This is a genomic window from Nitratireductor indicus C115 (assembly GCF_000300515.1).
Lineage (GTDB): Bacteria > Pseudomonadota > Alphaproteobacteria > Rhizobiales > Rhizobiaceae > Nitratireductor > Nitratireductor indicus.
In genome coordinates this window covers 1-57,245 of the sequence record NZ_AMSI01000007.1, presented here as the reverse complement: position 1 = coordinate 57,245, position 57,245 = coordinate 1, and the positions used below count along the sequence as shown (strand labels likewise).

The following is a 57,245-nucleotide window of genomic DNA, read 5'->3' as shown; positions in this document are numbered from 1 at the left end:
TTGCGCTCTTCCCCTCGCTTTTTGCCACGCATTCGCCATTCAATATCGACGTCAACGCGGCCATGCAGCCGCCGTCGGCGGAGCATTGGTTCGGAACGGATGATGTGGGGCGCGATGTCTATTCGCGCATCGTCTATGGTGCCCGCATCACCCTGTCGATCTGTGCCGGATCTCTTTTTCTCTCCGCGCTGATCGGTGGTTCTCTGGGGCTTGTTTCTGGATATTTCGGCGGCCTCGCCGACCAGTTGCTCGGACGGCTTATCGATGTGCTTCTGAGCTTTCCGCCGATCATTCTTGGTGTGATCATCACCGGTATTCTGGGGCCGCAGACCGTCAATCTCATCCTGGCCTTGTCAATGGTCTATATGCCGGTCTTCTTCCGGATCGCCCGCGCCGGTGCAATGAGCGAGACCGGCAAGACTTATGTGGAAGCGGCCCGTTCCATGGGCATCACCGAAGCGACGATCCTGCGCAAGCATGTGACGCGCAACGTCATGCCTCTCATCTTCACCCAGTACATGATCCTGTTTCCGCTGATCCTGCAGATTCAGTCGGCACTCGGTTTTCTGGGGCTGGGTGTGCAGCCGCCGGCACCGGATTGGGGCGCGATCCTGGAGCAGGGCAAGGATTTCATCCTCTTCGCTCCCTGGATGTCGGTTTTTCCGGGTCTGGCGGTGCTTCTGGCTTCGCTGTCGCTCATTCTGGTCGGTCGGGCCCTGCAAAAGCGCGTCGATCAGCGATGACGGCACTGGCATTTGCGATAAAGGCGCTGACGAAAGGGTTCGCCGGCTCAATCGCCGCTGGCGTTGGAAAGGGTGCGCAGCAGATAAGCGCGGATTGCCTCGCGCGCAGCGGCCGTGTCACCGCGCTTGAGCGCCTCGACGATTTCCAGATTGTCGCGATAGGCGGTTTCGCGCACGGCCGAGACGGGAGCGGGGTGTCCGCCGGGACGTCCCCAGCCTGCGCGCCTGCGCGATGCCAGTATCTGCTCGAAGATGGATATGATGAATCGATTGCGCGAGCCGCGCGCGATAGCGATGTGGAGGCCGTATTTCGCTTCCTTGAAGTCGTTCCAGCTTTCGGCGGACCGCATTGCGATCAGGGCATCCTCCATCTGCGCGATGTGCTCTGGCCCCGCCCGCTCGATGACGAGGTCGGGAAGGTTGGGTTCAAACAGAAGACGTGCCTCGAGAAGCTCGGCAAGCGCGTATTCAGGCGTCGGGCCTTCCCCGCGACCGGCATTCTCTGCAACGAAGGTTCCGCGCCCCACATGCCGGATGATCAGGCCTTCATCGGCCAATTGGTTCAGCGTCTTGCGCACCGTGTTGCGGGCGGCATCGAACTGGGCGGAAAGCGAGCGTTCCGTCGGCAATCTGCTGCCGGCGGCAAAGGTGCCGTCCATGATCGCTGCCTTGAGGTCGCGATAGATCGTCTGCGCATCCTGTTCGGATTTCGCTCGAATGCCGGCGTTGGGCGAAACGGTTACGACGGATTCCTGAAGCATGAAAATCCACTTTTGGTCTGGATGAGGGCGGTATTGGCCGAACCCTCTCCTACACTATGTGCAAGTGTTCGACAAACATCAACACACCTTCTCGTGCTGCCATTCTCTCGAAATGGTCGGAAAAGGTCGGATTTGGTGAGTGTGCCGGCCAACTCGGCGACAAAACAAGCAACAAGGCTGCAGTCTATCTGCAGGGATATCGGAGGTTTCCATGACGGTTAAGTCAGCAAATGGTGGTACGCGGGGCGGAGATCTCCTCGTTTCATCTCTCAGGGCGCAAGGGGTGGAGCGGGTGTTCTGTGTGCCGGGCGAGAGCTATCTTCCGGTACTCGATGCATTGCATGACGCGCGTGGGGAAATCGATCTCGTGGTTTGCAGGCAGGAGGGAGGCGCCGCGAACATGGCGGATGCCTATGGCAAGCTGACCGGCCGGCCGGGTGTCTGTTTCGTCACTCGCGGGCCGGGCGCCACCAATGCATCCATCGGTGTGCATACGGCATTTCAGGATTCCACGCCGATGGTGCTTTTCGTCGGGCAGGTGGGGAGCGACATCAAGGATCGCGAAGGTTTTCAGGAAGTCGATTTCCGGGCGATGTTTTCACCGCTCGCCAAATGGGCTGCTGAAATATCTGACCCGGCGCGGATTCCTGAATATGTTCACCGTGCCTTCCAGACCGCTATGGCGGGGCGGCCGGGGCCGGTGGTTCTGGCGCTGCCGGAAGATGTCCTGAGCGGGGTCGTTGCGGGCGATGTTTCGCCAGGCCGGCCGGCTCAACTCGTACCCGCTGCACCTCTTGGCGACCGGATCGCCAGATTGCAGGAGATGGTGGAGGCCGCAGAGCGACCGCTCATGATTATCGGTGGCGGGGGCTGGTCGCAGGAAGCCGGGCGGGCAACGGAAACATTCGCCGAGCGTTTCGGCGTCGGCATCGTCGCATCGTTGCGCTGCCAGGATTACGTCTCCAACAGCCATCCCCATTATATCGGTCATCTTGCGATCGGAGCCGATCCGAAGCTCGTCAAACACCTCAAGGAAGCGGACCTTCTGATCGTGCTGGGGTCGCGCCTGGGGGAAATGACAACGGCCGGCTACACCCTTGTCCAACCACCGCAACCAAGTGTCAAAATGATCCATGTCTATCCGGATCCTGAAGAACTGGGGCGGGTCTATCAGGCTGATCTGCCGATCAATGCGGCGACGGGGGAAACGGCAAAGGTGCTCAGCCAGCTTACCCCTGGCAGGGAGAAGAAAAGCTCCTGGCTTGCCGAATGCCGTGCCGATTACGAAGCTTCACTCCAGCCGGTAGAGAGAGGGCTGAAGCTCGATCTGGCGGACGTCATCGTGAAGATGCGTTCGCGTCTGCCCGCCGATACGGTGGTGACCAATGGTGCCGGCAATTACACGGGTTGGGTACATGTTTATTGGCCTTTCGAGACCTATCGCAGTCAGCTTGCGCCGACATCGGGCGCGATGGGTTATGGGGTTCCGGCAGCCGTCGCTGCGAAACTGACCTTCCCCGAGCGCATGGTGGTCGCCTTTGCGGGCGATGGCTGCTTCCTGATGAACGGGCAGGAACTGGCAACCGCGGTGCAGTACAATGCCAAGGTTCTGTTTATCGTTGTCAACAACGGCATGTACGGAACGATCCGCATGCATCAGGAACGCGACTTCCCGCACCGGATTTCGGGAACCGATCTCGTCAATCCCGATTTCGCGGCTCTTGCCCGTGCCTATGGCCTGCATGGCGAGCAGGTGGAAACGATCGAGGATTTCGATGCGGCGCTTGAGCGGGCGCTGGCTGCCGATACCGCCGCGCTGATCGAGCTGAAGGTCGACCCCGAAGCGATTTCCGTTCGCTCAACCATCACGAAGTTGCGCGAGGCCAAGCGCTAGTTTTCGGGCTTGGAGGAATCGTGGCCCTGCCGGGTGCGGCGGGGCTACCGCGTTTTGTCGGGCGTTTTGGGATGAGTACGCCTGTCTGAGTGCGGATTGCACAAATCCTCGGTAAAACCAGGAGTGGTACGCAGTTGACATGGACAAGGGGTAGACGGGCTCGTTAAGTGGTTCTCCTCAAACGACGAAGGGGAGAAACGGATGTCGAATGCCGAAGCCGCAGTTTTGCCCGGGCAGCGCCCCTGGATTGCAGAGCGGCTGGGGATCACGGGCAGACGTGTAGATGCCGAACGGGGTCAGGCGATTGTCCGGCTGATCATCGTGCCGTTGTTCGGTGTCTACATCGTTTCCGTGCTGGCGTTCGACGGGCTCAACACATTGGGTGATTGGCTGGCCGTTTCCGCAGTTCTTGCATATATCCCCATTTCGTTCCTGTTGTTCTGGCACATCGTGCGCCGGCCCGGACATTTCGTCTGGCGCCGCATGTTCGCGATGTGCGGCGATTACGGTGCAATGACACTGGCCATGGCGGCGGGCGGCATGGGCATGCTGCCGATCTACGCCACCCTGCTGTGGGTGACGGTCGGCAATGGAATGCGTTTCGGGTCACGCTATCTGCTGGCGGCGACCGGTATGGCGCTTGCTGCGATTGCCATTTCCACAATGTTCAATGCGCAGTGGCGGGCCGAACCGTATGTGGTTATTACCCTGGTGCTGACCACACTGATCGTTCCGGGCTATATCGACAGCCTTCAGCGCGCCCTGCGTGGGGCATTGGACGAAGCGCGCGAGGCGAGCCTTGCCAAGTCCAATTTCCTCGCGCAGGCGAGCCACGACCTGCGCCAACCCATCCATGCGATCAGCCTGTTCACGGCCTGCCTGCGCGATGCGGGCCTCGGGCGGGAGGAACGCCAGATGGTCGAGAATATCGATCGTTCGCTGCAAAGCGTGGCTGGATTGTTCCGCTCGCTTCTCGACATCGCGACACTGGATAGCGGCAAAGTGGAGCCGAAGCTTGCGCCGGTGCGCGTTGGAAACGTGATCGGTGATGTGGTGCACCAATATTCCGAGATGGCGCAATGGGCTGATGTCGAACTGCGCGCGGTTCCGTGCAATCTCGTTGTACGCACGGACCCGGCGCTGCTTTCGACCATGCTGCAGAATATCGTCAGCAATGCGCTCAAATACGCGCCCGATGCGCCCATCCTGATCGGTTGTCGCAGGCGAAAGGGAACGGTTTCCATCGAGATACACGACCGGGGGCCGGGTATCGCGGAAGAGCATCTCGATCAGTTGTTCGATGAATTCTACCAGGTGCGCGAACGTGGTGACCGTGACATCGAAGGGGTCGGTCTCGGCCTGTCGATTGTCCGGCGGGTCGGCGGGTTGATGGGACTGGACGTTGAGCTTCGTTCGGTGCCGGGAAGCGGGACCTCAGTTGTCATCTCCGGTCTGGAACCATGCCGGGAAGCGGTTCGGCCTATCGTGCCTGCGGCAACCAGCGCGCCTTCGGCAATCGCTGGGCTTCATGTGCTTCTGGTGGAGGATGATGAGGACGTCCTGCTTGCAACAGCCCTGTTGCTGCGCAAGTGGGGGTGCCAGGTTCAGGTCGAAACAGGCATTCCCAAAATTGCCTCGGAGTGGGATGTGATGATCACCGACTACGATTTGGGCGGTCGAAAAACGGGGGCCGATTGCATCATGGCGGTTCGCGAACTGGTTGGACGTCAAATTCCGGCGATCATCGTGACCGGTCATGACGAAACGCGGGTGCAAAGGGATCTGGGAGACGATTCCGTACCGATATTGGCAAAGCCCGTCAGGCCGGCGGAGTTACGTTCCGTCCTTACCACAAAGGCGGTTGCGGCGCATCAATGACCCAGGCCGCAGGCTGTCGCCTTGGCGGCCGCGCCGGCACGGGTGGTAACGCCGAGGGCCTTGAGCACCGCCGAGACATGGACCCGCACGGTGAACGGGGAGATATCGAGTTCCAGCCCGATCTCCTTATTGCTCAGTCCGCGAGAGAGCAGACGCAGCACATCGACCTGACGAAGCGTGAGGCCGGCAAGCGATTCGTCCGCTTCGCTTACAGGCAGGCCGGACGCTTCCAGCTGGAGAACCGCATCGCCGTTGCGTACGGCAGCGACCGCCGCGACGATTTCGTGCGGCGGCAGGCTCTTGCAGATGAAGCCATCGGCTCCCGCGCCCATGATACGGCGCGCGACGTCCGGGTCGTCGATCATCGACACGACGATGATGGACGCGCGGCTGAAGCGCCGGCGCAATTCGGGAAGGTGTGCCTCAAGGCTCCCCGCCGAAAAGAGCAGATCGAGAATGAAGGTGCTCGGTGTCGATCCGTTCCCGGCAAGGGAAAGAGCTTCATCCACCGTCGCCGCCTGCTCAATGACTGCCTCGGGCTCATGACGCTGGATCAGACGCGCCAGACCGTCCCGAAATACCGGGTGATCGTCTGCTATGATGATGCGGTCCTGGCGCAATTCGAGGCACCTATTGTGAGTACTATCAGGATGATGGTCGTTCCATAGCATCGCAAGCTATAGGGAGCCATATAGTGCGAATGCACTAGTGAAGAGTGTATTTTTCGAGAAATCGGGCTCAACCTTAGTGCATTTGTCCGACTGGACCGCCGTATCGCTTCAACGATAAGCCTTTTCTACAACTACACGCCCGTAACCTTGCGCGATGTTTATCGCTCAGGGGAAAGCCCGATGAATGCCGGATAAGGAAAATCGCGATGATCTGGTGGGTAACCGGCGTCCTTTTTATCGGCATTCCCGTGGTGGCGGGCCTCATGATCGGCAGGCTCATGCCTGCGCGCAGAGCCATCAAATGCGTTGCGGTGCTGACAGGCATTCTGCTTCTCGGTGCTGTCTGGATGTATTTCGAAAATGTGGATGCGCGGGACGGCCCGATGTTCACCGTGGTCGTCTATCTGATGTACCTCGCCCTGCCTGTGTTCAGCCTGCTCGCGGTCGGCGCGCTTGGCGGGCACGGTCTGCGGCGCAGAACCCTGAGACGGCAGGCGTGAAGAGCCGGAATGGCCTGGTCTTCACCGACCGGGCGGAACTGCGAGACGTGACGAGGAAAGCAGCATGAATTGGAAACAGCTTATTCGCATTGCACTTGCGTGCAGCATGTTGGCGAGCGGCACGGCTTTTGCGGAAGATGTGGAGGGCTCTTCCGATCATCCGCTTTTCGGCCGTTTTCCATCGGCGACGATCAGAGCCTATCAGGTGAAGGATTTCGATGAGGCAATTCTGCCTGCCGGCCGGATCGACAATGGAGATGCGCCTGAAAACCTCCTCGAGCTCGAGGGCAAGGTGACGCGCATCGGCTATCGCATTCCGGGGGATCATTCGGTTCTGGAGGTGATGCGCAATTATGAGGCGGCCCTTACACAAGCCGGTTTCGAGACCGTTTTTGCCTGTGAAAGTCATGAGGAGTGCGGCATTGACATGATGGCGTTTATCGCCAATGCAGGCCGCGTGCGTCCGACCGCCTTTGGCGACGCTTTTTTCGGCGAGACCGCTGAGCGTGCGCTGCTGGCGCAACGCGAGGATCCCAATGGCTCGGTGCACATTTTCCTCCATGCGGTTGAAGACACGTCAACGAAACGGACTGTGCTCTATCAGCAGGTGGTGGAGACGGCGGCACTTGCCACGGATCAGGTGAAGGTGCTGAAGGCCGGCGAACTCAAGCAATCCCTCGATCGGCAGGGGCATGTGACGGTTTCAGGCGTCTATTTCGATACCGGAAAAGCTGAGCTTCGTCCGGAGTCCGACGACGCGCTCGGCCAGATGGCGCAACTGCTCCAGGCCGAACCGGCGTTGAAGGTTTATGTCGTCGGGCACACCGACAATGTCGGAGCGCTGGCTGCCAATATGGCTCTTTCGGAAGCAAGGGCTGCAGCCGTCGCGGAACGGCTCGCCACAGCCTACGGTATCGATCAGGCGCGTTTGTCGCCACGGGGCGTGGCGTCTCTTGCCCCGGTCTCAAGCAATGAGGACGAGGCTGGTCGTGGGCGCAATCGCCGGGTTGAACTCGTCGTTCAGTAAGTTCTCGGCGTTTCTCAGGGTGCGCCTGCCACGGCTTTTTGTCCCTTTTTCTTGAGGATAACGGGTGTCGCCTAGTGCATCTGTCGTATTGGAGCGGCGGGTCCCCGCAAATACTATCTGCAGCGCTTATGTTCGGAAGCAGCAGCCTCGGCCGTCCGCTGTTTCATGGAACGTTTTACTCGGCTGGCAGGGACGGTGTGTATGAATTCTGTGTGGATCAGATGGCCGATCAGCGTTGTCTTCGGCATCCTGTCCGGACGTCTGGGCTTTGGAATTGTCGGCCCCTTTGTACTGCCGCTTATGGGTGAGGATCCCCAGTGGACTGCGGACATGCCGGGTGGGTATCAGGGCATGTTGGTTCTGGCCGTCATCGTGCAGCTCCTGCTGGCCATCGTCATCGCCGTATTTCTAGCACGGATCGAAAACATCAAGCGCTTGATTGGGTGGGGATGCATCGTTCTCGGTACGATACTGCTGCTCAACGTGCTCTCCACAGCCCTCTTCTCAGGTCTTTCGCTGCAGGATCTTGTGGAGGCGGATACGCGCGCCAAAAATGATGCGGCGACGGCTTTCTGGTTCTGGGTGATCGCCATGGCAATGCCCTTTGTCGGGAGCGGCCTGATTCTCTATGTCGTCGGCATTCTCTTCCTGCGCAGCGGGCGCAAGGCCCAACCGTGAGCTCTGCCTGATGGTGGCCGCTTCGGGAACACCCAGATCTCGAATTCGATTAGGAAAACTTCGATGAAACGACAGTTGACCCTAGCGACCGCATTGGTCGTCCTCATGGTTGGTGCCGGCCCCGGCAGCGCCCAAAACACCGTAGACCTTCAGGCCTATGCGGGCAGATATCCCTGGGATCAGGTCGAAGGTGTGTCGTTTCTCGATAACCCGGCTGTCAAATCCGCTGTTGCCGGTGCTCTTATCGACCCCGATCTGAGGCAGAGGCTTCTGGCCGATACGGGTAGCGGCAATGCCATATCCATTCCGGTGATTGCGGTCGGAGATTACCTCTATATGCGCGCGTTCGAAGCGGCGAGCGGGGGCGACGTGAGCTGGGGGCTGCTCGTTTCAAGGGATGGAAGCGATGCGGTCGCATGTTTCTCGGGTTTCGGCGAGGGCGGCGCGAAAACGGGGGGCAATGCGCAATCGTCCGTCCGTTCCTTCTGGTATGCCGATGGGGACATTTTCCTCACCCGCAGGTCCACTTGCCCCGGAAACGAAGATATTCAGGATGAGGTGCAATACCGGGTTTTGCCTGCGCTGGCGACGCTGCGCGGAGAGCCGCAATATGAATGGTGCTTCGGGGTCCTGAACACGGGTTCTGGTATGGCCGGTTCAGCGATAACTGGAGATGGAGCCTGCTTTATTCCTGCAGACAGCGATGCTCAGAGGCTGGTTACGCACACCTGCGGGGAAGGGAAGATCTGCCTCGTGGAGGCGTTGGTCTCGGTCGATGGCGATGACGGACAAAAGCTGATCCGCGAGGTGCTTTCGGTCAACCAGGCGATAGAGCAGGCAGCGCCTGTCGGCTCTTATCTCGAACAGGCCGGCAGCTTTGCCGACGGTATCTATGCCAACGGGAAAATCGGCTGTGATGCAGCGAATGGCGCAGCGCATGAACAGGTATCCATTCACCTGTCGAGAAAGGCGCGTCCGGCCGTCCAGCTGGGCGAACGTTATTGCGCTGTCATCGATGCTGCGGGAGATGCACCCAACCCTGAGGGGTTTCAAACCACGTTGCAGATCCGGTGCGGCAGTTCGCCGGACGAAGATGCAGCGCTGCGCGGCGGGGCTGCCGGCAAGGCCGATATCGTCGTGCTGAATGTGTCCAGCGCCCGCGAGATTTCGCTGCAGGACAGTTCGCTGCTGCGCTGCCCGATCCGCCAATCTTCCGCGCCGGAATGGTGGCTGAGCGAACCGCCGGCCAATGTCCGGGCGATACAGTTCTAAGCTGCAACGCGACCTGAAAAGAACCTGGAGTTCCCATGAAGCCTGCCGATTACTGGCCTGCATTGCGGGCGCCGTTGCTTGCCCTCGTTTTGGGTGTGGCGCCATTCTGGATATTTTTCGGAACCGGTAACAGCTTGACCGTGGATGGTGAGCTTGTCCGCCAGTCCAATTTCAATATTGCCGGTCTTGTACTGGGAATTGCGGGCGCGGTGATCGCGTTTCGTGCTCTGCGAGAAGGTGGGCTCCTGGTCCGCTTGCTGTTGGCGGGCATCGCACTGGCCGTATCGGTTTTTCAGATCGCGTGGTCTGTTGAACTCGTGACGCGCGATCATGTGCGCCAGGTAGTCGGCTACCCGATGCCTGAGGAACCCGAATACAATGGTCCCGACCTCGTCTTGCAGCACAATATGCGGCTTTTCGCTCATCAGAACGATGAAGCGAAAGTCCGTGAAAGGTTGATCGAGGATTATGGTTTGCTGCTGGCGCGCTTTGCGAGCCACAAGGATTATGCCGATGCATGCCATGGCGGAACGCTGCGGATCGATGAAGACACGATGCAGCTTCCTGACTTTCTCGAAGCGGAAGTTCGGTCGGAAATCGATGCGCGGGCGCAGAAACTTCTTGAGAAGTGGGGCCCGATGCCCTGCGGCACAAAGAACAGCCTGTCTGCGATGAAGAAGGTGCCGGAAGCGATCCTGAAACAGCGGGACGTTCTGCCGGTGCTTGCTTCTGCCTATCGTCGACGTTTTGTCGAGCCTGGAACTTCAGAGAACGCCTCTCGACCGTTCGAAGGCGATCCGATTCTCAAGGAAGCTGAAGAGGGCAATCCTACAGCGCAGGCCTATCTCGGCGATTATTTTTATCGCGGCGAGATCGTGAAGCAGGATTTCGAACAGGCAGCGCTCTGGTACATGGCGCTGGTTGAAAATACGCCGAAGGATACAAATGATCCGGACTCACTGATGCTTCTCCGTGGGGCAGGGGCGGCTCTCGGCTCGATGTATCAGGAGGGGCGCGGGGTTGCCCGCGACGCGGAGCAGGCCGTCAAGTGGTACACGATGGCTGCTGAGGCGGGAAGCGTGCGAGCCGCCTATAATCTCGGTGCAGTTTATGAGCAGGGGTTGGGCGTTGCCTCGAACGATGCTTTGGCCGCCGAATGGTATGCCAAGGCAGCAGAGAGCTGGGACCCGTATGCGGCTTTCAAGCTTGCCATGATGTATCGAGAAGGCCGTGGTGTGAAACGCGATGAGAAGCGCGCCCGCGAATTGTTGATCATTGCCGGGAAGAATGGCGATGCGGGCATTGCCGCATTGCTTCTCGAGCCGGCAATGGCAGGCGACGCCGACGCCCAGTTCGCCCTCGGCACCATACTTTATGGCAAGACGGCCGGGGTTCAGGATCAGGTCAAGGCGATTGAGTGGTTCCACAAGGCTGCGGAGCAGGGGCAAGCCAACGCGCAATACAAGATCGGTGAGTTGTTCGCATATGGCAGTGCGGGGCAGAAAGATCCGGTCCGGGCCGCCAAATGGATACTTATGGCGGCGGAGCGAGGGCTGTCCGCGGCGCAGGTTCACATCGGAGTGATGTATCAGCATGGCGATGGGGTGCCGAAGGACGAGAAACAGGCGTTCGAGTGGCAGAGCAAGGCGGCTGCGCAGGACGATAAGCAGGGGGCGCTCAATCTCGGCATTCTTTATGCCAACGGTATCGGCGTCGAAGAGGATCTAGGCAAAGCGGAAGAATGGCTGCGCAAAGCGCATGCGCTTGGTCACACTTCGGCGGACAAGATGCTGCGCGAGCTCGCGGAGATGAAGCAAAAGAATGCCGACGCCCGTTGAACGGCTGTTTGCTTTCCTGGGGCGCCGTGCCGGTGATGCGGCGCTGCAGGACGGCTTCAATGTGCGGCTGACGCCGCAGACGCTGCAGCAGGTCTTCGACTATGCGATCCTTTTCAACACCGTCGGGCGGGGCGCTTCGAGATTGGGCGGGGCGCCTGGCCCGGCAGAAAGAATAACCTTTTCGCCGCGACCTCGACAGATCGACTTCAACAGGGCGCACGGTGCTTATCGGCGCGATGAAATCGTCGATGTGCCTGCTCATCTCCAGTGGTCGGCCCATCCGGTTTTCGCGTTTCTCGGACTTGTCGACGGGGCGTTGGAATATCGGTTCGGTACGCAAGGTGAAGCCGCATACCGGCTTTGTCCCGTTACGCGCCATCCGGAACAGATTGCACAGATCGAGCGCATGTTTCTGTTGTGGTATGAGCATCTCGGTCTTCCGGACTCCCTTGAGCCGATACCGCCTAAACCGGCGCTGGAGATCGACCGCTCCGACAAGATGGAGTTGATCCGCCATTATTTGCGTGAGGGGGATCAGGGATTTCTCTTCGATGTTCTGGGTGACCATCACGACGATGTTGTGATGTGGGTGGATTGGCGGGAATCCGATGATGACATCGTGCATATGTGCGAACGGCTCATCCGCACTGGCGACCTCAGCGCCGATTTCGTTCCGAACGAAGCCTCGGCCGATCTCTTCATTGTACATTGCGGTGTGCGGACGCGCGTTCCCTACAAGGGGGCGGATGCGGATCGCGACACGACGCTCGTAACGCTCAATGCCGTCCTGGCGCCCGGGTATGAAATCCGCATGTGCCGGGAAAGCGGGCATAGCGACACCGTCGCCTTTCTGCCGCTGAGCGCAGCGCAATGGCGCGATCTGGACATTTCCCTGCCGCGTGAAGTGGAAGAGAAATTCATGAGGCTTTCTGCGGGCACGGCGATCTTCTCGTGAACGGCATGATCCCTGCGCTTTCTCAATTCAAGGAGTGAGAACCGATATGTCAAACCCAATTGCGCGACTGCACCATGTGCAAGGGATCACTGTGATGAATGCCGTGTTTCTGGCAGCCATGTTGTGGCCGGTCCAGCCGGGTTTGACGGCGGAGCCGGAAGCTGCAGAAAAAGCCGTTCTGCCGCGCATTCTTTCGGCGGTCTCGATAGAACTGCTCGATGAATATAATGGTGCGGAACGCGCTGTGCTGATGACGGGGGCGAATCCGGATGAACCATCGGCGGATCTGGCGATCATGGCGGGTGTGCCCGACAAGCGAGCGGGCAAAATCCTGTTTACGGTACGCGGCATTGCCTTTTCCGGGCCGATGTCAGGGCAAACTCCCTATCTCGAACGGGCATCCAACGGCAGCTTGTTGATCCAGTCCATGCAGACGGCAATCGGCCGCTCTCCCTGGGAGGAAACGCTGACGGTGGCGGCGCGCAACGGGGCCATTCTTGTCGCGGGCTTTACCAGAAATAGCTGGGACCGGATATCGGGTGCTGGCAGTTCGTGCGACTGGAACCTTTTGTCCGGAAAATGGGAGCTGAGCTACGATGTGCCGGTTGAGGGAAGCGACGAATTGCGCAGCGTGCGTAAAGCAGGCCGCAAGGAGCAGCGTATCGAAGTCCAGGATTGGCCGGCGCTTTCCACGGATGTCACCGATTTCTGTTCTCCCGAAGAATAAGGCGTCGCGGGGAGGGGGCAATACGGGGCTCCCTGAAGGGCACCCGGAAAAGCACTATTCCTAGTGCTGGTGTACTAGTCGATCCGTCGCAATTGATCGGTGCCGACCGAACATGTTTGCCTCAAGCTGGAAGTCTGCTCCGCGTCCCGGCTGCGGCGATGCCGGGATTATACTCTGCCGCCGCCGAATTCAGGATACGCTGCCGGAGCAGATCATTCCGCAGCAGGATCGTTTTGAAAATCCCAGGGTGGTAGTGTTGTCAGGTTTTTTTAAGTTCGCGAAGAAACGGCTGTTTTCGTCGGGACTCCTGCTTCTCGCGCTGCTTGCGGCACCGCTTGACGGGCGGGCCAATACCAACGGCTTCGACAAGTACGGGCCATTCTTCTTCATTTACGAACAACCGCAGATGCTGATCTATAGCGGGCAGGTCGGCGCCAATGACCTGCTCAATCTCAAGAAAGCGCTTCGGGAACACCCAACCATTACGACCCTTATTCTCAAGGACAATCCCGGAGGTCTGGTCCATATCGGCCTGGTGATCGCCGAGGAAATCTATGAGCGAGGGCTCGACACCTATATTCCAAAGGACAGTTTCTGTGCGTCCGCTTGCTCCTTCGTGTTTTTTGCGGGCAAGAACCGCATCGCCGAAGGGCGTCTGGGCGTGCATCAGATTTCCGCGCCCGAGATGAACGGCTCGCAGGCGCAGTTCGGCGTTTCCGATATCGTTGCGACCCTTCCCAAATATGGGGTTGCTGCCGATGTTCTGGGCATCATGTTCCGAACCCCACCGGACGATATGTATTTCTTTTCTCCGCACGAGATTACCAAATACGGGATCAACCGGACAGGGCAGGCTTATGTTGCGCGTGCCGAACCGGTGCCGGCCCCCGCTCCCGCGCCTTCCCCGACCAATCCTCCGGAGCGTCAGGTACGGGCGGCTCCGCCCGCGCCGCAACAGCCGGCTGCCGCGCAGCCGCAGCGGGTGACGGATGAGCAGCGGGCCGTGAATGCTGCTGTGCTGATCATTCAGGCAGGTAGCGCCTCCGCAGACAAGGCTATGGAGTTCACCCGCGAATTCTACGCGGACCAGGTGGAGTATTTTAAGCGGAAGGTCTCGAAGGACGAGATTCTTGAGGACAAGAGAGCGTATTTTTCGCGGTGGAGCAGACGCGAATTCAATGTCCACGAGGAGTCCCTGCATGCAAAGTGTCAGAAGGCCATTTGCGCCGTGATCGGGACCTACGATTATTATGTCTCAAGCCCCGAGCGCGGGAAGGAGACAAGCGGGACGGCCGAGTTCTCCTATATTCTCGATTTCAGCGATCGCCTGCGCATCGTGCATGAGGACGGTGAAGTGGTGCGACGGTGAGAATGACGCCATTTAATTATTCATAGAGATAATATTTGCCTCTTGCGGGTTCTTCCGGCTGCTGCCAGAACCGGGACCAGGATTGCAGAAGAGGCCTCCCATGAGCATACCCACGAGCGAGACCCGCCGTAAGCCCGGCCGTCCCAAGGATGGCGAGGACATGCGCGATGCAATCCTCGATCAGGCGGAAATCGCCTTTGCGGAGGCCGGTTTCGCGGGGACGAAGCTGCGCGACATCGCCGGAGCGGCGGGAGTCAATCAGGCCCTCATCCGCTATTATTTCGGCACCAAGGAAGACCTCTTCGACGAGGTTTTTCGTCGGCGTGGTGGGTTGATCTCGGGCGCGCGGCATGTGCAGCTCGATCAGCTTCTTGCCCGTGGGAAACCTCTTCAAGCCACTGAAATCATTATGGCTTATCTGCGTCCGCAGTGGGATATGAAGCATAGCGGTCCGAACGGTGCGGCATTCGTGAAACTGCAGGCGAGGTTGCATGCGGAGCCGGAGGAGCATGCCCTGCGTTTGCGCAGAGAGGTCTATGACGCCTCGGTCAAGCGCTATATCCAGGCGCTGTCGGAGGCGTTGCCGGATGTTCCCCGTCCGATCCTCAGCCTGCGTATGGCATTTCTCGTGGGCACCTATCTTTTTATGCTCAACGATCTGGGCCGCCTCAACGATCTCACAGATGGGCAAATCGGCGAAATCGATCGGGAGTCCATGCTGCGCGCGCTTGTCGCCTTTCTCGCTGCGGGGCTTGCCGCTCCGGTCTCCTGAGAGGTGGTTCCGGCTTTTGTGCGGAAGAAGAAAATTATTCAGGCTTGTAATTATACAGAATTGTAATTTATCCTCGGGCCAGCTTTCCAACCCGAGGTCCAATTTCATGAGGCATTTCCGCGTAGGTCAGATCGTTCCAAGTTCGAACGTGACGATGGAAACCGAAATCCCAACGCTTTTACGGGCGCGCGAAAGCGTGGGCGACGAGCGCTTCACCTTTCATTCCTCCCGCATGCGAATGAAGCATGTGACCAAGGAGGAGCTGGCGGCGATGGATGCCGACAGCGACCGCTGCGCCCTGGAGCTGAGCGATGCGCGTGTGGATGTGATGGGCTATGCCTGCCTCGTCGCCATCATGTCGATGGGGCATGGATATCACTGTGTCTCGGGACCGCGTCTGCATCAGGTGTCGGTCGACAACGGCGCGCCTGCGCCTGTGGTGACATCTGCCGGTGCCCTTATCGAGGGGTTGCGGGCCATGGGCGCACAGCGCGTGGCGGTGGTCGCTCCCTATATGAAGCCGCTCACCGAAATGGTGGTGGAGTATATCCGCAACGAGGGCATCGAGGTCAGCGATTGGCGGGCCCTGGAGATTTCCGACAATCTCGCCGTTGCGGCGCATGATCCGATGAAGCTGCCGGAGATTGTTTCCGGAATGAAGACCGACGATGTGGATGCGGTTGTGCTGTCTGCCTGTGTGCAGATGCCTTCTCTTCCGGCCGTGCCGATGGTTGAAGCACGAACGGGAAAGCCCGTCGTCACCGCCGCCATCGCCACCACATGGCAGATGCTGCGTGCGCTGGGGGTGGAGACCAGGGTCCCGGGCGGCGGCACGCTGCTTTCCGGCGCTTATTGAGGGGGCTCAGATGACACGCGGTTACAACGTTCATGCCAATGGCATCCGCCAGCATCTGCTTCATTATCCGGGGAAGGGGCCAGCCATGCTGCTCATTCCCGGTATCACCTCGCCCGCAATCACCTGGGGGTTTGTGGCCGAGCGGCTTTCGGAGCGTTTCGACGTGCATGTGCTCGACGTGCGCGGGCGCGGCCTGAGCGAGGCTGGCGATCTCGATTATACGCTCGATGCGATGGCGGACGATGCGATTGCCCTGGCCGAAGGTATGGAGAACCCCATTCTTCTCGGTCATTCCATGGGGGCTCGGATTGCGATCCGTGCCGCCGCTCGCAATTCCGGCCCGATCGGTGGCCTCGTTCTCGTCGATCCGCCCATGTCGGGACCGAACAGGCGGCCTTACCCCGCCAACTGGGCCTGGTATGGAGATTCGATCCGGCTTGCCCAGAAGGGGTGCGGCATTGAGGAGATGCGGGCCTTTTGCCCGACCTGGACAGACGAGCAGGTGGCGCTGCGCGCCGAATGGCTGCACACCTGCCAATGGGGTGCCATCCGCATCGCCTTCGATGGTTTTGCAACGGATGACATTCACGCCGACATGCCCAAAATCACGTTGCCGACGCGGCTGGTGATTGCCGGCGGCGCCACGGTGGTGCTGCCCGAGGATGAGGCGGAGGTCCGTGAGCTGATGCCTCATCTCGAAACGCGCCGCGTGGACGGCGCAGGCCACATGATCCCCTGGGATGACCTGGAGGGTTTTCTTGCAGCCGTCATGGATTTCCGAGCCGACTGAACGACAGACCAAAATGGGAGCGATCCGATGGATCATGCGAGTTTCACCGAAATCTGCCTGCATCAGCTCAAGATGTCCGGTGTTCACGAGGGCGAGAAGCTCGTCGTGCTGACACAGGGCAGCGACCGCCTCGACTATGCCGACGCCTTCATGGCGGCGGGACAAAGGCTCGGTGCGAGAATGTATCACATGCGCCTGCCGGCCCCTCTGCCAACCGGAGGCTGGAATGTCGGGGTAACCGGCCTTGCAGCGCTGCCGGATGCCGTCGAGGCCTTGAAGAATTGCGACATGCTGATCGACTGCGTGTTCCTTCTGTTCTCGCCGGAACAGTTTGCGATCCAGGCCGCCGGAACGCGTATTCTGACGGCGGTGGAGCCGCCCGAGCTTCTTGCCCGGATGCTGCCTTATCCCGAGCTGCGCGAAAAGGTGGAGATCGCTGCCGCCATGCTGGAAAAGGCCAATGTGATGCGGATCACCTCGCCGCATGGCACGGATGTCACCTACAAGCTCAACACCTATCCCACCATGGCGGAATATGCCTGTAACGACACGCCCGGGCGCTGGGATCACTGGCCGTCCGGCTTTGTCTTTACCGGTGGGGACGATGATGGCGTCGACGGGCAGATCGTCGTTGCGCCGGGGGACATCCTGCTGCCGCAGAATATCTATGTGCGCGAGCCGATCATCTACACCATCGAAAAGGGCTGGATCACCGACATCCGGGGTGGGCTCGATGCGGAACTGGTGAAGTCGTATATGGCAGACTTCAAGGATGAGCGCGGCAAGGGCATGAGCCATGTCGGCTGGGGCATGAACCCGCAGGCCAAGTGGCATCGCATGGTTCCGGGAGAATTTCCCGGAGGAATGGGCATGGAACCGCGCAGCTTCTATGGGAATGTGATGTTCTCAACCGGTCCCAACAATGAGCTGGGAGGCCCGAACGATACGGCCTGCCACCTCGACATCCCAATGCGGGGCTGCTCGCTTTTTCTGGATGACGAACCGGTGGTGGTTGACGGCGATATCGTCGTCAAGGAAATCCAGATGAAGCGCAACTGACTTTTCAGGACGGCGGCTCTTTCGGGGCCGCCTTTTTTCAGGGGGAACAAGAATGACGCAAGACAAGGTCTATGCGGCGGCGGGCTTCGGCCAGGCCGTTCCGCGTGGACGAAGACCGGCTGTTCTGGTGGTGGACTTCACCTATGGCTTCACGGATACGGCCTATCCCACCGCAGTGGACATGACGGCAGAGATCGCCCAGACGCGGCGCATCACCGATGCAGCACGCGCTGCCGGGTTTCCGGTCGTCTACACCACGATTGCCTATCACTCCGGTGAGGTCGACAAACTGCCCTGGCTCCGGAAGGCTGCTGGAATGGCAGCACTCATCGAGGGATCGCGGCTGGTGGAGATCGATGCGGCGACCGGTTCCGATCCCTCGGATGCGGTGATCGTCAAGAAAGGGGCTTCCGCCTTTTTCGGAACCGGACTTGCAGCACTGCTGACGGGGGCAGGGGTGGACACACTCATCGTCACCGGCGCGACAACTTCGGGCTGTGTGCGGGCAAGTGTCGTCGATGCGGTGCAATCGGGCTTCAACGTGCTCGTTCCGCGTGATTGTTGTGCCGACCGCGCGGCAGCGCCGCACGAGGCAAATCTCTACGACATGGATCAAAAATATGCGGACGTAACCGATGCCGCGGATGTGTTGCAATGGTTAGGCGGGCTTGCCGGCAAGACCGAGGCCCAGGGGGGTAGATCATGAGTTATTTTCCACGCTGGCCGGTGGCCCGCAGCGAGACGGTCCTGCCCGAGCAGCGACTGCCATGGGCGGCGACCGTTCCGATGGGCATACAGCATCTTGTGGCCATGTCGGGTTCGACGATCCTCGGGCCGTTGCTGATGGGGTTCGATCCCAATCTGGCGATCCTGTTTTCGGGCATTGGCACGCTGATCTTCTTCATCTGCACGGCAGGACGGGTGCCGAGTTACCTTGGATCGTCCTTCTCCTTCATTGCCGTGGTGATTGCCGTGACAGGCTATGCAGGGACTGGTCCCAACCCGGATATCGGGCCGGCCCTTGGCGGTATCATCGCCGCCGGTGCGCTCTATGCCCTGATCGGCGTCGTGGTGATGGTTACCGGAACCGGCTGGATCGAGCGGCTGATGCCGCCGGCCGTCACGGGTGCCATCGGGGCGGCCATCGGGCTCAATCTTGCGCCCGTGGCCGTGCAGGGAACGCAGGGCACCGGACCTCATGTGATCGTGGCGTTGCTGACGCTGTTCTCTGTCGCGGTGATTTCCACCTTCGGTCCGCTGGCGCTGAGGCGTGTATCGATCCTGGTCGGCATCGCTATCGGCTATGTGGCGGTTCTCGTGATGGGTAACGGTATGGGGCTCCTGCCTCCGGTGGATTTTTCGGAGCTTTCTCAGGCGTCGTGGTTCGGCATGCCCGCATTCCGCAGCCCCGAATTCGTTCCCGAAGCGATGGTGCTGATCGCGCCGGTGGCGCTGATCCTGGTCGCGGAGAACCTCGGCCACATCAAGGCTATCGGCGCAATGACCGGCCAGAACATGGACCGCTTTATCGGCAGGGGCTTTCTTGGCGACGGCATCGCCACGATGGTTTCGGGGTCGGGCGGCGGAACGGGCGTGACCACCTATGTGGAAAACATGGGCGTGATGGCGGTGACGCGGGTCTTCTCCACCCTCGTCTTCGTTATCGCTGCGCTTGTGGCGATCGGGCTTGGATTTTCGCCGAAGTTCGGTGCGTTGCTGCGTACCATTCCAGCGCCGGTTCTGGGTGGTCTGGCCGTGGCCGTCTTCGGCCTTATCGCTGCGGCGATGATCAGGCTCTGGGTCGATAATCGTGTCGATTTCTCGGAGCCGCGCAATCTGTTCACCGTCGGTATCACGCTGGTCTTCGGTTCAGGGAATTTCACGCTCAATATTGGCAGTTTCGCACTCGGCGGTATCGGAACGGCCACTTTCGCCGCACTCATCGTCTATCAGGTGCTGAGTATCGGGCGCGGGAGAGAAGCGCAGGGCAAACCTGTCATCCATTGACGATCGGAACTTCAGAATGGCCCCTTCAAGGGGCCATTCCTCTATACGCCGCTGGTTTGCCTGCGGCGTGTCCCGGCAATCGCTAATCCCTATAGCGCCTGGGCGATGTGGAGACCGCACGAGAGGCAGCCGTGACGCCGCGCGTAAGCGCTTGCGAAAGGTCCTCACCCCGTGCAAGGGCTGCCAGAAAACCGGCGTTGAACGTATCTCCGGCCCCCACCGTGTCGATGACCCGAACGGAAGGGGCGGATGCATGAAATCGCTGGCCATTCGCATAGGCAGAGGCACCGGCTGCGCCCTGCTTGATGACAATCATATGCGATGAAGCCTTGCCCTGGGTAAGCGCGGCTGCGGCTGCGTCGGGGTCGCCCTCGCCGGTGATGGCGGCAGCCTCGACCTCGTTCAGGAGCGCGATGTCGGCTTGATCGAGCCATTCCTTGACGAGGCGCATGGTGGGCTGTTGCCAACCTTCGGGTGGCCAGCCCGGATCGATTGCGGTTTGCCAGCCTTTTGCGTGAAGGGCGTCGAGGAGTTTACTGGTACCCGCGCGCAAGCCCGGCATCAGGAACCCGCCGGACACAAGTGCAAAGGCGGGGCCGGAGGGGGCATCGGGCAGGCGTGCAACAAGGTCTTCGACGCGCGCCATGTCGAGATGGCCGGGCGTGGTGAAGAAAGCCCGGTCGCCGCCCTTGTGAACGATGCCGACGGTGAGCGTTGTAGGGCAGTCGTCGACGATCCAGAGGCTGTGATTTTTGCTGAAGGCATCACGCAGCCAGGCTCCATTCGGGTCGTTTCCGGTGGAGGCGATGAACAGATGGTCGACGTCCAGGCCTGTCAGCGCAAGGGCGCTGTTACCGGCAGAGCCGCCGGGGCGCATCTCGCTGCGTTCCACCATGATTTCCGTGCCGACCACCGGCCAGCCATCGATCTCGCCCAGGACGAGATCGACATTGGCGTTGCCCAGGACGAGGATTGCAGGCGATGGGTGCATGGAATGCCCATTCAAGGGACGGCCTGCACCTTCACGAAGGTCAGGCCCGTCCGGTATCGGGTCAGGCTGATTTGCGAGCGACCACAGGCACGTAGTCTTCCAGTTCGGGAGCGGGGAAGCGGACGGTCTCTCCCGTCTCCGCAGACCGGTAGAGGCCCATCAGGATCTCGACGACGGCAAGCCCGTCATGGAAGGTCTCGAGCGGCGTCTCGCCCTTGCGGAAGCACTCGACCATGTGGCGGTTCTCGTCCGTATAGCCATAGACCCCGGCCTCGTCTTCGAGAACCGGCATCAGGCCCTGTTCGGCATTCTGCTTCTCCACAAGGTCCTCGCCCTCGTCGCCCGTGACGGCGCGCGACATGAAAATCTTCAGGCCAGTGGCGAGCGAATTGAACTCCATCGCATATTCTGGGCCGAGTAGCTCAAGCTGTATGCGCAATCCCGCACCCACATAGGCCCAGGAGGTGGTGGCCTCGATCATCAGCTCGTTGCCGTCCTCATCTTCCAGTGCCACCACGCCGCGGGCGAAATCCTCGGACGGGCGATTGCGATAGTCGACTTCCTTGCCGAAGCGCTCGCGCAGTTGATCGGCATAAGCAGGCCGCGTCCATTTCAGATTGGCTACGGTGCCGTTGACTGATTTGACCTTGAGCGAGTTGCGCGCCGCGCCGGGCGCCGTCAGAAGGTGGCGGGCGACCTCGACCGAATGGCACATCATGTCGGAGAGAACGCCACCACCCTGCTTGTCGCCCTGCCAGAACCAGGGTTCATGCGGACCGGAATGCTCCTCGGCGGCACGGGCCAGATAGGGGCGGCCGGTGGTGGAGGCGGCCCGGCGCCACACGATTTCCTTGCCGCGCAAGACGGGCGTGGCGAAGACCTGGTTTTCAAGATAGCCGTGGTTAAGGCCGGCATCCTCTGCCAGATGCAGCATTTCGCGTGCTTCAGAAACTGTCCGGGCAAGGGGCTTTTCGCAGGCAATCGCAAACACCTTGGAGCGCCCGGCCTTCACCTCCGCATGGATGGTGCGCATGATGTCGAGGCGTGTGTGATTGGGCGACAGAACCCAGATCGCGTCGATATCGTCGGCCTGCAGCATGGCTTCCAGCGTTTCATAGCTGCGGCAGTCGCCCATGCCGAGTTCAGTGACGGCATCCACGAAGCGCTGGCGATTGTCGGCGCTGCGGCTGTAGACGCCGGTCACATCCACATTGCGCACGCCGACCATCGACTTCAGGTGAAAATGCGCGATGAAGCCGGTGCCGACAAACCCGATGCGCAGCCTCTGCCTCGTCTGTTTGGTCATATCTCATTTCCTCGTGGCGTTTCGATTTCTTGTTGGGGCGCCGTGCTTTCGCGCAGCATCAGCGTTGTTGGCATCATCACACGCATGTCGGCGGGCTTGCCGCCGGCGATGATGTCGAGAAGGACGGTCATGGCCTTGCGCCCGATATCCGCGCGCGGCTGGCTTACCGTGGTGAGCGGGGGGAACATCGCCTGGCTCAGATAAATATCGTCGAAGCCGACGACGGAGACATCGCGGGGCACATCGAGGCCGCTGCGGCGCAATTCGTGGATCGCACCGAAGGCCATTTCATCGTTGGCGCAGAAGATGGCGCTCGGCCTGTCCACAAGGGAGAGGAGCGCGCGGCAACCGTCGCGCCCGCCCTGGAGAAGATAATCGCCCTGCTGCTCATAGCCTGGGGGAATTTCCAGCCCGGCTTTGCGCATGGCCTGCTCATAGCCCTTGTGGCGCGCCTCGGCCATAGGCTCGCCCCTGGGGCCGGCAATGTGCGCGATGCGGCGATGGCCAAGCGACAGGAGGTGATGCACGGCTTCGCTGGCCGCCGCCGCATTGTCGATCTCGACATGGGGAAAGGCGGAGCCTTCTATGCGCTCCAGTGCGACCACGACAGGCAGCTTGTCGAGTTTGAAACGGCTCGAGGGCAGTTTGCCCGTCATGAGCACCATGCCGTCGGCATTGCCATCGCGCAGCATGTTGAAGTAGTCGGCCTCGCGTTCAGGGTCGTTTTCCGTGTTGCCCATGAGAACCGAGTAGCCAGCTTCACGGGCTGCCGCTTCTGCGCCCTTCAGAACTTCCAGATAGAAGGGGTTGCCGATGTCGCGCACCACCATCAGCACGGTCATGGAACATTGCCGGCGCAGATTGCGGGCGCTGACATTCGGCCTGTAATCCAGGGCGTCGGCTGCTTCCAATATGCGCGAGAGCGTCGGCTCGGCCACAAGGCCGGTGCCCGACAGAGCGCGCGAAACCGTGGCGGGCGAGACGCCCAGCCTTTGGGCGATGTCCTTCATCTTGGGCTGACGGGAGTTCATGTGCGCATGGCCCTTCCTCGGCCATAAAACAACATCAGCACGAGAAGGGTGGCGCCGAAGATCATCTGGCGTCCCGATTCCTCGATGTTGATGGTGGTCAGGATGCTTTGGAGCACCACCAGCATGACCGCCCCGGCCATGGTGCCGGTGTAGCCGCCCTTGCCGCCGGCAAGCGAGGTGCCGCCGAACACCACGGCGATGATGGAGGGCAGCATGTATTGCTCACCGACATTGGCGAAGGAGGAACCCGAATAGCCGAGCAGGCAGATGCCTGCGATGGCAGCAAAGACGCCGGAGAGGACAAACAGCAGGATGCGGATCCTCGCTGCCGGAACGCCGGCCATGATCGCGGCGTGTTCATTGGAGCCTATCGCGTAGATGCGCTGGCCGAACACCGTACGCCGCAAGAGGAACGCCATCAGAAGGCCTACGGCGATCCAGAGCCATATGATGCCAGGCAGGCCGAAGAGGACGGGTTGGGTGACGAATTGCGACAGGACAGGAGCAGCGCGCCCGGAGGGGATGCCGTTGCGGATCACCACGAGCAGTCCTTGCAGAACGCCGAGCATGCCGAGCGTCATGACCAGAGGCGGGATGCGTAGAAGCGTGACGCCCAGTCCGTTGAGCAGGCCGAAAAACGCTCCGGCCACGATGCAGCCGGCAATGGCGAGCGGAATGCCGGCATCAGCGCCGTTCATCAGGTTTCCGGCAATGATGGCCGACAGGGAAATGATGCCGCCGACCGACAGGTCGATACCCTCACGTCCACCCAGAATGACGAGGTTCTGGCCGGCGGCGACGATGCCGAGCAGGGCAGCCACGATGAGGAGCCGCAGAATCTGCTGCATCGAGGCGAAGCCCGGGCTCAGCTGTTCGCCGAGGACAAGAAGGACTGCGATCAAAAGAAGCGCGATGGCAAGCGGCTGCCGGAAAAGGGGCGGAATGCCGTTCATCGCCTTGTCCTCCGTCCCACGAGAATGCCGGCCATGAGGGCAATCAGGATCGCCAGACCCTGAACGAGGTTTTGCCACTCGGACGGGGTGCCCACGAAATAGACCAATGAATTGATGAGGCCGATAATGAGTGCGCCGAAGACAGAGCCGACCACTGTGCCGAAGCCGCCGGACAGCGCCGCACCGCCAAGAACCACGGCCGCGACCGAAAACAGGGTCATCTTGCCGCCCACCAGCGGATCGCCGCTTGCTGTGTCGCCGGTGATGCAGAAGGCGGCGAGCGCCGCGAACAAACCGCATAGCGCATAACCCTTGATGCGGATCGCGGTGACGGGAAGGCCGCTCTGGAAGGCCGATTGCGCGTCGTCACCGACGGCCAGAAGCTGGGTGGTGAGCCGTAGCCGCGCCATGAGGTAGAGAACAAGGGCAAGCAAGAGAACCGCATAGAAGACGAAGGGCACCTCGAAGAAGCGACCGCCATAGGTGCGCCAGAAGGCGGTTGGCGCGGGTAGGCCGGCCACCGGCAGGACCCAGAGAGCGACGCCGGTGAAGAAGATCGATGTGGCGAAAGTGGCGACGATCGCCTGAAGACGCAGAGCGGCGACGACGAGACCGTTGATGAGCCCGCAGGCAAGGCCGACCAAAAGCCCGGCGGCCATGGCCGCGAAAATGGACACTCCACCTCCGCCCCATCGCTCCATCAGCACGACGAGAACCACATTCACCAGCGAAACGATGGCGCCCACGGAAAGGTCGATGTCGCCCGCATAGACGACATAGGTCTGCGCGATGGCAAGCAGCATCAGCGCCAGATAGGTCTTGGTTAGACCGGTCAGGCCGATCAGGCTGACGCTGCGCGGCTGGTAGAGGCCGTTCAAAGCGAGCAGCACGAGCGCGATGACAAGTGCCGGCAGAAACGGATAACGGGCAAGAATGCGTGCCATCATGCGGCCCCAAAGGCAGCTTCGTAGGCGGCCTGGTAGAGATTGTAGCGGGTGCGGTCCTCGCCGGTGAGCTCGCGGACAGGCCTGCCGCCGTTGAAGACGAGAATGCGGTCGGCATTGGCCAGAAGCTCCGCATCCTCCGAGGAATAGAGGATGATCGCCATGCCGTGCGCGGCAAGCTCTCGGATCAGAGCAAAGAGATCGGCCTTGGCGGAGAGGTCTATACCCTTGGTGGGATCGTCGAGAAGCAGGATGTCCGGCCTGTCGATCAGCCAGCGGGCGATGACCACTTTCTGCTGGTTGCCGCCCGACAGGGAATCGATGGGATGGGAAAAGCCGGCGAAGCGGGTTTTCATGGCTGAAATGGCAGGTTCGGCCGCCTTGCGCAGCGCGCCCGGTCGCACCAGTGCAAGGCGTCGGCGCAGGAAATGGATCGGCGTGACGTTTTCCAGAATGGAGCGGCCCGTGATGACACCATCGCGTCTGCGGTCGCCCGACACATAGGCGAAGCCTTGACGGATTGCCTCGGCGGGGGTTGCAATTCGCACCGGATGCCCGGCCAGTGAGACAGTCCCGGAAACATATGGATTTGCACCGAAAAGCGCGCGCAGAGCCGCCGATTGACCCTGGCCGTGAAGGCCTCCGAAACCCAGGATTTCACCATGTTTCAGGTCGAAACCCACATTTGCGAAGCCAGGGCCTGACAGCCCGGACACCGCCAGTGCGGTTTTGCCGGCATCGGGTGCGGGAGCAGGGGCGCTGGCGGAAGCCAGTTCCTCCTTCTCGCCAACCATCAGGCGGATGAGGGCAGGTGGCTGGGTGTCGGCAATGGCCATGGATGAGATGGTTCTGCCGTCGCGAATGATTGTCACACGGTCGCCGATGGCGAATATCTCGTCCATGCGGTGGGAAATGAAGACGATGGTTCTGCTGTCGTTTTTCAGTCCGCGCAATATTTCGAAGAACCGGTCCACCTGTGCCCGATCGAGCGCGGAAGTGGGCTCGTCGAAGATCAGGATCGGGGCTTCGCTTGCAAGGGTTTTCATGATTTCGACAAGCTGGCGCTGATCGGCGCGCAGCGTATCGACCGGCGCATCGGCGGCAAAGCCTTCGCCCGTCACCCCATCGAACAGGGCAATGTAGCGCGCGGCGCGATCTGAAAGGGTCGCCCGGTCGATAAACAATCCGGCCTTCATCGGAAGGTCGGACAGGCAGATATTCTCCTCAACCGTGCGGCGGGCGGCGAGGCTGAGTTCCTGATAGAATATGCCGATGCCAAGCGTTCTGGCGGCCTGCGGGCCGGATATGGCGACGGGTTTGCCGTCAATTTCAACACGGCCGGAATCCGGGCGGACGCTGCCTGCCACAATCTTGCAGAGCGTGCTTTTGCCTGAACCGTTGGAGCCGATCAGCACATGCACCTCGCCCGCCTCGAGCGTGAGGTCGCCATGGCTGAGAGCCACCGTTGCGCCGTAAGTCTTGCTTACGTCGCGAAGAACCAGCTTCGACATGGAATGCTCCTTCCCGAGGAAACCGGCGGCGTCAGCGCGATGCTTTGCCGCCGCCGGGAAATTCTGCTTCGGGAAATCTTATTTGAAGAGTGCTTCTGCGTCTTCGATGGAAAGCTGGCTGGTGTAGGAATAATAGCCGGGCTTGCCTTCGACCTGCTTCACAGCCTCATCCAGATTGGAAGAATCGATGAAGGGGATCGGCAGGTACATGGCGTTCTTGTACTGGCCGGCCGTGGCGGGCTCCTTCAGTTCCTTGCCCTGAAGCATCAGTACGGCGACATTGAGCGCGGAGGCCATGACGCCGGGAGGGTTCACCGACGCGCCGGAATTCAGCTTGTCCTTCACCCAAAGGTCGATGAAGTCCTTGCGGATTTCGCCGGTTGCAGCGATATCGCCAGTCTTGCCCGCATCGATGATGGATTTCCACGCGCCAGCCGCCATGCCGTCCTGAACCCAGACGCCCTTGATGTCGGGATAGGTGGCGAGCAGGTTCTGCATGGCCTGCTGGCCTTGCGCCTGGTCCCAGTTGGCGTTGACTTCGTTGACGACCTTGATGTCGGGATAGTTTGCGAAGACCTCGCGATAGCCGGCGACGCGCATCTCGTTGGCCGGATGACCGGCAACACCGTTGATGGCGACCACATTGCCTTTGCCGTCGAGCGCCTTGGCGAGCCATTCGGCACCTGCGGCACCCCATGCCTTCTGGTCGATGCCCACATAGACGGCATCGGGCGAAGAAACCTCGGCATCGGTGGAGATCACCAGAATGCCGGCTTCCTTGGCTTGCGCGAAGACAGGGTCGAAGGCGGTCGGGCTGTTGGGATTGATGATGATGGCATCGACGCCTTCATTGATGAAATTGCGAACATGAGCGATCTGGCCCGGCACGTCGACATTGGCGCTCTGCACCACAACCTCGACATTTACGCCCTTGTCTTTCCAGGCCGCTGCGGCCGCCTGGGCCTCCTCGATCATCTGGGTGCGCCATTCGGAGCCGACCCAGCCGTTGGACAGGCCGATCTTGAAATCTTCCGCATTGGCGGAAAAGGCGGTCACGGCGATTGCCGCAACCGTGGACATGGCAAGTGCTGCAAGTTTCTTCACGAGGCTTCCTCCCAAGTTGGTTCTGAAATGGAACCATACAATGAAATCGATTTCAATACGGCGTTGTGAAGGAATTTCGAGGTAAGCCATGTCGACATGGGAAGCGAGCATGCGCCTGCCGGGAAGGCAGGTCAGCTTGTCTTCACCCATCTTTCACGCGATAGGCACGTCCTTTGAGCAGAGAATAACAGGGGAAGCAGAGTGCGGCGTGGGAAATCTGCGTGCCGGTTGTGAGCCGTGACCAAGGCCTAAGCGGAGAAAACGTTGAACTGGAAAGCCATGCTGAATATGCAGAAAAGCCGATTGCCGATAAGCGTGGAACCGTCAGGTGCGCGGGGATGGAGACGGCTGGATTGTCGCGGGCGCTTGCCGAAATTTTGTGTCCGCGAGCATTGTATAGTTATTTCAGCGCTGATAATTATAAATTGATGTTTTTGTGGCGGAATTTTCAAAGTTGAAATCGAGTAATATTATTCGTCTATCTTTATTTTATTTAAATCGATTATTTAAAATGAAGCATGTCTTCTCCAGTTTCGGCTGCTCGAATTATTGGGAAATTCTCCTCCGAAGAGACATATGGCAGTTGAAACCCATGCCTGGAGGAAGCCGGTGAGACGTATCGCGTTTCTCGTTTTTCCGAATTTTCAGGCGCTCGATCTGGCCGGTCCCCTTGATGTTTTTGCCGAAGCGAACGGGCTCGTTCCCGCCGACGATCGCTATGAGATTGTGGTTATCGGTCCGACCCCTGACATTCTTCAGGCGTCCAATGGCATGCAGCTTGTTCCCGATATTTGTGTCGGTGCGGCTGGGGACCAGTATGAAACGATACTCGTGGTCGGTGGGCCGGATGTTCCGACCTCGCAACCCGACAAGCGTCTTGTTTCGTATTTATGTGAGCAGGCTTTGCATGTGCGGCGTTACGGCTCGATTTGCACGGGCGCTTTCTATCTGGGTGCAGCCGGTCTTCTCAACGGAAAAAAGGCGACCACGCATTGGCAAGCCGCACCTCTTCTTGCAAAAAAATTCCCCAGTGTGTCGATCGATCCTGATCCCCTGTTCATTTATGACGAACCGCTCATCACCTCCGCCGGCGTGACGGCGGGCATCGATCTGGCGCTTGCCCTTGTCCAGCAGGATTTCGGTTCGGGCATTTCGCTCGCGGTGGCGCGCAAACTCATCGTCGTTGCGCATCGTCTGGGCGGTCAACTGCAATACAGTCCGAGCCTGGTGGTCTCCAAGAGCGGCAATGAGAAGATCGAGCGGTTCAAGACCCATGTGGAACGGAATATTCGCGACGAATTGTCGAACGCGGCCCTGGCACGTGCGCTGGGGATCAGCTTTCGGCATTTGAGCCGTCTCGTGCAGGATGAAATGGGCATCACGCCCATCGAATATATCCGCAGAGCGCGGCTCGATACCGCGAGGGAGGTTCTTGCCAATACGAAACTTCCCTTGAAGGTCGTTGCCCATGAAAGCGGGTTCGGTACGGTGGAGAAACTCTCCCGAGCCTTCAAGACCCGATTTGGTGTGACGCCGATCCAATACAGGAGCAGTTTCGGTTCCTGACGGGCTCTTCCTGAATTCCGGGCAAGACCCCTTTTCAGAGGCCTTGCCCGGGCTCGGGAGGCGGCGTGATATTCGCCGTCGGGAGAGCAATCAGATTGAGCCTTCCTTTTCGATGACGAGGATGCGGGCCTCTCCAACAGGTTCGGCGTATTGCTCGTTGCTTTGATGTTTCCCAAGAGCCCTTGAATGTTTGTCTTATCCCGCGGGGCCTGGTTCTGCTGCCGGAGCCGAAGCCGGGCGCGGAGGGAAATAGGTGTTGCTTGCAAGTGCCTGCAGGGTGGCGAGCAATACGAAACCGAGAAGAGCGGTTGCCAGGGCAAGGGTTCCCACTGCCAGGAACTGGATGGTGGGGTGTTTTTCCGTCTCAGCCAGGATCAGGAGACCTTGCGCCAGTGTCGAGATACCGAAGGTGTAGGCCCAGTATCCCGGTGCAAAAGGCTGTTCCCGCAACCAACGGAAGGACATGATCACCGTCACTGTGATGAACAGCGAGTATCCGAGAAGTATGTAGATGACGGGGATCGAAGCCTGGTTGCCCGAGAGGACCTGATACGCGACGAGCGCGACGACGGGGGGTGCCATGTAGATGCCCATGAAATTGCGCGTCTTGGCAGGCAGCATGCCCGTCACGAGCTGCTGTTTGATCACGGAGTCGAGAACCAGCCAGGAAATCGCCCCGATGCCGAAGAGCACCCATCCGTAGAGGATGTAGCCAAACACGCCCGCTGCAATGGCATTCACCAGGACGCTGGCCGCGTAGATCAGGAACAGGTTGGGCGTGGTCTGCTCAGGCGTGCGGTTTTCGACCCACATTCTGGACAGGCGATAGGCGCCGTAGAGCAGATTGGTCGCGGAGCCGAGCCAGAATGCCGCAAGGGCGACGGGGTGATTATAGGGGTGCAAGGCCAGTGAAATCAGGATAATCGATTCAGGGATGAGCGCGATGAACGAAGCCTGGATCGGATCGCGAAACTCTTCGCGAGCAGCAGCGGTCTGGGAAATCCATTTGTTGAGGAAAAGACCTCCCCAGACAAAAAACGATAAGACAGCCAGAACCTGGAAGATTTCTCCGACAATGCCCGGAGCATTCAACGCGGCGGTCGCGTTTCGCCAGGCATTTCCGGTCTCTGCAAATCCTAGTGTCATCGCGAAGAAGGAAGCAGGGATAATTGGAAGTTTCTTGAACACTATTCGCAGTCCTTGTTCGACAGCATCACCGACCGATTTGATCTCGGTTTCTCTTTCATTTGCTTTTGGAATTATTTGAATTTAACGGCAAAAGATGCAGGTGCCGCAACGTGGCCGCACCCGTAAAACAAGACAAACAACCGACATTTCTGGCCGGTGAGTGAGGCGTGCGAATGCGCCGGATGAGGTCATTTGCAGCATGCCGGAAGCGCAAACGGAAAAGCCCGCTCTTCTTTCGAAGAGCGGGCCTTGGATACACGGAAGGAGCGTCAGCCCCTGTGGTTCTGCAGGGCGAAGTCGATGCGCCTGGATATCATTGGGGCATCGGGTGTTCGGCGCAGACCGTCAGCTGGACGATATGCAAAGCTGTCTTTGCTGGCCAAGGCCTTCAATGCCGAGTTCCACCACATCGCCGGCCTTGAGATAGCGCTGGGGGGAGAGGCCCATGCCGACGCCCGGCGGCGTGCCGGTCGAGATGATATCGCCCGGATGCAGGGACATGAAATCGGAGAGGTAGCTGACAAGCTCCGCAACCCCGAACACCATCGTCCGGGTGGAGCCGGACTGCATCGTCTCGCCATTCACCTTCAGCCACATGGAAAGGTTCTGAGGGTCGGCAACCTCTTCGCGGGTCACGAGCCAGGGGCCGGTCGGGCCGAAGGTGTCGCAGGATTTCCCCTTGGTCCATTGTCCTTGGCGCTCATTCTGGAAAGCGCGTTCGGAAACATCGTGAAGGACGCAGTAGCCGGCCACATGCTCGAGTGCGTCTTCCTTGCTCACATGCTTTGCGGTCTTGCCTATGACGATGCCGAGTTCCACTTCCCAATCGGTCTTGGTGGAGCCCCGCGGGATGACGAGATCGTCATCGGGACCGCAGATCGCGCTGGTGGCCTTCATGAAAACGATCGGCTCCGTGGGTACGGGCAAGCCGGCTTCGCGCGCGTGATCGCTGTAATTCAGCCCGATGCAGATGAATTTTCCCGTGCCTGCGACACAGGGGCCGAGCCGCTGTTTTTCCGCGATGCGGGGCAGGGAGGATGCATTGAGTGCTGCCAGAGCCGCGAGCCCTTCGGGCGAGAGCGTTTCACCGGCAATGTCCGCGATATGGTTGGAGAGATCGCGCAGATCGCCATCGCCGTCGATAAGGCCGGGCTTTTCGGCACCGGCTGCGCCAAAGCGTACTAGTTTCATCGTGTTTTCCTATGGTTTCAGATCGTCCAGCCGCCGTCGATGACATAGGCCTGGCCGGTGGTGTAGGTGGCCCCGGCCAGATGCACGACGAGATCGGCGATTTCCTCGGCAGTCCCCAGCCGCCCCATCTGTTGGCGGCCCACGAAGGCCTTGCGGGCGGCTTCGTAGTCGCCGGTCGCTTCAAGCCGCTGGCGCAGCGACGGGCTGTCCACGGTGCCTGGGCAAATCGCATTGCAGCGAATTCCGCTGCCCACATAGTCTGCGGCGACGGATTTGGTGAGCCCGATCACCGCGGCCTTGGTGAGGCCGTAGACGCATCGATTGGGTGCACCCTTCACGCTCGATACGACTGAAGCCATGTTGATGATGCTGCCATTACCCCGGTCCAGCATGCCGGGGAGCACGGCCTTGATGGTGCGGATCATCGCCTTGACGTTGAGGTCCATGGCAAGGTCGATATCTTCGTCGCTCGCCTCGATCACGGTTCCGTTGTGAACGATGCCGGCGCAATTGAAGAGAATGTCGATCCTGCCGATCTCCGAAACCAGCGCGGCGATGGCATTCATGTCGCGGACATCGAGCAGGTGCGGTTCTATGGAGCCTGTCTGCCGGGCCAACGCCGAGAGGCTTTCTTCATTGATGTCCGTGGCGTGAACCGTTGCACCGGCTTCGGCCAGGGCGTGGGCGCTTGCAAAGCCTATTCCCTGTCCCGCTGCGGTGACGAGGGCGGTCATTCCAGTGAGTGAACCCATTTTCCATCCTTCATCGTCTTGAGGGGCGGCCGTCGAAATTGGCTATTGACTCGGCGCAGCCTTCGCATATGATTTAACGATAAACCTAGCGCAATTCAAGCATACAATCACCACGAAGGCGACCGCACCGATGGCCACCCTGGAAACCGAACCGCAACCGACCCTGATCGAACTCAGGGAGCGCTTCTTCACTGCTCTTCTCTCAGATGTCCTGGATGATCTCGGTTACATGAACCAGGCCATGCACCACACGATCCGGCCGCTCGACAGTTCCCTGGTGATGGTCGGAAGGGCGCGTACGGCGCTTTGCATGGATGTCTATGAACGTCCTGCGCCGGGTGAAAACCCCTATGAGCTCGAGATCAAGCTCGTGGACGATCTGAAGGCAGATGAGATTCCGGTTTTTGCATGCGGAACCTCGGGGCGCATGGCCCCATGGGGTGGGCTTTTGAGCACGGCGGCAAAGTTCCGTGGTTCGGCAGGGGCAGTCATGGACGGCCTGGTGCGTGATACGCGTGAAATCCTCGCCGCGGGCTTTCCCGTTTTCCACGGGGGCATTGCGCCGCTGGATTGCAAGGGGCGCGGCAAGGTCGCGGCGCTTGACGTCGGCATCGAATGTTCCGGCGTGAAGGTCAATAGCGGCGATCTCGTCTTCGGCGACGCTGACGGCGTCATCGTCGTTCCGCAGGAAATAGAGGCCAGAGTTCTCGAGGTCGCGCAGGAACGCCTGCGCGGCGAGCGCAACACGCTGGCTGATCTCGAGGCGGGGGAACGCCTCGCAACCGTGTTCGCGAAATATGGCATCCTGTAAGTCGTCCTGACTCGCACTTGCCATAAAGCGAAACCCTCGGGCGCGGCTCGAAATCGCGCCCTCGGGGAATGACGCCAAGAAAAATAGAGGGGTACAGTGAAATGACGCACAGAAACTCGAAAAACCGGTTGCGCGGCCTGCTGGTCGCCGGCGCAATGGCGGTCGCTGCGGGCCCGGCTTATGCTGAACTCTGCGGTCATGTGGGTGGCGATCTGGTGCTGGGTATGGAGGCCAAGCTCGGCACGCTTGACCAGCATGTGAATGCGGCGAACGCGACGCGCAATGTCGCCATGAATATCTTCGAGACGCTGATGACGCGCGACGAGAACATGGCGCCCATCCTCGATCTCGCGGCCTCTCTCGACGTCAGCGACGACAAGCTGACCTACACCTTCAAGCTTCGCCCCGGCGTGAAGTTCCACAATGGCAAGCCGCTGACCTCGGCGGATGTGGCTGCCTCCTTCGACCGCTACAGCCGTATCGGCGTGGATCGTTCCGCGCTTGGCAGTGTCGATCATTGGGAGACGCCGGACGAAGCCACTTTCACCATCATTCTCAAGGAGCCGCAGGCGAGCTTCCTGGAGAGCATTTCGGCGTCGACCGTTCCCATCGTCATCGTTCCTTCGGAACAGGCGAGCGCGGAGGCCACCCGGCTCGAACCCATTGGCACCGGACCGTTTCAGCTCGAAGAATTCGTGGCCGACAGTCATGTGAAGCTGAAGCGCTATGAAGGCTACAAGCCCAATGAGACGCTTGAAGGCATGTCGGGCTTTGCCGGCCGCAAGCAGGCCTGCGTCGATACCGTCACGTTCCGCACGCTTGCAGAACCCGGAGCTCGCCTCGCGGCGCTCGAAACGGGCGAGGTGGATATCGTCGAGGATGTGCCGACGCTCTCCAAGGAGCGCCTTGCCGGCAACAAGGACATCGTCCAGACGCAGCTCAAGCATGCCGCCCTGTGGCTCACCTATCCGAACCTTTCGGAGCCACCGACGGATAATCTGAAGGTGCGCCAGGCGATACAGGCGGCCATGAACCTCGATGAAATCATGGATGCCATGAGCGATGGCTCCTATAGCCTCAACCCGTCGTTCCAGTTTCCCGGCCAAACCTATTATTCGGAGGCCGGCAGCCAGTATTACAATCAGAACGACCCGGAAAAGGCCAAGGCCCTGCTCGAGGAGGCCGGTTACAATGGCGAGCCGGTCAAGCTTCTGACGACACGGGATATTCCCCGCCTCTACACGGCCGCCGTCGTCATGTCGGAACAGTTGAAAGCCGTGGGCATCAATGCCGAGCTGGTGGTTCTGGACTGGCCGACCGCGCTTGGCATGAGCGTGAACGAGACGAAAGGCTGGAACTTCTTCTATACCGGCTGGATCACGGTTACCGCACAGGGCGGCGCGCAGTCGCTGCGTAACCTTGCCGATCCGTCCAATGTGCACAAGCCGAAGGACAACAAGTCCGACGCCGAGTTCATGAAGGAATTCCAGATTTTGAGCACGAGCCCGGATCTGGAAGAACGCAAGACCGCTTTCGCCAAGGCGCAGGAGCGGGTGTTCGAGCAGGTGATGGCAATTCCCTTCGGCGTGACGCCGAAGAACCAGGCGACGCGTGCCAATGTGAAGGGCTATGTGCCATTCTTCAACACGCGGGTCTCGAATGTCTGGCTGGCCGAATAGCCAGCCTTTCCGACCCATGTTCCGTCATGCATGAACCGGCACGGAATCGTTTGGAGGTCACATGCTTGCTTACACGCTGAGGCGCATAGCCCAGGCCGTGCCGATTCTTCTGCTCGTCAGCCTGATCTCCTTCGGGATCATGCAGCTGGTGCCCGGGGATCCCGCCGCCGTTCTGGCGGGCCCCAACGCCACGCCCGACGAGCTCATCAAACTGCGGCAGACGCTGGGGCTCGACAAATCCCTTCTGTCGCAGATCATGATCTTTTACGGAAACCTGTTTCAAGGCGACCTCGGCTACTCGATCATCCTGGGAGAGCCGGTTCTGAAGGTGGTCCTGGAGCGTTCGCCCATCAGCATATCGCTGGCGCTTTATTCGCTCGTCCTGACGGTCATCCTCGGGCTTTCCATCGGCGTCATCGCGGCGATGAAACACAATCGCTGGATCGATCAGGTGGCGATGACCTTTGCGCTGATCGGGGTTTCCGTCCCCAATTTCTGGCTGGGACTCGTAATGATCGTCCTGTTTTCGGTGCATCTCGGCTGGCTGCCGACCGGGGGTTATGTGCCCTTCTTCGAAGACCCGGTGGGCTGGTTCCTGGCGGCAACCATGCCGGCTCTCTCGCTCGCCATGATGCAGATCGGCCTGCTTGCCCGCCTGACGCGCTCCACCATGCTGGAAGTGCTTGGCCAGGATTATATCCGCACAGCCCGCGCCAAGGGGGCGAGCGAGCCACGGGTGATCATCAAGCATGCGATGAGCAATGTGCTGATCCCCGTCGTGACCGTGCTCGGCATGATCCTATCGGTCCTTCTTTCGGGGTCGGTCATCGTGGAAACCATCTTCGCGGTGCCGGGGATCGGCGCGCTTCTGGGCAATGCGATCCTCGGCCGCGACTATCCCATGATTCAGGGGGGGCTTATCTTCGTGGCAGCAGTTCTTCTCATGCTGAACATCGTTGTCGATGTGCTCTATGCCTGGCTCGATCCGAGGGTGCGCGTCCAATGAGCAGTCTCGAAATGAACGACAGCCGGAGCGAGCCGTCTTTTTTGAGCCGGTTCTTCGAGGGACGGCGCGTGCGCCGCCTCATCCGCCACCGCTCCTTCATGATCGGCCTGTGGCTATGCCTGTTCGTGACGGTCATCGCTGTCCTCGCACCGGTCATTTCACCCGTCGATCCGAACAAGATGGCCATTCGTTCCCGGTTCCAGCCGCCATCGTTCGAATTCCTGCTGGGCACTGACAATCTCGGCCGCGACCTTTTCAGCCGCGTGGCGTGGGGCGCGCGCCTGAGCCTTGCCATCGGTCTGGGCGTCGTTCTGCTTAATGCGGTGTTCGGCGTGCTCCTTGGGGCGCTTGCGGGCTATTTCCGGCGTCTCGACGGCATTCTCATGCGTCTTTCGGATGCCCTCATGGCCTTTCCCTCGGTGCTGCTTGCCATCGGCATTGCCGCGGCGATGGGCGCCTCCGCAATGACGGCGGTGATCTCGCTGGCAGTCGTCTATATTCCGCGCACGGCGCGCATCCTGCGCGCTTCCGTCCTGCAGGTGAACGAACTCGAATTCGTCAATGCGGCGCGGGCTGCGGGCGCCGGCGACTTCCATATATTACGACGCCATATCCTGCCCAACTGCATGGCGCCCCTTGTGGTGCAGCTCAGCTTCGTCTTCGCCTATGCGATCCTCTCGGAAGCAGTGCTCAGCTTTCTGGGGCTTGGGGCAGCCCCCACCGATCCCAGCTGGGGCATCATGATCTCCGAAGGCCGCAGCTATATCCGCGAGGCTCCCTGGATGACGGTCATTCCCGGCATGGCCATCGCGATCACGGTGCTTGGCCTGAACCTTCTGGGCGACGGTTTGCGGGATGTTCTCGACCCTCGCGTGAAGATGGAACACTGACGATGCAAAAAGAGCCAATTCTGCGCGTCGAGGGGCTGCGCACGACCTTTACGGGCGACGAAGGCACGGTGGTGGCGGTCGATGACGTCAGCTTCGACGTGAACGAGGGCGAGATTGTCGGCCTTATCGGCGAGAGTGGCTCCGGGAAGAGCGTCACGGCCCTTGCCATCATGGGGCTTCTGCCGAAGAGCACGTCGCAGGTTACGGCCGAGCGCATCATGTTCGATGGCCGCAACCTTGCACGGGCTTCCGACCGGGAGATGCGGCGGTTGCGTGGCGGCTCCATCGGCATGATCTTTCAGGAGCCGATGAGTTCGCTGAACCCGGTTCTGAAGATCGGCGATCAACTCATCGAGCCGATCCGTATTCACGAGCGCATCAGCTATCGCGCGGCCTTCGACCGGGGGGTGGAACTTCTGACCAAGGTCGGCATCCCGTCGCCTGTGCAACGCATGAACGATTATCCGCACCAGCTTTCGGGCGGCATGCGGCAGCGCGTCATGATCGCCATTGCCCTGTCGTGCTCTCCCAAGCTGCTTCTTGCCGATGAGCCCACCACGGCGCTGGATGTTACCATTCAGGCCCAGCTTCTCGACCTGCTTCTGGAAATCCAGGCCGAAACCAAGATGGCGATCGTGCTGATCACCCACAGCATGGGGGTGATCGCCGAATGCGCCGACAAGGTGGTCGTCATGTATTCCGGCCGCATCGCGGAGCAGGGGCCGGTGACGGACATATTCGACCGCCCGGGGCACCCCTACACGAAGGGCCTCATGCAGTGCACGCCGGAACTGACCGGCAATCCCCGCAGGCTCACCACCATACCGGGTGCGCTGCCGAGCCTGAGCGCGCTGCCGCCCGGATGTCGCTTTGCGCCGCGCTGCGGTCTTGCGCAGCCGGCCTGCGAGGCGGGCAGGCCCCCGATGATTGGTGTGGGACAAAATCACGCCTCGGCCTGTATCCGGGCGGATGAACTCGTCGCCTCGGCGGCGCAACCAGAGGGAGCCGAGGTATGAGCAAAACACCGCTTTTATCCGTTCGGGACCTTTCCAAGCATTTCACCATCCGGAGCCCCTTCAGGGGTACGACCGTCGGCACGGTGCAGGCGGTCAACCGGGTGAGTTTCGATATCGGCGAGGGCGAGACGCTCGGTCTGGTCGGAGAATCCGGTTGCGGCAAATCCACGACAGGGCGGCTGCTTCTGCGCCTCATCGAGCCGGACAGGGGGGAGGTCCTTTTCCAGGGGCGTGACCTTTTGAAGCTCGACGCCCGTGAACTCAAGGCCGTCCGCAAGTCGATCCAGATCGTCTTCCAGGACCCGTTCAGTTCCCTCAATCCACGGATGACGGTTGAGGATATCGTGACCGAACCGCTCTATGTGCAGGGTGGGATGACACGTCGGGACATGCGCGACCGGGCACGCATGCTGCTCGACCGGGTGGGGCTCAACGCTGCGCATATCACGCGCTATCCGCATGAATTTTCGGGCGGGCAGCGTCAGCGCATCGGTATCGCGCGCGCCCTGGCAGCCGATCCGCGCTTCATTGTCTGTGACGAGGCGGTCTCGGCGCTGGATGTTTCGGTCCAGGCTCAGGTCATCAATCTGTTGCAGGACCTGCAGGAGGAATTCAACCTCTCCTACCTGTTCATCGCACATGACCTTTCTGTGGTGCGGCATATCTCGGACCGCGTTGCGGTGATGTATCTGGGCGAGGTGGTGGAGATCGCCGGAAAAGATGCCCTCTACGCGTCTCCGCGTCATCCCTATACGCAGGCGCTGCTGGCGGCGATTCCGGTTGCCCATCCGCGCCTTCGGGGCAAGCGTGCGCGCCTGGGCGGGGAGGTGTCCAGCGCCCTCAACCCGCCTCCGGGATGTCGCTTCAGCCAACGCTGCCCCTTCGCGCGCGATGTCTGCCGAAAAGAGCCGCCGGCACTCAGGGGGTTGGGCGAGCGCCATCAGGTGGCTTGCCATTTTGCCGAGGAGCTGCAGGCCGTGGCGGCCTGACAGCAGCCCCGGGTTTCAGGAACGGAAGAACATCAGGGCCATTGCGCCAGTCTTGCGAGAAACGAAATGACCAGGAAAAAAGACCCGTTGCGTTCCACCGAATGGTTCGGAGGGCATGAAAAGGGAGCCTTCATTCACCGGAGCTGGATGAAGAACCAGGGGTTCCCTCCGCATCTGTTCGACGGCCGGCCCGTCATCGGCATCTGCAATTCATGGTCGGAACTGACGCCCTGCAACGGCCAGCTTCGCGACCTGGCCGAACATGTGCGGCGCGGCATCTTCGAGGCGGGCGGTTTTCCCGTCGAGTTTCCTGTGATGTCGCTGGGTGAATCGAACATGCGTCCGACCGCCATGATGTTCCGCAATCTTGCGGCCATCGAGGTGGAGGAGAGCATTCGCGCCAACCCCATCGACGGGGTGGTGCTTCTGGCAGGCTGCGACAAGACCACGCCGGCCCTGCTCATGGGGGCGGCGAGCTGCAATCTGCCGGCGCTCCTCGTTTCGGCCGGACCGATGCTGAGCGGCAGCTTCAACGGGGAGGTTCTGGGTTCTGGCACGGATGTCTGGCGGCTCAGTGAGGAAATGCGGGCCGGAACGATCTCACCGGAACAGTTTTCGGCGGCGGAAGCCGCCATGAGCCGGTCGCCGGGAACCTGCAACACGATGGGCACGGCCTCCACCATGGCCTGTCTCTCGGAAGCAATGGGGATCACGCTTCCTGGCAATGCGGCCATTCCTTCCGTGGATGCGCGGCGGCGCGTGCTGGCGTTCATGAGCGGCAGGCGCATCGTCGAGATGGTCCATCAGGATCTGTGCATGTCGCGCATCCTGACGCGTGAGGCGTTCCAGAATGCGATCTGCGCCAATGCGGCGATCGGTGGCTCGACCAATGCGGTCATTCACCTGCAGGCGTTGGCGGGCCGGGTCGAGGTGCCGTTCTTGCTCGATGACTGGAACCGCATCGGCCGCAACATCCCGACCATCGTCGACCTCATGCCTTCGGGGCGTTTCCTCATGGAAGACTTCTTCAATGCCGGGGGGATGCAGGCGGTGCTCAGGAGGCTTCTCGATGCCGGGCGTCTTCACGGGGATTGCCTCACGGTGAACGGCCGGACCATTGCCGAGAACAATGGCGCGATCCGGGTTCTCAACGACGAGGTCATCCGGCCCATGTCCAATCCGCTTACCGAGGATGGGGGAATCGTGGTGCTGCGCGGCAATCTGGCGCCGAACGGGGCGATCATGAAGCCTTCTGCTGCAACGGCGTCGCTGATGACGCACCGCGGCGCTGCTGTCGTTTTCGAGGATATCGACGATTATCACGCGAGGATCGACGATCCCGACCTGGAGGTCGACGAAGCCAGTGTTCTGGTTCTGAAGAATTGCGGACCGCGTGGTTATCCGGGCATGCCGGAGGTGGGCAATATGGGGCTGCCGCGCAAGCTGCTCCAGAAGGGTGTGACCGACATGGTGCGCATTTCCGACGCGCGAATGAGCGGCACGGCCTATGGCACGGTCATCCTGCATGTTTCACCGGAGGCGGCAATCGGCGGGCCGCTCGCGCTGGTGGAAAACGGTGACATGATTTCCGTCGATGCATCCGCGAATTCCATCGTGCTTGAGGTGCCCGACGAGGAACTCGCGCGCCGCAAGGCGAACTGGATGCCGCCCGTGCCGCCGGCCAGCGGGTTCGAGCGGATGTTTTCCGATCAGATTTTGCAGGCCGATGAAGGGTGCGATTTCGAGCTTCTCAAGGGCCGGCGCGGGGCCGCCGTGGCAAGGGATTACGTATGATGAAGGAGACGACCTTGTTGAAATGCGGAGCGGGGCGCGCAGACATGACGCCGCCGGTGGGTATTCCCCATATCCTTTGGGGTGCGCGCACCGTCGATCTTGCCGAAAGCATTCACCTGCCGCTGCGTGCGACAGCGCTTTGCCTTGAAAATGATGGAACCAGACTTCTGGTCTGCGATCTCGATCTGACGGGATTGCCGACGAATGTCTGCGATGAGATGCGCGCTGAAATCGAGCGGGAAACGGGCGTTCCGGCGGACCATGTTTCGATAGGGGCCACGCACACGCACAGCGCGCCGGTCTGGAATGCGGAGACGACAAACGGTCTGTCGCCGGACATGCCTGGCATGAACCTGATGCCGGCATGGCGCGAAAAATGCCGGCAGGCCGTTCTTTCGGCTTGCCGCATGGCGGTGGAAAGCCTGCAGCCGGCGCGCATCGCCTCCGGTTATGGCGCAAGCGAGGTCACGCTGAACCGGCGTTTCTCCACGCCGGAGGGACGGATGGTGGTCAGCCCGCATCAGGGCGGGTTGCGCGACACCACGATAGCGCTCCTGCGTTTCGACGATCTCGACGGCAATACGATCGCAAGCGTGGTGGGCTACGGCACGCATCCAATCGTGCTCGCTCACCAGAATACGGCGATCAGCGCGGAGTTTCCGGGAGCTCTGAAAGAGGGTGTCGAGAAGCTCGTCGGCGGTATCTGTCTGTTCCTGCAGGGCAGTGCGGGTGATCAAATCCCGTTCGAGGCCCTGAGCGGCGATGTGCGGCTCGCCGAGCGGATCGGCAACCGGATCGCGGCGGATGCAGCCGCCACGCTTACCGCGATGTCTCCCATGAACTACCGCATGGACTACAGCCATGTGGTGGAATCGGGAGCTCCGCTCGGCGTTCAGAAGAAGACTGTGCTTGCCGACACTCCTGCAACGGTTCGCGTGGCGGAAGCGGTTGCCGAATTGCCCGTCAAACCGTTCGAGGCCATCGACGTTCTGGAAGAACGCGCGGCTGCGACCAGGGCGGAACTCCACGCGTTGAAGAACGATGGCGCGGATCATGAAACGCTTGCCGATGTCCATTTCCGGGCACGGCGCGCCGATATCATGCTCGTCATGGCCCGGCGCGTGCAGGGCGTTTCGACGGTGCCTATCCCGATACGCGCCCTGCGCGTCGGCGATGCGGTGCTGGTGTCGGCGCCGATGGAGATATTTTCGGCAACGGGGCTCGCCATCCGCGAGGCCTCACCCTTCGCGATGACCTTTGTCGGAGGCTACACAAACGGAACCGAGGGCTATCTGCCGCCGGCCGAGTGCTATGCCGAGGGCGGCTATGAGGTGGAGCTCGCCTGCTATGTTTCGAAGGATGCCGAAGCCGTTTTTCGGCAGTCCGCCATCGAGCTGGTGAAGTCACTTCACACCGCTTGAAAACGCTGAAGTGCTGAAGGATGCATCCGGGAGAGCGGATAACCGCATTTCCGGGTGCACAAGCCTCCGGTTGTCCACAGTCTCCAGGCCCGCCCAACCGCAATTCGGCGTATATCAATGTAAGCAGGTTGAAGGGCCCCTGTGACGGGGCGGCAGTTGGGTCGAACGCGATATGGCCAAGAAGTCCGCCGTGGGGCGGTCGCCAAAGCCGAGCCTCAAGGACGTGGCAAAGCTTGCCAATGTCTCTGTGATGACGGTGTCCAATGTCATCAACGGGCGCATGGCGCGTGTTGGCGACGAGGTGGCCGCGCGGGTGCGCGAGGCAATTCGCGAACTCAACTATCGGCCGCAGCGCAGCGGCCGCAGCTTGAGGCTGCAAAAGGAATTCGCGCTCGGCCTGACGGTGCTGCACCCCGACCGGCGCTTTCTCGATGATCCCTACATCACCCAGGTCGCCGCCGGGATGAGCAACTATCTTGCCACTATCGGCTACAGCCTCATGGTGAATGGGCTGCGCAGCCCGGAAGCTCTCGACACGCTCATGGAGCGCAGCTTCGGCTATGACGGATTTGCAGTTATGGTTTCGGGTGAGCGCGAACAGAGGGTGCAGGTCTACAGAAAGCTCGCGCAGCTGAACCTTCCGATGGTCATCATCCAGGACGAGCCTCCACCCGATTTGCCTGAAGTCTCTTCCGTCTGCCAGGACGATGGTGCCGGAGCGGGGATGCTTGTCGGGCGCCTGCTCGACAAGGGAGCCAAGCGTATTCTGTTCGCGGCTTCCCGCCAGGTCTGGCCGGCCATGGAGCGACGTGCAACCGCTGCGGCGGCGGCAGCAGGAAAGCGCGCGCTTATCGACTATCTGTCCTGCAGCGAAGACGATTTCGAAGCTTCCATCGGCCAGATCGAATCGTGGTTGCGGAGCCACCCGAACACCGATGCGGTGATGGGCGGCAACGATCAGCTCGGCCTCGCGGCGATGCAAGCCGCGGAGCGGTGCGGGCTCTCCGTTCCTGGCGACCTGATGGTAACCGGGTACAATGCGTTCCTGTTTCAGAAGTTCTCCAAACCAACCCTGTGCAGCATTGCCTCGCCCGCTTATGAAATCGGTCAGGAAATCAGCAAGATACTGATCGGCCTGATCGGTGGGGAAGGGGGCGAGGCGCATCATCTCCTGATGCCCGTCAGCATTGTCGAAGGCGGCTCCATCGGCTGATCGAGAGGGCAGGTGTCCCACAGAAATCATTGGGACAGTCATTCTCATTTCCTGTCTAACTGTCCCTTGATTGTCCCAATTCATTTTAGGACACTTTGCGACGATCGATAACTTTGCTGTCTTGGGAGGAAGCAATGACTGATTTGAGACGACGCCGGATTCTGACTGCTTCGGCGTTGGGAGGCGTAGCATTGGCGATGCCTGCCGTGGCCCGCGCGCAGGAAACAGTGTCCTGGCGCATGCAGGCGCTCTGGGACGGGGGCACCACCCCATACGAGTTTGAAAAGAACTTCGTGGCCCGCGTTGCCGAACTGACCGATGGCAAATTCGATATCAAGCTCTTCTCGGCGGGACAGCTCGTGCCGGCGGCGCAGGCCTTCGATGCAGTCCGCAGCGGCGCATTCCAGATGATGAAGACCTTCGACGGGTATGAGGCAGGCAAGATTCCATCTTTCGCCTTCACATCGACCATTCCCTTCGGCTTTCCGGACCCCGATCAGTATGAGGCGTGGTTCTACGAACTCGGCGGGCTCGATATGGCGCGAGAAGCCTATGCCAAGGCAGGCCTGACCTATATCGCGCCGACGGTTTATGGCGAAGAGCCGATGCATTCGACCGTCAAGATCGAGAGCATCGCCGACATGGCTGGCAAGAAGGGCCGTTTCGTGGGGCTTGCTTCGGCGGTGATGGGCGATCTCGGCGTGGCCGTCACGCCAATGGCGACGGCGGAGGTTTATTCCGGCCTCGAAAAAGGCCTGATCGACTTTGCTGACCGTGGCGACCTGACCGCCAACTACGAGGCGGGTCTTGCAGAAGTGGCAAAGTTCATCATTCTGCCAGGCGTGCATCAGCCGACGACGGCCACGAGCTATGTGGCCAACACCGCTGCCTTTGGCGCGCTGCCGGACAGTTTCAAGGCGGCGCTCGCAGTGGCGGCGCGGGAGATTTCCGGTTCGTTGCGCCAGCGCATCATCGTGCAGAATACCGAGATTCTGGACAAGTATCGCGAGAAGGGTGTCGAGGTGCTCCAGCTCGATCCAGCCGACATCTCGGCGGCTCGTGGCAAGGCGGTCGAATCCTGGAAGAAGGCGACCAAGGGCGACCCGCTGGCAACCAAGATCGTCGACAGCCAGGTCGCGTTCATGCAGTCGCTTGGCCTCATCTAGCTGAATATTCATCGGGCGGCGTCTGCGCCGCCCGTCCTTTCTCCAGGCCGCGCCGTGCGGCCAGATGGCAGTTTCATGCAAGCAGTCTGCGCCACAATCACCGGGATCAACCGGCTTCTGTTCATTCTTGCTGCCGCGATCATCTTCGCGGTCGTGCCGATGCTTCTTTATGAAGTGGTCGCCCGCTATGCCTTCGATGCGCCAACCGTGTGGGCGATGGAAGCAAGCACGCTTGTCTTCGGGCCGCATTTCCTGCTTGCCGGTCCCTATCTTCTGCATCTGCGCGGCCATGTGGCCGTGGATATCTTCAGCGAGAAGGCGCAGGGGCCGACCCGTCGCGCGCTCGATGTTTTCGCCTGTCTCGTGATCGCTGTCTTTGCGGGTGTCTTCGCCGTGGTGAGCTGGCCACTGGCGGTGAATGCCTATGCGCTCGGCGAAACGAGCTTTTCGGCCTGGAACCCGCCGATCTGGTGGCTGAAGTTCATAGTGCCCTTTTCCTTCGCCATGCTGTTTCTGCAGGCTTTGGCTGAGGCGGCCATGACAATTCTTGCTCCGTCGGGCGAGGAGGGGGCTCGGTCATGACATCCGAATTCGTCCTCGTCATCATGTTTGCAAGCCTTGTCGGCCTGCTTCTGACAGGTGTGCCGCTGGCCTTCACGCTCGGCTCGCTGGCGTTGCTCTTCACAGTGACGCTGTGGGGGCCGGCCGCACTTGCCGTCACCGTGCTGAACCTCTTCGACACGATGCGTTCAGAATCCCTTCTCGCCATTCCGCTCTATGTGATGATGGCGAGCGTCTTGCAGCGCTCAGGCGTTATCGAGAGCCTTTACCGGGCGATGGAACTCTGGTCGCGACGCTTGCCGGGAGGGCTGGCGGTCGGCACCATCGCCATCTGCACCATCATTGCCGCCATGACCGGCATTGTGGGGGCCGCCGTGGCTGCCATGGGCATGCTGGCCTTGCCATCCATGCTCAAGCGTAATTACCAGCCCGAACTCGCGATCGGTACGATCTGCGCGGGCGGCACGCTCGGCATTCTCATTCCGCCATCGGTCATCACCATCGTCTATGCGGTTACCGCACAGGCCTCCATCGGGCAGATGTTCATTGCCGGCGTGGTACCGGGCCTGCTGCTTGCCTCGCTCTATATCGGGTACATCGTGTTGCGGGCCGCGCTCAACCCGTCGATTGCGCCGCGCCCGGCCGATGAAGGCGACATCACCTGGGCGATGCGCCTTAGCGCGCTCAAATCCCTGATCCTGCCGATGCTCATCATCGTTGGCGTGCTTGGGACCATTTATATGGGCATTGCCACACCGACCGAAGCGGCGGCCGTCGGTGTTGCTCTCGCCTTCATCTCGGCACTGATCGAAAAGCGTCTCGGCTGGGAGCTCCTGCGCGGGGTTGGCACGGATGTGGTGAAGGTCACGACCATGATCCTGTGGATCACCATCGGTGCGCGCGCCTTCGTGGCGATCTTCACAGGAACGGGCGGGGCGGATTTCCTCCTCGGTTTCATCCAGGACCTGGAAGCCAATCGCTGGGTCGTGCTTGCGGTGATGCTGATGATCCTTTTCTTCCTCGGCATGTTTCTCGATGAGATCGGCATCATTCTTCTGTGTGTGCCGGTGTTTCTGCCGGTGATCGATTTTCTCGGCTTCGACCGGCTGTGGTTCGGCATTCTGTTCCTCGTCTCGGCGCAGATGGCCTATATCTCGCCGCCCTTCGGCTACACGCTGTTCTACATGAAGGGCGTTCTGCCAGCCGGCATAGGCATGGGTACGGTCTATCGGGCCATCATTCCCTTCATGCTTCTTCAGGCGCTCGGCATCCTGATCTGTGCGCTGTTCCCGGAGCTTGTGCTCTGGCTTCCCAAATCCATGATCCAGTAGAAAACAGGTCACATGATGAGCGACGTCCAATCGTCCCGTATAGAAGGTCTCCACAAGATGACGCCGGCAGCACGGCTGCAAGCCGTGGCGCGCCAGGCTGGTCTCGGTAACGAGGCGATCGACAGTCTTTCGGCGGCCGCCGAAGGCCAGATCGAACTTGCGGACCGGCTTGTGGAGAACGCGATCTCCGCTATGGCCATTCCCGTGGGCGTTGCCACCAACATGATCGTCGACGGACGCGAGGTGCTGGTGCCGATGGCAACGGAGGAATCCTCGGTGGTCGCGGCAGTCTGCAACGCGGCCAAGCGCTGCCGCGGAACCGGCGGCTTCTTCACCTCCGGCAGCGGGCCGGTCATGGCGGCGCAGATTCAGCTGCTGGGCGTCAGCGATCCGGAGAATGTGCGTCTCAAGGTCTATGAGCGGTTCGAGGAAATCCGAACGATCTGCGATGAGACCGACCCGCTTCTGGTAAAGTTCGGCGGCGGGTTCCGCGATCTGGAGGTCCGCGTGATCGAGACGGATGAAGGGTCGATGACCATCGTCCACATCATCGTCGACACGCGCGATGCGATGGGCGCGAACGCAGTCAACAGCATGGCGGAAGCCCTGGCGCCGAAGCTTGCCGAATGGACCGGCGCGCGAACGCTGCTGCGCATCCTGACCAACCTTGCCGATCGGCGTGTCGTGCGCGCCCGGGCGGTGTGGCCGCTTGGTGAAATCGGTGGCGTGCAGGTGCGCGACGATATGCTTTCGGCCTATCGCTTTGCCGATGCTGACCCCTATCGGGCAGCCACACACAACAAAGGCATCATGAACGGTGTGAGCGCGGTGGTTCTGGCGACCGGCAACGATACGCGCGCCATCGAGGCCGGGGCGCACGCCTTTGCGGCGCGGACCGGTCGTTACCGCTCCATGTCGCGCTGGGAAAAGGATGCCGAGGGCAATCTCGTCGGCATCCTGGAGATGCCCATGGCGGTGGGGCTGATCGGCGGGGCGACGAAGGTGCATCCTACCGCACAGGCCAATCTCAAGCTGCTTGGCGTTCAGACGGCCGATGCGCTTGCCCGTGTCATCGTCGCCATTGGTCTGGCGCAGAATTTCGCAGCCATGCGGGCGCTTGCCACGACCGGTATTCAGAAGGGGCACATGGCCCTGCATGCGCAGAATGTCGCCCTGATGGTCGGTGCGGTGGGGGACGAGATCGATCTCGTGGCGAGCGAATTGAAGGTTCTCGGAAAGGTGCGTCAGGATCTTGCGGAGGATATTCTGAAGCGCATCCGGGGCGGACAGTGAGCGGAAGGGTCTCGATCGTCGAGGTCGGTCCGCGCGACGGGTTGCAGGCGCGCAGGGAGCCGGTGGAAACGGCGGCGCGCGTCGAACTGATCGGAATGTTGCGGCGCGCCGGCATTCAAAGGATGGAGGTCGGCGCCTTCGTTTCACCTCAGCGTGTGCCGCGCATGGCGGATACGGCACAGGTGATGGAGGCCACCGGTTCGCGGGACCGCCCCGGCGACATGGTTCTCGTGGCCAATATGCGGGGGTTGGAGCAGGCACTGGAGGCCCGAGCGCGGGCAATCGCCGTCTTTACGGCAGCGAGCGATGCCTTTGCCGAACGCAATATCGGCTCGACCGTCTCAGCCTCGCTCGAGCGTTTCGCGCCTATCGTGGCACAGGCCCGTGACGAGGGTCTGTTCGTGCGCGGCTATATCTCGACAATTACCGATTGCCCCTATGCCGGGCGGATCGAGCCCGACCGGGTCGCATCGGTGGCAAAGGCTTTACGCGGGATGGGATGCTGCGAGATCGCTCTTGGAGAGACGCTCGGCAAGGCCACTCCCGTGCGCATTGCCGCAGTGGTGGAAGCGGTTGCGCGCCATGTTCCGATGGAGGGCATAGCCGCCCATTTCCACGATACCTACGGGATGGGCGTGGCCAATGTCTGGGAAGCGGTGCGGCTTGGCGTGCGCACCCTCGATGCGGCGGCCGGGGGGCTCGGGGGGTGTCCGTTCGCGCCGGGTGCTGCCGGCAATGTCGCCACGGAGGATGTGGTCTATCTGCTGGAGGAGCAGGGGTTCGACACGGGTATCGCGATGGCAGGGCTTCTCGAAGCAGTACGGTTTTGCCGGGACGGTCTGGGGATCGCTCCGTCGAGCCGGGTGTTCAAGGCGCTAGGCGCTTCCCTGTGAAGTGCTGTCGCGTAGAATCCTGCCAGCGTAAAGGATTGCCACAAAGCCGAAGGCCATGATAGCGGCGCCCAGTGCGAATGCCGGCTGATAGCTGTCGGCAAATTGGCTCACACGGGAAACCGCAAGGCCGCCGATGGCTTGAGCGAAAGCGAAGGTGGTCGTGGCATTCGCCCAATACCGAATGTGGCGCTCCGCCCCCCCTGCCGCCTGAATGAAGCCCGACAGCATGACGGCGATGCCGGGTGTGGCCAGCCCCACGCAAAAACTCGACAGGGTGAAGAGCCATGGATCGTGGATCGTCACCACAAGGGCGATGGCCAGGGCCTTGAACGCAAAGGCCCAGCCAATGCGTTGCGACCCGATGCGTATGGCCAGAAAGGGGCCAAGCAGCGCGCCGACACCGAACCCTGCCCAGATGAGGGCGCCAGAGGCATTGGAAAGTCCCACTTCGCGTGTGGCGTAATCTACCAGATAGACCGAATGCGGCGTCATGCCGAAACCATCGCAGCCATAGGCAAGCAATGCCCAAAGAAGCGCGCGGTGGCGGCCGGGTGCGGCGCGCGGCACTCTCTGCTTGCGGGAGCGCGTTTCCATGGTTCCGAGCCGGGCCGCCGTCCACAGATGAATGGCGACCGCAAGCACGCAGAAGACGGTGATCGCGAGACCCTGCCATTCGACGGGCGTGTCTGCGAAGAGCGGCATCAGGATGGCTGCGATGACGGCGCCGCTTCCAACTCCCACGAAGGGGAGGCCCGACCAGATGGCGCGGCCACCTCTGACGAGGCGTGCATTGGCCGCCGAGGTGCAGGCGATCATCAGGATCGCCCCCGCAGCACCGGCCAGGAAACGCCACAGCGCCGCCCAGGGATAGGCGATGGGAAAGATGCAGAAGATGAAGCTCGCCAGCACAATCAGGGCGGAGGCTATGCCCAGGCTGCGCACCGGTATCTGCCGGGCAAGAAAGGGCGTTACGACCCCACCGCAGAGATAACCGACCAGGCCGTAGGCGCCCAGCATCTTCGCCTGGGCCGGGTCGTACCAGCCAGCTTCGATCAGTACTGGAATGAGCGGGGTAAAGGCAAAACGCCCGAGGCCGACACCGATGAAGATGGCGCTCCACCCGTAGATGACGGCGGCAACATTGCCTTTTTCGAGCTCTGCAGCGCTTCCATCCACGGAACTCATTGGGCGGCCTGCCCGGCCATGCCTGCAACCGGCATGGCCGTCATGCGGCCAATGGCTATCCGTGCCGCGCGCTCATTCATGGGATGCCCGTTGTTGCCTTTATTTCCCGCCTGATTTCTGGGCTTCGATGATGAGCGCAGACAGCCGGAAGAAGCCATGTACCATCTTTGTATAGGGCATCATGAGGAAGAGTGTCAGCACGCAACCCAGATGGAAGGCGAGGAGAGGGCGCACAGCGGCTGTGCCCGTCGCGATATAGAGCAGAAGTCCTGAAAGAGCGGTGAGGCCAAGCAGGGCGGTGAATGCGAATTCGCCCCGCCACACACGCTTTGCGCTCAATTCAGGATCTGCCTTGAGCTTGAGGCGGATCATCTCGATTGCGCCCAGCGTGAGGAGCACGCCGCCGGAAAGGCCAAACAGTTTCGGTGGCGTCAGCAGGCCGTAGGGTGCGGGCCAGTTCATGAAATAATGCATGAGCGTGGCGCTGGATGTGGACAGGAAGCAGAGCAGAAAGCCCCACAGAACGGCCTGATGAGCGTAGCGCCGTGCATTCGTGTACCGGTCCTCACGCTCGAAGTTGCAGCCTTCGCCATGGCCGCCGGAAAGGTTTTTCATCTTGGCGACCGAGCCGAAGGCGCTTTTCAGGTCAGCGATGGAGGGCCAGCGACCTCCTGTGTCGCGCCAGTAGTCGCGCAGACCCAGAGCGATGATGGCAAGCGGCGCAAGAAAGGCCGGTGCGAAGATCGCAACCATGAGGTTGTGCGCTAGATGCGCGTAGAAACCGGCCGAAGGGTCGGCGCCGGCGGTCGAGGCGACCCAGAACAGGATGCCGATGAAGATTGCCGCTGCGAGGGCCATTGCAAAGCCATGCTCATGAAAGGCCTTCGACAGGGCGTGTGGGCGGATATAGCTCTCCCAGCTTTCCTGGCGCACTTCCGCGAGGATCGCGGGCAGATTCAGTTCGAACTCATGCGGCGGCGTATACTGGCAGGAGTAATAACAACCCCGGCAGTTGTGGCACAGATTTGCCATATGGTTGAGATCGCCTTCGGCAAAGGTCTTTTGCCGCATCATGGCGGGAAAAACCGAGCAGAAGCCTTCGCAATAGCGGCAGGCATTGCATATCTCGAGTTGTCGATGGGCCTCGGCCATGGCCGGCCCAAGCGGCTTGGCATCAAGCTGATCAAGCGACATGTGCTGCGGCCTCCCTACCTGCGATACGTCCGAATACTGTTCCGATGGTCATGCCGAAGCCGGCGAGATAGCCTTGCCCGAGGATCGAGCCGGCCATGATTTCGCCGGCAGCCCAGACATTGGCGAGCCGTCCGTCGGGCCCTTCCACGCGGGCTGTTTCGTCGACCTTTAGCCCGAGATAGGTAAAGGTCACTCCAGGGCGGAGCTGATAACCGTAGAAGGGTGGTCTATCGATGGGGCGCGCCCAGTTGGTTTTCGGAGGCTCCAGGCCCTCGGTGGCCATGCCGTCGCGCTCGGTCGGATGGAAATTTCCAGGTCTGCACGCGTTGTTGAATTCGGCGACTGTGCGGGCGACCTTTGCGGGATCGAGGCCAAGTTTTTCGGCCAGTTCCTCCATCGTATCAGCCTGCGTGGGCGGAAACACGGATGGCATGAAAAGGTCTATCGACTTGGAATCGATGATCGAGAATCCGACTTGCTCCGGCTGCGCGGCAACAAGCCTGCCCCAGATGGCATAGCGCTTCGGCCAGGTGTCCTCGCCTTCGTCGTAGAAGCGGTCGCCATTCTTGTTGACCACCACCGAAAAGGGTACGCAATCGAGGCGGGTGCAGATGCCCCCGTCATATTTCGGTGCACGTCCATCGATGGCCACGCAATGGCACTGGGTCGGATCACCGACGCTTTCGCAGCCCTGATCGATCATGTCCTTCAGGACGACGCCGCGATTGTAGGGCGTGCCGCGAATGAGAAAATTGGCCGCCGCCGGCCCCCAGGCGCGTGTCAGCCATTCAATATCAGACTGGAAGCCGCCCGAGGCCAGCACGACGCTGTTGGCTGCGATCTGCTCGACCGGGCCGCCCTCAATGGATACATCCGCATGGGTGAAACGATCTCCATCGAGATGGATGTGCTTCACCTGTGCCTCATAGACGACCGCGACGCCAAGGTCCTGTGCAGTGTTGTAATAGGCGTTCACCAGCGATTTCCCGCCACCCAGGAAGAAGGCGTTGGTGCGCGACAGAGAAAGAGTGCCCGAGAGGGAAGGCTGGAAATGGACACCGTGGGCGATCATCCACGGCAGACATTCCTCCGATGTGCCGATGACGAGGCGGGCGAGCTTCTCGTCAGTCTTTCCCTTGGTCACAAGAAGAAGGTCGTTGAAATATTCTTCTTCCTCATATGCGTCGGTCAAAACGGACATGGGGCCGCGATGCATGCAGCGGAAGTTACGCGTGTGGCGGCTGTTTCCGCCGCGATAAGGCTTGGGCGCGCCTTCCAGTATCAGGACGGAACAGCCGGCTTCGGCGGCGGTGATGGCGGCGCAGAGCGCGGCATTGCCGCCTCCCACCACAAGGACATCCCAGGGTTTGCCCCGCGGGGGCGTCGGGCTGCGCATAAGGACCTTCTCCTTCCTGCTGCGTGGCATTGTCATTGTGTGAACGAGCCGTCAGGCCGTGGGACTGGCGGTATCGCGCAGTCGCAGACGGCTCAGCTGCGCGGCCTCGATATGGTTGCGCATCAGCAATTCGGCCTCAGGGCCGTTTCGGGCTTGCAGCGCCTCGATGATGGCTGTGTGTTCGGCGGCCGCTTCCTTGACCCTGGTCTCCAGCAGCATGGTTGTGGGGCCGAGGATGAGGAGGGTCTTTTCAAGGCCTTCGACGGCGCGGGTCAGGAAACGGTTGCGTGCGGCGCCGAAAAGAGCGCGGTGGAAACGCCGGTTTATACCCGCAGCAATGGCAGGGTCCTTGGCAGAGGCAAAATCGTCGTTGAGCGCGGTCAGGGCCCGCAATTCCACTTCGGAGGCCATGCGTGCGGCCAGGCGCGCGGCAGTGCCTTCGAGCACCGCCCGCATCTCGTAGAGCTCCATCACTTCGGCGTGGTCGAGCTGGCGCACCACCGCGCCCTGGCGAGGCTGGTGGTGGACGATGCCGTCAGCTTCCAGCGCGCGCAATGCTTCGCGAACGGGGGTGCGCGACAGGCCGAGACGTTCGGAAAGCTCGACTTCCCGTAGACGCGTGCCGGGAGGAAGCTCTCCCTTCGCGATGGCGTCGATCAGGCTCTGATAGGCCTGTTCACCCTGAGGAGTATCCCGTTCGGAAGTTGTCATCGCGCGCTCTCGGTTTTATGTATCCATTTGCATACATTAGGATGCATTTCCCGGTCAAGCGATGTAGAAGGGGTATAGTTCGATCCTATGGCGTCCAAAGAAAGCGGTATTGGGCAGCCGGTCGGTTTTGCGATTAAACAGGCCCGACAAGACGAGGAGATGCCCGGTCATTGCGACCGGAGCGAAGGAATTATGCGGAAATTCGAGGAGATAACGCTGCGCCTGGCATCAAGGCGCGCTCTGTGCCCGGGGAGAGGCGCGTATGCTCGCTGACCCCGGGACACGCCCCGCATTGGACAGTGTGGGCGAAGCCGATCTCGTCGTGCTCGGTTCAGGTGCTGCTGGTCTTACAGCGGCTTTGACGGCCATTCTCGACGGCCTGAAAGTGGTGGTGCTCGAAGTTGCCCCGGTTCTCGGCGGAACGTCGGCGCGGTCTTCGGGAACCGTCTGGGTGCCCGACAATGCGCTGATGCATGCAGCCGGCTTCGGCCCGGACCGGGAAGCGGCGGAACAATATCTCGAAGCACTCGTCGGTAACATCGGTCCGCGTGCGCCCTGGGAAGCTTTTCTCGATGCAGCTCCCGCCATGCAGGCCGATCTCGAAGCGCGGGCAGGGGTCGCTTTCCGGCCCTATCTGAGCGCTCCCGACTATCGCAGCGATCTGCCCGGAGCGGCCCTCGGCGGGCGGCCGCTGGAGCCGGCGGCCTTCGATGGCCGGCAGTTGGGAAACTGGTTCCCGCTGATTGCCGATCCCATTCGGGAGCTCACTGTTTTTGGCGGCATGATGGTCACCCGTGCCGAAGCGCAACGGCTAATCCGTGCGGATCGTTCGCCTTCCGCTCTTCTGGAAGGGGCAGGGCTGGTCTTGCGCCATGCACGGGACCGCCTGCGTCATCATCGCGGCACACGGCTTGTCATGGGCAATGCGCTCATTGCGCGCCTCGTCCATGGAATCGTTTCGCGCGGCGGGCTGATTTATGAAAGCGCGCATGTGGACACGCTCGCCGGGAAGGATGGGCAAGTTACCGGCGTTTCCGGCACACTTGCCGGGCGCACATTCGCTCTGAAGGCGAGGCGCGGAGTTGTGCTTGCCGGCGGCGGGTTTCCCTCCGACCCGGAAAAGCGCCGTGCCGAATTACCCAGGCCGACACCGCAGTACACGCCGGCAAGCCCCTTCGCACGGGGAACGACAATCGATCTCGGTATCGCTGCCGGCGGTGTTCTTGGAGCTTCGGGCATCGACAATGCGATGTGGTTCCCGTCTTCACTGTGGTCGCGGCCTGATGGCGGCCTTGCCGTTTACCCTCATATCGCGCTCGACCGGGGAAAGCCGGGTTCAATTGCCGTCGATCAGGCGGGCAAGCGCTTCACGAATGAAGCGATGAGCTATCATGATTTCTGCCGGGGCGTTTACGCTCACGGTGCCTCAGCGGTACCCTGCTGGCTGATCGCGGATCGCGACTTCATTCGCCGTTATGGCTTTGGTGTCATTCGTCCCCGTACTCCGAGCCTCAAGGCCTATATCAAGTCGGGCTATTTGAAGCATGGCGCGAATCTGGCTGCGCTTGCCGGTGAAATCAACGTTCCCGCGCCCGCACTGGCTGAGACGGTCCGGCATTTCAACGAGATGGCGAGAGCTGGCAGGGACACTGAATTCGGGCGCGGTGAAACGGCGTATCAGCGCTCCAATGGCGACGCCTCGCGCGGTTTTGCAAATCCCTGTCTCGGCCCGGTGGGTACAGGCGACCTCTACGCTGTCGCGCTCTGGCCAACGCCGCTCGGCACCAGCCGTGGACTGGCAGCCAGTGCCGACGGTGAGGTTCTGGATGGGGACGGACAAGCGATTGCCGGCCTTTATGTGGCTGGAAACGACATGCAGTCCTGCTTTGCCGGCGAATATCCGGGAGCCGGTGCCCAGATCGGGCAGGGCATGACCTTTGGCTGGCGCGTCGCAAAACATGCGGCTTTTGGTCAGGCGCAGGTCGGAACACAAGAATGAACGAGAGGAAACGATGGTGAAACAGAAGGGCGGCACCTACATCGCCGAAGCGCTTGTGCGCGAGAAGATACCCTACGTCTTCGGTGTCTGCGGACACGGAACCGTCGGGCTCATCGATTGCCTCTACGATGTCCGCGACGAGGTGGAGATGATTTCACCCCGGCACGAGCAGACAGCCGTGCATATGGCGGACGCCTATTTCCGCGTTTCGCACAAGGTGGCGGCGACGCTCACCTCGACGGGGCCGGGGTCCTGCAACCAGATCATGGGTCTCGCCGTGGCTCAGACCGATAGCTCGGCCATTCTGTCGATTACCGCCAACGTGCCGACGCAACAGTTCAACCGGGCGCCGTTCCAGGAACTGACAATGCATCACCAGGCGGATTTCAATTCCGTCATCCGTCCGGTCGTGAAGCGCAGCTTCCAGCCTTCGCGCGTCGAAATGCTTCCCCTGATGATCCGCCAGGCTTGCGCGACGATGACTACGGGACGTCCCGGCCCCGTAAATCTCGACATACCCTACAACCTCTTCCAGGAAGAGGCAGAACTAGAGCCCGAAGTTGCCGGAAGCGCCTTTGGCACGAGGCGCCCGGGCGCCAGCCCCGAAGACATCAGCCAGACGGTGGACTGGCTCATCGCGGCCGAACGTCCCGTACTCTTCGTCGGCCACGGCATGGCCCTTTCGGAGGGCGGTCCTGAACTTACGGAACTTGCGCAGCGCCTCAGCGTGCCGGTGATCTCGTCGCCGAACGGCATGGGCACGATCGACATGGAAGACCCGTTGTCTCTCGGCTTCATCGGACGCAACGGTGCCTACCAGGCGAACCAGGCGGGGCGTCATTCCGATTTCGTTCTTGCCGTCGGGGCGCGTTTCGACGACCGTTCAGCATCGAGCTGGCGACCGGGTTATTCGTGGAATTTCCCGAAGACGCGTCTGGTGCACGTGGATCTCGATCACGCCGAACTCACCCGAAACTATACGCCTGATCTTGCCGTGCTGGCCGACGCCCGGACCTTCCTTCGCCAGGTTCTGGCGGAACTCGATGCGCGCGGCATTCAGAAGACTCCGCGCCTTCAGGACTGGCTGGAGCAGATTGCGGGCTGGCGCCAGGAATGGGAGGCCTTCGTGGCCCCCGGCTTCACGGCTCACCAGACGCCGATCAGACCGGAGCGCATCGTTGCCGATTGCCAGAAAGTGCTGCCGCACGACGCGATCCTGTCCTTCGATGCCGGTATCCATCACAACTGGTTCATGCAGTTCTGGAAAGCGCGCGGCCCGCAAAACATGCTGAACTCATGGGGCTATTCGGGCATGGGCTTCGGCCCGAGCGCGATCCTCGGCGCCAAGCTTGCAGCGCCTGATCGTGTGTGCGTGTCGATCTGCGGCGATGGCGGCTTCACCATGGTGCCGCATGTGCTGTGCACGGCGGTTGAATACAACATTCCTGTTGTCTGGGTGGTGTGGAACAACTTCGCCTGGGGCGCGATCCGCGACCTTCAATATGGCTATTTCGAGGGCCGGGAATACGGCACGGCCTTTTATCAGGGGCCGAACGCGGAACCCTATAACCCGGACTTTGCGGCCTGGGCGCGGGCCTCCGGCGTCGCCGGCTTCACCGTTACCCGGTCGGAGGATTTCGCTGCCACGCTGGAAGAAGCCGTCAAGCTCGGTCGGCCGGCACTGATCGATGTGCATGTCGATGCGAATATCCGCCCGCCTGCAACCGGCTCATGGACCCTGCCACCGCTGCAGCCCAAGGAACCGGCTTTCGGCGCTGCCTGGCAGCCCGAATGACGCCTGCAAACAGCTTTCAAGGACAAGATCATGACTGAACGCAAATCCGTCATCCGCAACATTGCCGAAGAGCCGTGGCAGCAGTTTCCCGCGCATTTCGGCGGCGCACTTTCCAAGGCGCTTGCCCATCCCTCCACAACGGGATCGCAGCAGCTCGACTATCGCATCTCCACCTACGCGCCGATGGCCTATGTGGAGCGGCACGTGCACAAGGTGCAGGAGCAGGTCTATCACATTCTCGATGGCGAGGGGCTGATGGAACTGGATGGCGAAAAGCGCGTCGTGCGCAAGAACGACGTGATCTTCATCGCTCCGGGCACCTGGCATGGCATCGAGAATACGGGGCTGGAGCAGCTGACCTTCATTGTGGTGTCGGCACCGGTCACGGACGACTGATCGCATCGAAGCGCCGGTGCGGGACATCTGCCAGAACCTCACCGGTTTGCTCCAAGTTTCAGGCATTTTCGCGGTGGCCGCGCGCCGCCACGGGAGCGTCTGTCCGCGTGAGCGGAGAATGACCATCCGGAGATCTGGAAATGACGTTTGCTTACGAGACGGGACAAGAGGA

At 60.9% G+C, this 57,245-nt stretch carries 52 protein-coding genes (1 of these 52 running past the window's edge); 36 read left to right on the top strand and 16 right to left on the bottom strand.

Annotation, left to right across the window (positions count from 1 at the left end; genetic code table 11):
- Window positions 1–743, top strand: partial view of an ABC transporter permease gene (locus NA8A_RS11515; RefSeq protein ID WP_009450455.1) — the 3' portion only. It extends 118 nt beyond the left edge of the window; only the last 743 of its 861 coding nucleotides appear in the window; its start codon lies off the left edge, out of view; the stop codon is at window positions 741–743.
- 47 nt (window positions 744–790) lie between these two features.
- Here NA8A_RS11515 and NA8A_RS11510 read toward each other — a convergent pair whose 3' ends face one another.
- Window positions 791–1,504 carry a FadR/GntR family transcriptional regulator gene (locus tag NA8A_RS11510; protein ID WP_009450454.1) on the bottom strand — a complete coding sequence of 238 codons (714 nt, stop codon included), beginning with the start codon at window positions 1,502–1,504 and terminating at the stop codon, window positions 791–793.
- A 211-nt stretch (window positions 1,505–1,715) separates the two neighbouring features.
- On the opposite strand from NA8A_RS11510, the gene NA8A_RS11505 reads away from it, so the two are divergent.
- Both NA8A_RS11505 and NA8A_RS11500 read left to right on the top strand, forming a co-directional pair.
- Window positions 1,716–3,398, top strand: a complete 1,683-nt coding sequence (locus tag NA8A_RS11505) for a thiamine pyrophosphate-binding protein (RefSeq protein ID WP_040672450.1) — start codon at window positions 1,716–1,718, stop codon at window positions 3,396–3,398.
- A 201-nt stretch (window positions 3,399–3,599) separates the two neighbouring features.
- Window positions 3,600–5,276 (top strand): hybrid sensor histidine kinase/response regulator, encoded by a 1,677-nt coding sequence (locus tag NA8A_RS11500; protein ID WP_009450452.1) that lies wholly within the window; start codon window positions 3,600–3,602, stop codon window positions 5,274–5,276.
- Here NA8A_RS11500 and NA8A_RS11495 read toward each other — a convergent pair.
- Window positions 5,270–5,896: a LuxR C-terminal-related transcriptional regulator gene (locus tag NA8A_RS11495; protein WP_009450451.1), complete on the bottom strand. Its 627-nt coding sequence runs from the start codon at window positions 5,894–5,896 to the stop codon at window positions 5,270–5,272. The genes NA8A_RS11500 and NA8A_RS11495 overlap by 7 nt on opposite strands.
- 257 nt (window positions 5,897–6,153) lie before the next feature.
- Between NA8A_RS11495 and NA8A_RS11490 the strand changes: the two genes are divergently transcribed.
- The 14 genes from NA8A_RS11490 (at window position 6,154) to NA8A_RS11425 (ending at window position 19,797) form a co-directional block, all read left to right on the top strand.
- A complete protein-coding gene (locus NA8A_RS11490) occupies window positions 6,154–6,447 on the top strand; it encodes a hypothetical protein (protein ID WP_009450449.1) in 294 nt (97 codons plus the stop codon).
- Window positions 6,448–6,511: 64 nt separating this feature from the next.
- The gene (locus NA8A_RS11485; protein WP_009450448.1) at window positions 6,512–7,474 is read left to right on the top strand and encodes an OmpA family protein; all 963 of its coding nucleotides are present in this window, start codon (window positions 6,512–6,514) and stop codon (window positions 7,472–7,474) included.
- Window positions 7,475–7,675: 201 nt separating this feature from the next.
- Window positions 7,676–8,152: a hypothetical protein gene (locus NA8A_RS11480; protein ID WP_009450447.1), complete on the top strand. Its 477-nt coding sequence runs from the start codon at window positions 7,676–7,678 to the stop codon at window positions 8,150–8,152.
- 63 nt (window positions 8,153–8,215) lie between these two features.
- The gene (locus tag NA8A_RS11475; RefSeq protein WP_009450446.1) at window positions 8,216–9,424 is read left to right on the top strand and encodes a hypothetical protein; all 1,209 of its coding nucleotides are present in this window, start codon (window positions 8,216–8,218) and stop codon (window positions 9,422–9,424) included.
- Between the two features lie 35 nt (window positions 9,425–9,459).
- Complete coding sequence (locus NA8A_RS11470; protein WP_009450445.1) at window positions 9,460–11,262, top strand: SEL1-like repeat protein; 1,803 nt, start codon at window positions 9,460–9,462, stop codon at window positions 11,260–11,262.
- Window positions 11,246–12,217 carry a hypothetical protein gene (locus tag NA8A_RS24345; protein WP_009450444.1) on the top strand — a complete coding sequence of 324 codons (972 nt, stop codon included), beginning with the start codon at window positions 11,246–11,248 and terminating at the stop codon, window positions 12,215–12,217. Before NA8A_RS11470 ends, NA8A_RS24345 begins: the two co-directional genes overlap by 17 nt.
- 46 nt (window positions 12,218–12,263) lie before the next feature.
- A complete protein-coding gene (locus NA8A_RS11460; protein ID WP_177203393.1) occupies window positions 12,264–12,944 on the top strand; it encodes a hypothetical protein in 681 nt (226 codons plus the stop codon).
- A gap of 253 nt (window positions 12,945–13,197) precedes the next feature.
- Complete coding sequence (locus tag NA8A_RS11455) at window positions 13,198–14,313, top strand: COG3904 family protein (RefSeq protein WP_240532782.1); 1,116 nt, start codon at window positions 13,198–13,200, stop codon at window positions 14,311–14,313.
- Between the two features lie 100 nt (window positions 14,314–14,413).
- Entirely contained in the window at window positions 14,414–15,085 is a 672-nt protein-coding gene (locus NA8A_RS11450) for a TetR/AcrR family transcriptional regulator (RefSeq protein WP_009450441.1), read from the top strand.
- Window positions 15,086–15,191: 106 nt separating this feature from the next.
- A complete protein-coding gene (locus tag NA8A_RS11445; protein WP_009450440.1) occupies window positions 15,192–15,941 on the top strand; it encodes a maleate cis-trans isomerase family protein in 750 nt (249 codons plus the stop codon).
- Window positions 15,942–15,951: 10 nt separating this feature from the next.
- Window positions 15,952–16,731 (top strand): alpha/beta fold hydrolase, encoded by a 780-nt coding sequence (locus NA8A_RS11440; protein ID WP_009450439.1) that lies wholly within the window; start codon window positions 15,952–15,954, stop codon window positions 16,729–16,731.
- A 27-nt stretch (window positions 16,732–16,758) separates the two neighbouring features.
- The gene (locus NA8A_RS11435) at window positions 16,759–17,790 is read left to right on the top strand and encodes a 2,5-dihydroxypyridine 5,6-dioxygenase NicX family protein (RefSeq protein WP_009450438.1); all 1,032 of its coding nucleotides are present in this window, start codon (window positions 16,759–16,761) and stop codon (window positions 17,788–17,790) included.
- A 52-nt stretch (window positions 17,791–17,842) separates the two neighbouring features.
- Window positions 17,843–18,496 carry an isochorismatase family protein gene (locus NA8A_RS11430; protein WP_009450436.1) on the top strand — a complete coding sequence of 218 codons (654 nt, stop codon included), beginning with the start codon at window positions 17,843–17,845 and terminating at the stop codon, window positions 18,494–18,496.
- Window positions 18,493–19,797, top strand: coding sequence for a solute carrier family 23 protein (locus NA8A_RS11425; protein WP_009450435.1), 1,305 nt, complete (start codon window positions 18,493–18,495; stop codon window positions 19,795–19,797). The genes NA8A_RS11430 and NA8A_RS11425 overlap by 4 nt, the downstream gene beginning before the upstream one ends.
- Before the next feature lie 82 nt (window positions 19,798–19,879).
- Here NA8A_RS11425 and NA8A_RS11420 read toward each other — a convergent pair whose 3' ends face one another.
- From NA8A_RS11420 to NA8A_RS11390, 7 genes are all read right to left on the bottom strand, one after another.
- Window positions 19,880–20,788: a carbohydrate kinase family protein gene (locus NA8A_RS11420; protein WP_009450434.1), complete on the bottom strand. Its 909-nt coding sequence runs from the start codon at window positions 20,786–20,788 to the stop codon at window positions 19,880–19,882.
- A 61-nt stretch (window positions 20,789–20,849) separates the two neighbouring features.
- Window positions 20,850–22,094, bottom strand: coding sequence for a Gfo/Idh/MocA family protein (locus tag NA8A_RS11415; RefSeq protein WP_009450433.1), 1,245 nt, complete (start codon window positions 22,092–22,094; stop codon window positions 20,850–20,852).
- Window positions 22,091–23,125 (bottom strand): LacI family DNA-binding transcriptional regulator, encoded by a 1,035-nt coding sequence (locus NA8A_RS11410; protein WP_009450432.1) that lies wholly within the window; start codon window positions 23,123–23,125, stop codon window positions 22,091–22,093. The genes NA8A_RS11415 and NA8A_RS11410 overlap by 4 nt, the downstream gene beginning before the upstream one ends.
- The gene (locus NA8A_RS11405) at window positions 23,122–24,078 is read right to left on the bottom strand and encodes an ABC transporter permease (RefSeq protein WP_009450431.1); all 957 of its coding nucleotides are present in this window, start codon (window positions 24,076–24,078) and stop codon (window positions 23,122–23,124) included. The genes NA8A_RS11410 and NA8A_RS11405 overlap by 4 nt, the downstream gene beginning before the upstream one ends.
- Window positions 24,075–25,025 (bottom strand): ABC transporter permease, encoded by a 951-nt coding sequence (locus tag NA8A_RS11400; RefSeq protein WP_009450430.1) that lies wholly within the window; start codon window positions 25,023–25,025, stop codon window positions 24,075–24,077. Before NA8A_RS11400 ends, NA8A_RS11405 begins: the two co-directional genes overlap by 4 nt.
- A complete protein-coding gene (locus NA8A_RS11395; RefSeq protein ID WP_009450429.1) occupies window positions 25,022–26,533 on the bottom strand; it encodes a sugar ABC transporter ATP-binding protein in 1,512 nt (503 codons plus the stop codon). Before NA8A_RS11395 ends, NA8A_RS11400 begins: the two co-directional genes overlap by 4 nt.
- A 78-nt stretch (window positions 26,534–26,611) precedes the next feature.
- Window positions 26,612–27,637 (bottom strand): ABC transporter substrate-binding protein, encoded by a 1,026-nt coding sequence (locus NA8A_RS11390; protein ID WP_081581947.1) that lies wholly within the window; start codon window positions 27,635–27,637, stop codon window positions 26,612–26,614.
- Window positions 27,638–27,858: 221 nt separating this feature from the next.
- Here NA8A_RS11390 and NA8A_RS25105 point away from each other — a divergent pair, with 221 nt between their 5' ends.
- Window positions 27,859–28,095: a hypothetical protein gene (locus NA8A_RS25105; protein WP_143088037.1), complete on the top strand. Its 237-nt coding sequence runs from the start codon at window positions 27,859–27,861 to the stop codon at window positions 28,093–28,095.
- Window positions 28,096–28,246: 151 nt separating this feature from the next.
- A complete protein-coding gene (locus NA8A_RS11385) occupies window positions 28,247–29,203 on the top strand; it encodes a GlxA family transcriptional regulator (RefSeq protein ID WP_040672501.1) in 957 nt (318 codons plus the stop codon).
- 195 nt (window positions 29,204–29,398) lie between these two features.
- Here the strand turns inward: NA8A_RS11385 and NA8A_RS11380 are convergent, their stop codons facing one another.
- From NA8A_RS11380 to NA8A_RS11370, 3 genes are all read right to left on the bottom strand, one after another.
- Window positions 29,399–30,391 carry an SLAC1 family transporter gene (locus NA8A_RS11380; RefSeq protein WP_009450426.1) on the bottom strand — a complete coding sequence of 331 codons (993 nt, stop codon included), beginning with the start codon at window positions 30,389–30,391 and terminating at the stop codon, window positions 29,399–29,401.
- 345 nt (window positions 30,392–30,736) lie between these two features.
- A complete protein-coding gene (locus NA8A_RS11375) occupies window positions 30,737–31,582 on the bottom strand; it encodes a fumarylacetoacetate hydrolase family protein (protein ID WP_009450425.1) in 846 nt (281 codons plus the stop codon).
- A gap of 17 nt (window positions 31,583–31,599) precedes the next feature.
- Entirely contained in the window at window positions 31,600–32,334 is a 735-nt protein-coding gene (locus NA8A_RS11370; protein ID WP_040672446.1) for an SDR family oxidoreductase, read from the bottom strand.
- A 130-nt stretch (window positions 32,335–32,464) separates the two neighbouring features.
- Between NA8A_RS11370 and NA8A_RS11365 the strand changes: the two genes are divergently transcribed.
- From NA8A_RS11365 to NA8A_RS11300, 14 genes are all read left to right on the top strand, one after another.
- The gene (locus NA8A_RS11365) at window positions 32,465–33,145 is read left to right on the top strand and encodes an RraA family protein (RefSeq protein ID WP_009450422.1); all 681 of its coding nucleotides are present in this window, start codon (window positions 32,465–32,467) and stop codon (window positions 33,143–33,145) included.
- A gap of 101 nt (window positions 33,146–33,246) precedes the next feature.
- Window positions 33,247–34,824 carry an ABC transporter substrate-binding protein gene (locus NA8A_RS11360; RefSeq protein WP_157174141.1) on the top strand — a complete coding sequence of 526 codons (1,578 nt, stop codon included), beginning with the start codon at window positions 33,247–33,249 and terminating at the stop codon, window positions 34,822–34,824.
- Between the two features lie 61 nt (window positions 34,825–34,885).
- On the top strand, window positions 34,886–35,830 hold the full coding sequence (locus NA8A_RS11355; RefSeq protein ID WP_009450420.1) for an ABC transporter permease: 945 nt from the start codon (window positions 34,886–34,888) through the stop codon (window positions 35,828–35,830).
- Window positions 35,827–36,720: an ABC transporter permease gene (locus tag NA8A_RS11350; RefSeq protein ID WP_009450419.1), complete on the top strand. Its 894-nt coding sequence runs from the start codon at window positions 35,827–35,829 to the stop codon at window positions 36,718–36,720. Before NA8A_RS11355 ends, NA8A_RS11350 begins: the two co-directional genes overlap by 4 nt.
- A gap of 2 nt (window positions 36,721–36,722) precedes the next feature.
- Complete coding sequence (locus tag NA8A_RS11345) at window positions 36,723–37,736, top strand: ABC transporter ATP-binding protein (protein WP_009450418.1); 1,014 nt, start codon at window positions 36,723–36,725, stop codon at window positions 37,734–37,736.
- Window positions 37,733–38,725, top strand: a complete 993-nt coding sequence (locus NA8A_RS11340; RefSeq protein WP_009450417.1) for an ABC transporter ATP-binding protein — start codon at window positions 37,733–37,735, stop codon at window positions 38,723–38,725. The genes NA8A_RS11345 and NA8A_RS11340 overlap by 4 nt, the downstream gene beginning before the upstream one ends.
- 66 nt (window positions 38,726–38,791) lie before the next feature.
- Entirely contained in the window at window positions 38,792–40,519 is a 1,728-nt protein-coding gene (locus tag NA8A_RS11335; protein WP_009450416.1) for an IlvD/Edd family dehydratase, read from the top strand.
- Complete coding sequence (locus NA8A_RS11330) at window positions 40,516–41,940, top strand: neutral/alkaline non-lysosomal ceramidase N-terminal domain-containing protein (protein WP_009450415.1); 1,425 nt, start codon at window positions 40,516–40,518, stop codon at window positions 41,938–41,940. The genes NA8A_RS11335 and NA8A_RS11330 overlap by 4 nt, the downstream gene beginning before the upstream one ends.
- A 172-nt stretch (window positions 41,941–42,112) precedes the next feature.
- Complete coding sequence (locus tag NA8A_RS11325; protein ID WP_009450414.1) at window positions 42,113–43,153, top strand: LacI family DNA-binding transcriptional regulator; 1,041 nt, start codon at window positions 42,113–42,115, stop codon at window positions 43,151–43,153.
- Between the two features lie 134 nt (window positions 43,154–43,287).
- Window positions 43,288–44,319 carry a TRAP transporter substrate-binding protein DctP gene (gene dctP / locus NA8A_RS11320; protein ID WP_040672445.1) on the top strand — a complete coding sequence of 344 codons (1,032 nt, stop codon included), beginning with the start codon at window positions 43,288–43,290 and terminating at the stop codon, window positions 44,317–44,319.
- Between the two features lie 75 nt (window positions 44,320–44,394).
- Entirely contained in the window at window positions 44,395–44,901 is a 507-nt protein-coding gene (locus tag NA8A_RS11315) for a TRAP transporter small permease subunit (RefSeq protein ID WP_009450412.1), read from the top strand.
- Window positions 44,898–46,211, top strand: coding sequence for a TRAP transporter large permease (locus NA8A_RS11310; RefSeq protein ID WP_009450411.1), 1,314 nt, complete (start codon window positions 44,898–44,900; stop codon window positions 46,209–46,211). The genes NA8A_RS11315 and NA8A_RS11310 overlap by 4 nt, the downstream gene beginning before the upstream one ends.
- Before the next feature lie 15 nt (window positions 46,212–46,226).
- Window positions 46,227–47,504, top strand: coding sequence for a hydroxymethylglutaryl-CoA reductase, degradative (locus tag NA8A_RS11305; protein WP_081581946.1), 1,278 nt, complete (start codon window positions 46,227–46,229; stop codon window positions 47,502–47,504).
- Window positions 47,501–48,397: a hydroxymethylglutaryl-CoA lyase gene (locus NA8A_RS11300; RefSeq protein WP_009450409.1), complete on the top strand. Its 897-nt coding sequence runs from the start codon at window positions 47,501–47,503 to the stop codon at window positions 48,395–48,397. The genes NA8A_RS11305 and NA8A_RS11300 overlap by 4 nt, the downstream gene beginning before the upstream one ends.
- On the opposite strand, the gene NA8A_RS11295 is transcribed toward NA8A_RS11300, so the two are convergent.
- From NA8A_RS11295 to NA8A_RS11280, 4 genes are all read right to left on the bottom strand, one after another.
- Entirely contained in the window at window positions 48,380–49,582 is a 1,203-nt protein-coding gene (locus NA8A_RS11295) for a YbfB/YjiJ family MFS transporter (protein WP_009450408.1), read from the bottom strand. The genes NA8A_RS11300 and NA8A_RS11295 overlap by 18 nt on opposite strands.
- 99 nt (window positions 49,583–49,681) lie before the next feature.
- Window positions 49,682–50,776, bottom strand: coding sequence for a tricarballylate utilization 4Fe-4S protein TcuB (tcuB, locus tag NA8A_RS11290; RefSeq protein ID WP_009450407.1), 1,095 nt, complete (start codon window positions 50,774–50,776; stop codon window positions 49,682–49,684).
- Window positions 50,766–52,172 carry an FAD-dependent tricarballylate dehydrogenase TcuA gene (gene tcuA, locus NA8A_RS11285; RefSeq protein WP_009450406.1) on the bottom strand — a complete coding sequence of 469 codons (1,407 nt, stop codon included), beginning with the start codon at window positions 52,170–52,172 and terminating at the stop codon, window positions 50,766–50,768. Before tcuA ends, tcuB begins: the two co-directional genes overlap by 11 nt.
- A gap of 51 nt (window positions 52,173–52,223) precedes the next feature.
- Window positions 52,224–52,883, bottom strand: a complete 660-nt coding sequence (locus tag NA8A_RS11280) for a GntR family transcriptional regulator (RefSeq protein ID WP_009450405.1) — start codon at window positions 52,881–52,883, stop codon at window positions 52,224–52,226.
- A 262-nt stretch (window positions 52,884–53,145) separates the two neighbouring features.
- Between NA8A_RS11280 and NA8A_RS11275 the strand changes: the two genes are divergently transcribed.
- The 3 genes from NA8A_RS11275 to NA8A_RS11265 are packed head-to-tail and all read left to right on the top strand — an operon-like array spanning window position 53,146 to window position 57,073.
- Window positions 53,146–54,882, top strand: coding sequence for an FAD-dependent oxidoreductase (locus NA8A_RS11275; RefSeq protein ID WP_009450403.1), 1,737 nt, complete (start codon window positions 53,146–53,148; stop codon window positions 54,880–54,882).
- Window positions 54,883–54,895: 13 nt separating this feature from the next.
- Entirely contained in the window at window positions 54,896–56,677 is a 1,782-nt protein-coding gene (locus NA8A_RS11270) for a thiamine pyrophosphate-binding protein (RefSeq protein WP_009450402.1), read from the top strand.
- Between the two features lie 30 nt (window positions 56,678–56,707).
- Window positions 56,708–57,073, top strand: a complete 366-nt coding sequence (locus tag NA8A_RS11265) for a cupin domain-containing protein (RefSeq protein WP_009450401.1) — start codon at window positions 56,708–56,710, stop codon at window positions 57,071–57,073.
- The last annotated feature ends 172 nt before the right edge of the window (window positions 57,074–57,245 follow it).

Bases quoted from the DNA above. Each gene is read 5' to 3' on its own strand.
- NA8A_RS11510 (WP_009450454.1), bottom strand. From the start codon at position 1,504: ATGCTTCAGGAATCCGTCGTAACCGTTTCGCCCAACGCCGGCATTCGA.
- NA8A_RS11505 (WP_040672450.1), top strand. From the start codon at position 1,716: ATGACGGTTAAGTCAGCAAATGGTGGTACGCGGGGCGGAGATCTCCTC.
- NA8A_RS11500 (WP_009450452.1), top strand. From the start codon at position 3,600: ATGTCGAATGCCGAAGCCGCAGTTTTGCCCGGGCAGCGCCCCTGGATT.
- NA8A_RS11490 (WP_009450449.1), top strand. From the start codon at position 6,154: ATGATCTGGTGGGTAACCGGCGTCCTTTTTATCGGCATTCCCGTGGTG.
- NA8A_RS11485 (WP_009450448.1), top strand. From the start codon at position 6,512: ATGAATTGGAAACAGCTTATTCGCATTGCACTTGCGTGCAGCATGTTG.
- NA8A_RS11480 (WP_009450447.1), top strand. From the start codon at position 7,676: ATGAATTCTGTGTGGATCAGATGGCCGATCAGCGTTGTCTTCGGCATC.
- NA8A_RS11475 (WP_009450446.1), top strand. From the start codon at position 8,216: ATGAAACGACAGTTGACCCTAGCGACCGCATTGGTCGTCCTCATGGTT.
- NA8A_RS11470 (WP_009450445.1), top strand. From the start codon at position 9,460: ATGAAGCCTGCCGATTACTGGCCTGCATTGCGGGCGCCGTTGCTTGCC.
- NA8A_RS24345 (WP_009450444.1), top strand. From the start codon at position 11,246: ATGCCGACGCCCGTTGAACGGCTGTTTGCTTTCCTGGGGCGCCGTGCC.
- NA8A_RS11460 (WP_177203393.1), top strand. From the start codon at position 12,264: ATGTCAAACCCAATTGCGCGACTGCACCATGTGCAAGGGATCACTGTG.
- NA8A_RS11450 (WP_009450441.1), top strand. From the start codon at position 14,414: ATGAGCATACCCACGAGCGAGACCCGCCGTAAGCCCGGCCGTCCCAAG.
- NA8A_RS11445 (WP_009450440.1), top strand. From the start codon at position 15,192: ATGAGGCATTTCCGCGTAGGTCAGATCGTTCCAAGTTCGAACGTGACG.
- NA8A_RS11440 (WP_009450439.1), top strand. From the start codon at position 15,952: ATGACACGCGGTTACAACGTTCATGCCAATGGCATCCGCCAGCATCTG.
- NA8A_RS11435 (WP_009450438.1), top strand. From the start codon at position 16,759: ATGGATCATGCGAGTTTCACCGAAATCTGCCTGCATCAGCTCAAGATG.
- NA8A_RS11430 (WP_009450436.1), top strand. From the start codon at position 17,843: ATGACGCAAGACAAGGTCTATGCGGCGGCGGGCTTCGGCCAGGCCGTT.
- NA8A_RS11425 (WP_009450435.1), top strand. From the start codon at position 18,493: ATGAGTTATTTTCCACGCTGGCCGGTGGCCCGCAGCGAGACGGTCCTG.
- NA8A_RS11420 (WP_009450434.1), bottom strand. From the start codon at position 20,788: ATGCACCCATCGCCTGCAATCCTCGTCCTGGGCAACGCCAATGTCGAT.
- NA8A_RS11415 (WP_009450433.1), bottom strand. From the start codon at position 22,094: ATGACCAAACAGACGAGGCAGAGGCTGCGCATCGGGTTTGTCGGCACC.
- NA8A_RS11410 (WP_009450432.1), bottom strand. From the start codon at position 23,125: ATGAACTCCCGTCAGCCCAAGATGAAGGACATCGCCCAAAGGCTGGGC.
- NA8A_RS11405 (WP_009450431.1), bottom strand. From the start codon at position 24,078: ATGAACGGCATTCCGCCCCTTTTCCGGCAGCCGCTTGCCATCGCGCTT.
- NA8A_RS11400 (WP_009450430.1), bottom strand. From the start codon at position 25,025: ATGATGGCACGCATTCTTGCCCGTTATCCGTTTCTGCCGGCACTTGTC.
- NA8A_RS11395 (WP_009450429.1), bottom strand. From the start codon at position 26,533: ATGTCGAAGCTGGTTCTTCGCGACGTAAGCAAGACTTACGGCGCAACG.
- NA8A_RS11375 (WP_009450425.1), bottom strand. From the start codon at position 31,582: ATGAAACTAGTACGCTTTGGCGCAGCCGGTGCCGAAAAGCCCGGCCTT.
- NA8A_RS11370 (WP_040672446.1), bottom strand. From the start codon at position 32,334: ATGGGTTCACTCACTGGAATGACCGCCCTCGTCACCGCAGCGGGACAG.
- NA8A_RS11365 (WP_009450422.1), top strand. From the start codon at position 32,465: ATGGCCACCCTGGAAACCGAACCGCAACCGACCCTGATCGAACTCAGG.
- NA8A_RS11360 (WP_157174141.1), top strand. From the start codon at position 33,247: ATGACGCACAGAAACTCGAAAAACCGGTTGCGCGGCCTGCTGGTCGCC.
- NA8A_RS11355 (WP_009450420.1), top strand. From the start codon at position 34,886: ATGCTTGCTTACACGCTGAGGCGCATAGCCCAGGCCGTGCCGATTCTT.
- NA8A_RS11350 (WP_009450419.1), top strand. From the start codon at position 35,827: ATGAGCAGTCTCGAAATGAACGACAGCCGGAGCGAGCCGTCTTTTTTG.
- NA8A_RS11345 (WP_009450418.1), top strand. From the start codon at position 36,723: ATGCAAAAAGAGCCAATTCTGCGCGTCGAGGGGCTGCGCACGACCTTT.
- NA8A_RS11340 (WP_009450417.1), top strand. From the start codon at position 37,733: ATGAGCAAAACACCGCTTTTATCCGTTCGGGACCTTTCCAAGCATTTC.
- NA8A_RS11335 (WP_009450416.1), top strand. From the start codon at position 38,792: ATGACCAGGAAAAAAGACCCGTTGCGTTCCACCGAATGGTTCGGAGGG.
- NA8A_RS11330 (WP_009450415.1), top strand. From the start codon at position 40,516: ATGATGAAGGAGACGACCTTGTTGAAATGCGGAGCGGGGCGCGCAGAC.
- NA8A_RS11325 (WP_009450414.1), top strand. From the start codon at position 42,113: ATGGCCAAGAAGTCCGCCGTGGGGCGGTCGCCAAAGCCGAGCCTCAAG.
- dctP (WP_040672445.1), top strand. From the start codon at position 43,288: ATGACTGATTTGAGACGACGCCGGATTCTGACTGCTTCGGCGTTGGGA.
- NA8A_RS11315 (WP_009450412.1), top strand. From the start codon at position 44,395: ATGCAAGCAGTCTGCGCCACAATCACCGGGATCAACCGGCTTCTGTTC.
- NA8A_RS11310 (WP_009450411.1), top strand. From the start codon at position 44,898: ATGACATCCGAATTCGTCCTCGTCATCATGTTTGCAAGCCTTGTCGGC.
- NA8A_RS11305 (WP_081581946.1), top strand. From the start codon at position 46,227: ATGAGCGACGTCCAATCGTCCCGTATAGAAGGTCTCCACAAGATGACG.
- NA8A_RS11295 (WP_009450408.1), bottom strand. From the start codon at position 49,582: ATGAGTTCCGTGGATGGAAGCGCTGCAGAGCTCGAAAAAGGCAATGTT.
- tcuB (WP_009450407.1), bottom strand. From the start codon at position 50,776: ATGTCGCTTGATCAGCTTGATGCCAAGCCGCTTGGGCCGGCCATGGCC.
- tcuA (WP_009450406.1), bottom strand. From the start codon at position 52,172: ATGCGCAGCCCGACGCCCCCGCGGGGCAAACCCTGGGATGTCCTTGTG.
- NA8A_RS11280 (WP_009450405.1), bottom strand. From the start codon at position 52,883: ATGACAACTTCCGAACGGGATACTCCTCAGGGTGAACAGGCCTATCAG.
- NA8A_RS11275 (WP_009450403.1), top strand. From the start codon at position 53,146: ATGCTCGCTGACCCCGGGACACGCCCCGCATTGGACAGTGTGGGCGAA.
- NA8A_RS11270 (WP_009450402.1), top strand. From the start codon at position 54,896: ATGGTGAAACAGAAGGGCGGCACCTACATCGCCGAAGCGCTTGTGCGC.
- NA8A_RS11265 (WP_009450401.1), top strand. From the start codon at position 56,708: ATGACTGAACGCAAATCCGTCATCCGCAACATTGCCGAAGAGCCGTGG.